The organism is Aurantiacibacter sediminis, assembly GCF_016019885.1.
GTDB classification, from domain to species: Bacteria; Pseudomonadota; Alphaproteobacteria; order Sphingomonadales; family Sphingomonadaceae; genus Alteraurantiacibacter; species Alteraurantiacibacter sediminis.
On sequence record NZ_JAEANY010000002.1, the window covers coordinates 278,512 to 333,585 of the forward strand.

The 55,074-nt window shown below is 60.5% G+C and carries 59 protein-coding genes, 1 tRNA gene and 1 pseudogene (1 of these 61 only partly in view); 36 read left to right on the forward strand and 25 right to left on the reverse strand.

The window, feature by feature from the left end:
- Positions 1 to 397: the 3' end of an N-formylglutamate amidohydrolase gene (locus I5L03_RS06865; protein WP_197920999.1), read on the forward strand. 506 nt of this gene lie to the left of the window's left edge; only the last 397 of its 903 coding nucleotides appear in the window; the start codon falls outside the window, past its left edge; it ends in the stop codon at positions 395 to 397.
- A gap of 238 nt (positions 398 to 635) precedes the next feature.
- Here I5L03_RS06865 and I5L03_RS06870 read toward each other — a convergent pair whose 3' ends face one another.
- A complete protein-coding gene (locus I5L03_RS06870; RefSeq protein WP_197921000.1) occupies positions 636 to 1,427 on the reverse strand; it encodes a SapC family protein in 792 nt (263 codons plus the stop codon).
- A gap of 141 nt (positions 1,428 to 1,568) precedes the next feature.
- Positions 1,569 to 2,990, reverse strand: a complete 1,422-nt coding sequence (locus I5L03_RS06875) for an FAD-binding oxidoreductase (protein ID WP_197921001.1) — start codon at positions 2,988 to 2,990, stop codon at positions 1,569 to 1,571.
- 158 nt (positions 2,991 to 3,148) lie between these two features.
- On the opposite strand from I5L03_RS06875, the gene I5L03_RS06880 reads away from it, so the two are divergent.
- The 3 genes from I5L03_RS06880 to I5L03_RS06890 all read left to right on the forward strand — a co-directional run bounded on the left by I5L03_RS06880 (position 3,149) and on the right by I5L03_RS06890 (position 5,628).
- Entirely contained in the window at positions 3,149 to 3,730 is a 582-nt protein-coding gene (locus I5L03_RS06880; protein WP_197921002.1) for a hypothetical protein, read from the forward strand.
- Between the two features lie 95 nt (positions 3,731 to 3,825).
- Positions 3,826 to 5,250 carry a DEAD/DEAH box helicase gene (locus I5L03_RS06885; RefSeq protein WP_197921003.1) on the forward strand — a complete coding sequence of 475 codons (1,425 nt, stop codon included), beginning with the start codon at positions 3,826 to 3,828 and terminating at the stop codon, positions 5,248 to 5,250.
- 93 nt (positions 5,251 to 5,343) lie between these two features.
- Complete coding sequence (locus tag I5L03_RS06890) at positions 5,344 to 5,628, forward strand: hypothetical protein (RefSeq protein ID WP_197921004.1); 285 nt, start codon at positions 5,344 to 5,346, stop codon at positions 5,626 to 5,628.
- 9 nt (positions 5,629 to 5,637) lie between these two features.
- On the opposite strand, the gene I5L03_RS06895 is transcribed toward I5L03_RS06890, so the two are convergent.
- Both I5L03_RS06895 and I5L03_RS06900 read right to left on the reverse strand, forming a co-directional pair.
- Positions 5,638 to 6,417, reverse strand: a complete 780-nt coding sequence (locus I5L03_RS06895) for a Crp/Fnr family transcriptional regulator (protein WP_197921005.1) — start codon at positions 6,415 to 6,417, stop codon at positions 5,638 to 5,640.
- A 113-nt stretch (positions 6,418 to 6,530) separates the two neighbouring features.
- A complete protein-coding gene (locus I5L03_RS06900) occupies positions 6,531 to 8,828 on the reverse strand; it encodes an ATP-dependent helicase (RefSeq protein ID WP_325100148.1) in 2,298 nt (765 codons plus the stop codon).
- A gap of 155 nt (positions 8,829 to 8,983) precedes the next feature.
- On the opposite strand from I5L03_RS06900, the gene I5L03_RS06905 reads away from it, so the two are divergent.
- Positions 8,984 to 9,514, forward strand: a complete 531-nt coding sequence (locus I5L03_RS06905; protein WP_197921007.1) for a hypothetical protein — start codon at positions 8,984 to 8,986, stop codon at positions 9,512 to 9,514.
- 64 nt (positions 9,515 to 9,578) lie between these two features.
- Here I5L03_RS06905 and rsmD read toward each other — a convergent pair whose 3' ends face one another.
- Positions 9,579 to 10,124 (reverse strand): 16S rRNA (guanine(966)-N(2))-methyltransferase RsmD, encoded by a 546-nt coding sequence (rsmD, locus tag I5L03_RS06910; protein WP_197921008.1) that lies wholly within the window; start codon positions 10,122 to 10,124, stop codon positions 9,579 to 9,581.
- A gap of 86 nt (positions 10,125 to 10,210) precedes the next feature.
- On the opposite strand from rsmD, the gene I5L03_RS06915 reads away from it, so the two are divergent.
- Positions 10,211 to 10,615, forward strand: coding sequence for a nuclear transport factor 2 family protein (locus I5L03_RS06915; RefSeq protein WP_234035166.1), 405 nt, complete (start codon positions 10,211 to 10,213; stop codon positions 10,613 to 10,615).
- A 3-nt stretch (positions 10,616 to 10,618) separates the two neighbouring features.
- On the opposite strand, the gene I5L03_RS06920 is transcribed toward I5L03_RS06915, so the two are convergent.
- A complete protein-coding gene (locus tag I5L03_RS06920; protein ID WP_197921010.1) occupies positions 10,619 to 11,377 on the reverse strand; it encodes a pseudouridine synthase in 759 nt (252 codons plus the stop codon).
- Positions 11,378 to 11,475: 98 nt separating this feature from the next.
- Between I5L03_RS06920 and I5L03_RS06925 the strand changes: the two genes are divergently transcribed.
- Complete coding sequence (locus I5L03_RS06925) at positions 11,476 to 13,212, forward strand: AmpG family muropeptide MFS transporter (protein WP_197921011.1); 1,737 nt, start codon at positions 11,476 to 11,478, stop codon at positions 13,210 to 13,212.
- On the opposite strand, the gene I5L03_RS06930 is transcribed toward I5L03_RS06925, so the two are convergent.
- From I5L03_RS06930 to purB, 10 genes and pseudogenes are all read right to left on the reverse strand, one after another.
- Positions 13,213 to 14,529 carry a bifunctional folylpolyglutamate synthase/dihydrofolate synthase gene (locus I5L03_RS06930; RefSeq protein WP_197921012.1) on the reverse strand — a complete coding sequence of 439 codons (1,317 nt, stop codon included), beginning with the start codon at positions 14,527 to 14,529 and terminating at the stop codon, positions 13,213 to 13,215. It abuts the gene before it with no gap.
- A gap of 15 nt (positions 14,530 to 14,544) precedes the next feature.
- A complete protein-coding gene (accD, locus tag I5L03_RS06935; protein ID WP_197921013.1) occupies positions 14,545 to 15,393 on the reverse strand; it encodes an acetyl-CoA carboxylase, carboxyltransferase subunit beta in 849 nt (282 codons plus the stop codon).
- Positions 15,394 to 15,540: 147 nt separating this feature from the next.
- On the reverse strand, positions 15,541 to 16,320 hold the full coding sequence (trpA, locus tag I5L03_RS06940) for a tryptophan synthase subunit alpha (RefSeq protein ID WP_197921014.1): 780 nt from the start codon (positions 16,318 to 16,320) through the stop codon (positions 15,541 to 15,543).
- Positions 16,317 to 16,820, reverse strand: coding sequence for a hypothetical protein (locus I5L03_RS06945; RefSeq protein WP_197921015.1), 504 nt, complete (start codon positions 16,818 to 16,820; stop codon positions 16,317 to 16,319). Before I5L03_RS06945 ends, trpA (I5L03_RS06940) begins: the two co-directional genes overlap by 4 nt.
- Before the next feature lie 19 nt (positions 16,821 to 16,839).
- Positions 16,840 to 16,938 (reverse strand): annotated as a pseudogene (gene trpA, locus I5L03_RS06950) (tryptophan synthase subunit alpha); the annotation flags it as partial.
- Positions 16,939 to 17,119: 181 nt separating this feature from the next.
- Positions 17,120 to 18,337 (reverse strand): tryptophan synthase subunit beta, encoded by a 1,218-nt coding sequence (gene trpB / locus I5L03_RS06955; protein WP_197921016.1) that lies wholly within the window; start codon positions 18,335 to 18,337, stop codon positions 17,120 to 17,122.
- The gene (locus I5L03_RS06960) at positions 18,334 to 18,981 is read right to left on the reverse strand and encodes a phosphoribosylanthranilate isomerase (protein ID WP_197921017.1); all 648 of its coding nucleotides are present in this window, start codon (positions 18,979 to 18,981) and stop codon (positions 18,334 to 18,336) included. The genes trpB and I5L03_RS06960 overlap by 4 nt, the downstream gene beginning before the upstream one ends.
- A gap of 51 nt (positions 18,982 to 19,032) precedes the next feature.
- On the reverse strand, positions 19,033 to 19,707 hold the full coding sequence (gene pyrF / locus I5L03_RS06965) for an orotidine-5'-phosphate decarboxylase (RefSeq protein WP_197921018.1): 675 nt from the start codon (positions 19,705 to 19,707) through the stop codon (positions 19,033 to 19,035).
- Entirely contained in the window at positions 19,704 to 20,135 is a 432-nt protein-coding gene (locus I5L03_RS06970) for a LapA family protein (RefSeq protein WP_197921019.1), read from the reverse strand. The genes pyrF and I5L03_RS06970 overlap by 4 nt, the downstream gene beginning before the upstream one ends.
- A 69-nt stretch (positions 20,136 to 20,204) precedes the next feature.
- A complete protein-coding gene (gene purB / locus I5L03_RS06975; RefSeq protein WP_197921020.1) occupies positions 20,205 to 21,518 on the reverse strand; it encodes an adenylosuccinate lyase in 1,314 nt (437 codons plus the stop codon).
- A gap of 162 nt (positions 21,519 to 21,680) precedes the next feature.
- Between purB and I5L03_RS06980 the strand changes: the two genes are divergently transcribed.
- Positions 21,681 to 24,470, forward strand: coding sequence for a DUF3857 domain-containing protein (locus I5L03_RS06980; RefSeq protein ID WP_197921021.1), 2,790 nt, complete (start codon positions 21,681 to 21,683; stop codon positions 24,468 to 24,470).
- A 7-nt stretch (positions 24,471 to 24,477) separates the two neighbouring features.
- Here the strand turns inward: I5L03_RS06980 and radC are convergent, their stop codons facing one another.
- Positions 24,478 to 25,176 carry a RadC family protein gene (gene radC / locus I5L03_RS06985; protein ID WP_325100118.1) on the reverse strand — a complete coding sequence of 233 codons (699 nt, stop codon included), beginning with the start codon at positions 25,174 to 25,176 and terminating at the stop codon, positions 24,478 to 24,480.
- 70 nt (positions 25,177 to 25,246) lie between these two features.
- Here radC and I5L03_RS06990 point away from each other — a divergent pair, with 70 nt between their 5' ends.
- The 11 genes from I5L03_RS06990 (at position 25,247) to I5L03_RS07040 (ending at position 33,351) form a co-directional block, all read left to right on the forward strand.
- Positions 25,247 to 28,459, forward strand: a complete 3,213-nt coding sequence (locus tag I5L03_RS06990) for an intermembrane phospholipid transport protein YdbH family protein (RefSeq protein WP_234035129.1) — start codon at positions 25,247 to 25,249, stop codon at positions 28,457 to 28,459.
- Between the two features lie 47 nt (positions 28,460 to 28,506).
- Complete coding sequence (locus I5L03_RS06995) at positions 28,507 to 28,698, forward strand: YnbE family lipoprotein (RefSeq protein WP_234035131.1); 192 nt, start codon at positions 28,507 to 28,509, stop codon at positions 28,696 to 28,698.
- A 28-nt stretch (positions 28,699 to 28,726) separates the two neighbouring features.
- On the forward strand, positions 28,727 to 29,107 hold the full coding sequence (locus tag I5L03_RS07000) for a YdbL family protein (RefSeq protein WP_407647615.1): 381 nt from the start codon (positions 28,727 to 28,729) through the stop codon (positions 29,105 to 29,107).
- 81 nt (positions 29,108 to 29,188) lie between these two features.
- Positions 29,189 to 29,686 (forward strand): hypothetical protein, encoded by a 498-nt coding sequence (locus I5L03_RS07005; RefSeq protein ID WP_197921024.1) that lies wholly within the window; start codon positions 29,189 to 29,191, stop codon positions 29,684 to 29,686.
- 151 nt (positions 29,687 to 29,837) lie between these two features.
- Positions 29,838 to 30,170, forward strand: a complete 333-nt coding sequence (locus I5L03_RS07010; RefSeq protein ID WP_197921025.1) for an AtpZ/AtpI family protein — start codon at positions 29,838 to 29,840, stop codon at positions 30,168 to 30,170.
- A 23-nt stretch (positions 30,171 to 30,193) separates the two neighbouring features.
- A complete protein-coding gene (locus I5L03_RS07015; protein WP_325100119.1) occupies positions 30,194 to 30,979 on the forward strand; it encodes a F0F1 ATP synthase subunit A in 786 nt (261 codons plus the stop codon).
- A 52-nt stretch (positions 30,980 to 31,031) separates the two neighbouring features.
- Entirely contained in the window at positions 31,032 to 31,256 is a 225-nt protein-coding gene (locus tag I5L03_RS07020) for a F0F1 ATP synthase subunit C (RefSeq protein ID WP_048885460.1), read from the forward strand.
- 78 nt (positions 31,257 to 31,334) lie between these two features.
- Positions 31,335 to 31,829: a F0F1 ATP synthase subunit B family protein gene (locus I5L03_RS07025; protein ID WP_197921026.1), complete on the forward strand. Its 495-nt coding sequence runs from the start codon at positions 31,335 to 31,337 to the stop codon at positions 31,827 to 31,829.
- On the forward strand, positions 31,822 to 32,406 hold the full coding sequence (locus I5L03_RS07030) for a F0F1 ATP synthase subunit B family protein (RefSeq protein WP_325100120.1): 585 nt from the start codon (positions 31,822 to 31,824) through the stop codon (positions 32,404 to 32,406). Before I5L03_RS07025 ends, I5L03_RS07030 begins: the two co-directional genes overlap by 8 nt.
- Positions 32,407 to 32,519: 113 nt before the next feature.
- Complete coding sequence (locus I5L03_RS07035; RefSeq protein ID WP_197921027.1) at positions 32,520 to 33,080, forward strand: PepSY domain-containing protein; 561 nt, start codon at positions 32,520 to 32,522, stop codon at positions 33,078 to 33,080.
- Between the two features lie 67 nt (positions 33,081 to 33,147).
- Entirely contained in the window at positions 33,148 to 33,351 is a 204-nt protein-coding gene (locus I5L03_RS07040; RefSeq protein ID WP_197921028.1) for a dodecin family protein, read from the forward strand.
- 14 nt (positions 33,352 to 33,365) lie between these two features.
- Here the strand turns inward: I5L03_RS07040 and gloB are convergent, their stop codons facing one another.
- The 3 genes from gloB to rpsA form a co-directional block, all read right to left on the reverse strand.
- Positions 33,366 to 34,127, reverse strand: coding sequence for a hydroxyacylglutathione hydrolase (gloB, locus tag I5L03_RS07045; RefSeq protein WP_197921029.1), 762 nt, complete (start codon positions 34,125 to 34,127; stop codon positions 33,366 to 33,368).
- A gap of 1 nt (position 34,128) precedes the next feature.
- Entirely contained in the window at positions 34,129 to 34,527 is a 399-nt protein-coding gene (locus I5L03_RS07050; protein WP_197921030.1) for a GFA family protein, read from the reverse strand.
- Positions 34,528 to 34,620: 93 nt separating this feature from the next.
- Positions 34,621 to 36,339, reverse strand: a complete 1,719-nt coding sequence (gene rpsA, locus I5L03_RS07055; protein ID WP_197921031.1) for a 30S ribosomal protein S1 — start codon at positions 36,337 to 36,339, stop codon at positions 34,621 to 34,623.
- A gap of 401 nt (positions 36,340 to 36,740) precedes the next feature.
- Between rpsA and I5L03_RS07060 the strand changes: the two genes are divergently transcribed.
- Positions 36,741 to 37,250, forward strand: a complete 510-nt coding sequence (locus tag I5L03_RS07060; RefSeq protein ID WP_197921032.1) for an Mpo1 family 2-hydroxy fatty acid dioxygenase — start codon at positions 36,741 to 36,743, stop codon at positions 37,248 to 37,250.
- A gap of 112 nt (positions 37,251 to 37,362) precedes the next feature.
- Here I5L03_RS07060 and I5L03_RS07065 read toward each other — a convergent pair whose 3' ends face one another.
- The 4 genes from I5L03_RS07065 to aroA are packed head-to-tail and all read right to left on the reverse strand — an operon-like array spanning position 37,363 to position 40,066.
- Positions 37,363 to 37,983 (reverse strand): (d)CMP kinase, encoded by a 621-nt coding sequence (locus I5L03_RS07065; protein ID WP_197921033.1) that lies wholly within the window; start codon positions 37,981 to 37,983, stop codon positions 37,363 to 37,365.
- Positions 37,980 to 38,255, reverse strand: coding sequence for a CBU_0592 family membrane protein (locus I5L03_RS07070; RefSeq protein WP_197921034.1), 276 nt, complete (start codon positions 38,253 to 38,255; stop codon positions 37,980 to 37,982). The genes I5L03_RS07065 and I5L03_RS07070 overlap by 4 nt, the downstream gene beginning before the upstream one ends.
- Entirely contained in the window at positions 38,255 to 38,701 is a 447-nt protein-coding gene (locus I5L03_RS07075; RefSeq protein ID WP_197921035.1) for a DUF411 domain-containing protein, read from the reverse strand. The genes I5L03_RS07070 and I5L03_RS07075 overlap by 1 nt, the downstream gene beginning before the upstream one ends.
- A gap of 24 nt (positions 38,702 to 38,725) precedes the next feature.
- A complete protein-coding gene (gene aroA / locus I5L03_RS07080) occupies positions 38,726 to 40,066 on the reverse strand; it encodes a 3-phosphoshikimate 1-carboxyvinyltransferase (RefSeq protein ID WP_197921036.1) in 1,341 nt (446 codons plus the stop codon).
- A 290-nt stretch (positions 40,067 to 40,356) separates the two neighbouring features.
- Between aroA and I5L03_RS07085 the strand changes: the two genes are divergently transcribed.
- From I5L03_RS07085 to I5L03_RS07130, 10 genes are all read left to right on the forward strand, one after another.
- Complete coding sequence (locus I5L03_RS07085) at positions 40,357 to 40,689, forward strand: TIGR02300 family protein (RefSeq protein WP_197921037.1); 333 nt, start codon at positions 40,357 to 40,359, stop codon at positions 40,687 to 40,689.
- 77 nt (positions 40,690 to 40,766) lie between these two features.
- Positions 40,767 to 40,842, forward strand: a tRNA-Ala gene (locus tag I5L03_RS07090).
- 308 nt (positions 40,843 to 41,150) lie between these two features.
- The gene (gene ffh / locus I5L03_RS07095; RefSeq protein WP_197921498.1) at positions 41,151 to 42,611 is read left to right on the forward strand and encodes a signal recognition particle protein; all 1,461 of its coding nucleotides are present in this window, start codon (positions 41,151 to 41,153) and stop codon (positions 42,609 to 42,611) included.
- A 43-nt stretch (positions 42,612 to 42,654) separates the two neighbouring features.
- The gene (gene rpsP / locus I5L03_RS07100; protein WP_197921038.1) at positions 42,655 to 43,248 is read left to right on the forward strand and encodes a 30S ribosomal protein S16; all 594 of its coding nucleotides are present in this window, start codon (positions 42,655 to 42,657) and stop codon (positions 43,246 to 43,248) included.
- Positions 43,249 to 43,367: 119 nt separating this feature from the next.
- Positions 43,368 to 43,898, forward strand: a complete 531-nt coding sequence (rimM, locus tag I5L03_RS07105) for a ribosome maturation factor RimM (RefSeq protein WP_407647616.1) — start codon at positions 43,368 to 43,370, stop codon at positions 43,896 to 43,898.
- Between the two features lie 4 nt (positions 43,899 to 43,902).
- The gene (locus tag I5L03_RS07110; protein ID WP_197921040.1) at positions 43,903 to 44,853 is read left to right on the forward strand and encodes a carbon-nitrogen hydrolase family protein; all 951 of its coding nucleotides are present in this window, start codon (positions 43,903 to 43,905) and stop codon (positions 44,851 to 44,853) included.
- Positions 44,844 to 45,266 carry a hypothetical protein gene (locus I5L03_RS07115; protein ID WP_197921041.1) on the forward strand — a complete coding sequence of 141 codons (423 nt, stop codon included), beginning with the start codon at positions 44,844 to 44,846 and terminating at the stop codon, positions 45,264 to 45,266. The genes I5L03_RS07110 and I5L03_RS07115 overlap by 10 nt, the downstream gene beginning before the upstream one ends.
- Positions 45,263 to 46,012: a tRNA (guanosine(37)-N1)-methyltransferase TrmD gene (trmD, locus tag I5L03_RS07120; RefSeq protein ID WP_197921042.1), complete on the forward strand. Its 750-nt coding sequence runs from the start codon at positions 45,263 to 45,265 to the stop codon at positions 46,010 to 46,012. Before I5L03_RS07115 ends, trmD begins: the two co-directional genes overlap by 4 nt.
- Positions 46,009 to 46,374, forward strand: coding sequence for a 50S ribosomal protein L19 (rplS, locus tag I5L03_RS07125; RefSeq protein ID WP_197921043.1), 366 nt, complete (start codon positions 46,009 to 46,011; stop codon positions 46,372 to 46,374). The genes trmD and rplS overlap by 4 nt, the downstream gene beginning before the upstream one ends.
- 141 nt (positions 46,375 to 46,515) lie before the next feature.
- The gene (locus I5L03_RS07130; RefSeq protein WP_197921044.1) at positions 46,516 to 48,750 is read left to right on the forward strand and encodes a S9 family peptidase; all 2,235 of its coding nucleotides are present in this window, start codon (positions 46,516 to 46,518) and stop codon (positions 48,748 to 48,750) included.
- A 279-nt stretch (positions 48,751 to 49,029) separates the two neighbouring features.
- Here I5L03_RS07130 and I5L03_RS07135 read toward each other — a convergent pair whose 3' ends face one another.
- On the reverse strand, positions 49,030 to 49,530 hold the full coding sequence (locus I5L03_RS07135; protein ID WP_197921045.1) for a hypothetical protein: 501 nt from the start codon (positions 49,528 to 49,530) through the stop codon (positions 49,030 to 49,032).
- Between the two features lie 183 nt (positions 49,531 to 49,713).
- Between I5L03_RS07135 and I5L03_RS07140 the strand changes: the two genes are divergently transcribed.
- Genes I5L03_RS07140 through I5L03_RS07165 form a run of 6 tightly spaced genes read left to right on the forward strand, consistent with a single transcriptional unit; the run spans position 49,714 to position 54,961 of the window.
- The gene (locus I5L03_RS07140; RefSeq protein WP_197921046.1) at positions 49,714 to 50,739 is read left to right on the forward strand and encodes an aspartate-semialdehyde dehydrogenase; all 1,026 of its coding nucleotides are present in this window, start codon (positions 49,714 to 49,716) and stop codon (positions 50,737 to 50,739) included.
- A 5-nt stretch (positions 50,740 to 50,744) separates the two neighbouring features.
- A complete protein-coding gene (locus I5L03_RS07145; RefSeq protein ID WP_197921047.1) occupies positions 50,745 to 51,287 on the forward strand; it encodes a hypothetical protein in 543 nt (180 codons plus the stop codon).
- A gap of 9 nt (positions 51,288 to 51,296) precedes the next feature.
- On the forward strand, positions 51,297 to 52,058 hold the full coding sequence (locus I5L03_RS07150) for an alpha/beta fold hydrolase (protein ID WP_325100121.1): 762 nt from the start codon (positions 51,297 to 51,299) through the stop codon (positions 52,056 to 52,058).
- Between the two features lie 40 nt (positions 52,059 to 52,098).
- A complete protein-coding gene (locus tag I5L03_RS07155; RefSeq protein WP_197921048.1) occupies positions 52,099 to 53,103 on the forward strand; it encodes a YncE family protein in 1,005 nt (334 codons plus the stop codon).
- Complete coding sequence (locus I5L03_RS07160) at positions 53,103 to 54,044, forward strand: M23 family metallopeptidase (RefSeq protein WP_197921049.1); 942 nt, start codon at positions 53,103 to 53,105, stop codon at positions 54,042 to 54,044. Before I5L03_RS07155 ends, I5L03_RS07160 begins: the two co-directional genes overlap by 1 nt.
- Entirely contained in the window at positions 54,041 to 54,961 is a 921-nt protein-coding gene (locus tag I5L03_RS07165) for an NAD(P)H-binding protein (protein ID WP_197921050.1), read from the forward strand. Before I5L03_RS07160 ends, I5L03_RS07165 begins: the two co-directional genes overlap by 4 nt.
- The last annotated feature ends 113 nt before the right edge of the window (positions 54,962 to 55,074 follow it).

The window sequence follows — 55,074 nt, forward strand, 5'->3', positions numbered from 1 at the left end:
GGGCGCGGCGCTGCTTATTGATTTGCATTCCATGCCTCCTCTCGGCCCAAAAAGCGGGCCGAACGCCGCAGTCGATTTCGTAATTGGCGATCGATTTGGTGCATCGTGCGATAGCGGATTGATCGCCGCTGCATTCGAACGTTTTGACCGCCGCCACGCCCGCGCCGCGCATAATCGCCCCTATGCGGGCGGCTATGTATTGGATCGCCATGGCGCGCCCAATCGTCGCATCAATGCAATGCAGCTGGAAGTCTGCCGTGCCGCCTATCTCGATAACCGATTGCAAGAGCCGGGCGACGGATTGGAGCAAGTGGTGGACATGGTCGCGTTCCTTGTGCGCGGACTGGCAGAGCAGCTTGCGGGCAGCACCCGCAATTTCTCCCAAGCGGCTGAATAATCGCCTGAATTAAAACCAAAAAACCGCCCCGCACATATTGCACGGGGCGGCCAAGGTTCAGGGAGGGGTGCAAGGGGGTTGCACCCATCCGGCCACGCCATGAGGGGAGCGCTGACCGGACATTACTAAAATAATGTTGGTGCTCTCGTCTTCAAGACTCAAAAGAAAAGGAGCGGCCATTTTCGGACCGCGCCTTTTCCATGATTTCAGTTATTTGAAAGCTTTGCGGCGTGCAAACCTAATTCGCGGCAGGCGGTGCCATTTCGCCAGCGATAGGGCCTTTGCCCATATCCACTTGTTTGGCGAAAACGGTGCGCATCAACTCAAGCGAGAACAGGTGCGCGAAGATGAGCGGCAGCAGGCCGTTTTCATTCCATTTGCGCAGCTGGTCGCCACGCAATTCGCGCAGCTTTTCCTGATTGACCATGCGAAAACCGCGATAGGTGAAGGGCTGGTCCGGATTGTCGCGACGCTGGATAGAGATTTCGCCATCCATCAGCAGGTCGGCGTCTTCCAGTTCCTTCATGAACAGCTGTGTCTTGTTGCCGGCTTCTTCGAACTTTTCGCAGAATTGCAGCAGGCCCTTGGTGTGCTCACTCGGCTCCTTGTTCTCGTCAAACAGGGCATTGCCTTCATCGAATTCACCGACAAGATTGGCGGTCGGATCGAAGCAGAGCGAGAGATTGTCCGTATCCTGCTGCAGCTTGGCGAGCAGGAAAGGATAACGGCGAATATACGCCGGAATGTACGGCGTACCGTGCGGAACGCCTTCGTCATTGAAGAAGACGTTCACGCCTTCATTAAGGCCCATGAGAGCGAGCGGAACAGGACGATCGCCGGAAGAGAACACGATCGGGTAGTCGCGCTGTGCGAGCGGGAATTCTTCCACGGTCAGCGGGATAGCGTGCTGGTTCGCAACCCAAGGGGCCTTGTCCGTGGTGCGGCCTTTCCAGGTCGCGTGCTCCGTGCTGTTGAGCGGAACGAGTTCGTTATAAAGGACGGGCAAATTCGGTTTCGGCGCGCTGGCCATAATTTTTTCTCCGGTATCGATGGTCAAAAGGTGCCATGAACCGGGATTGTCATCGCCGACATCACACCATGAATCTCAGGGGGCGGGCCTTAGAGCGTGGAGGCGCATGAAGCAAGCGCATCCGTATTGAGGGCAGGCTGCTCAGAGAAGCTTGCCGGGATTGAGCAACCCATGCGGATCAAGCGCGTCTTTTACCTGCCGCAAAACGGCTAGCTGGACGGGATCGCCGAGCCGCGCCAGCTCATCGCGCTTCAATTGCCCAATCCCATGTTCGGCGCTAATCGATCCGCCCCAGCGCGTCACCTCGTCATGCACGAATTTGCTGATGATTTTGCCATCGGTTTTTTCCCATTCACCGGGCGTTGCGCCCTTGGGAGCGAGAACGTGGAAATGCACATTGCCGTCGCCCAGATGGCCGAAGCCGATAGCCTTGGTGCCAGGAAATTCGCGCTCCACCTTAGGCACGGCTTCGGCTACGAAGTCGGCCATTTTCGCGACGGGCACGGAGATATCGTGCTGCATAGCCGGGCCAAGAGCGCGCTCGGCGGGAGCGATTTCGTCCCGCAACGTCCAGAATTCTTCCGCCTGTCGCTCATTCGCGGCGATCGTCGCGTCTTCCACCAATCCGGCTTCGAAAGCGCTTTCGAGCAGGTTTTGTGCGAGGTCAGGAAGGGCTTCTGCCCCACCAGCATCCGCTGCCAGCTCCATCAGCGCGTTCCATTCGTGCTCGCCTTGCAGGGGTGCGCGCGCGCCGGGGGTGTGATTGAGCACCGCACTCAGCGAATGGCGCGGCATGATTTCAAAGCCTTCGAGCGCATCGCCAGCCCGAGCTTGCGCATGGAGCAGGAGCTTGCGCGCATCGCGAATATCTCCAAGTCCCGCCCACAGCACCGCGCGCTCCGCCAGCGCAGGCAATAGCCGCAGTGTCGCTCCGGTCACGATGCCCAGAGTGCCCTCAGACCCGATGAGCAATTGCTTGAGATCGAAGCCGCGATTGTCTTTCTTGAGCGGTGTGAGCGCATCGAAAATGCTGCCATCCGCCAAGACAGCCTCAAGACCAAGAACCTGCGCGCGCATGCTGCCGTGACGCAGCACCTGCGTTCCGCCGGCATTGGTTGAGATGAGCCCGCCGATCGTCGCCGAGCCTTTGCCGCCAAGCGTAAGCGGGAAACGCAGTCCTTCGGCCGCCACGGTCTCATGCAATGTCTGCAGGATTAGGCCAGCATCGCAAATAATTTCGCGCGCATCCGCTTCGAAGCTGCGCACCTCGTTCATCCGCCTCAGCGATAAGACAATCGCATTGCCGCTTTCATCAGGCGTTGCGCCGCCCGACATGCCGCTATTGCCGCCCTGCGGGACAATCGGGACGCGGTGCTCCGCGCACAGCTTGACCAACGCTGCGACCTCTTCAGCGCTGGCAGGCGAAGCGAGTGCAAGCGCACGGCCTGTATAGCGCCCACGCCAATCGGTCAGCCACGGCTCCACAAGCTCCGGATCGGTTGCCAGCCCGCGATCGCCCAGCAGGTCACGCGCGGCGGAGAGAAATGCATGCGAGTCGGTCATGCGTGCCTGATGCCAGCAGCCAATGCGGGTTGCAAAGGTGAAGGGCGATAGGGCATGCGTCGCGACGACGACAAATTCAGCCGCCATTCAATCCGGCAGACGTAGGGGGCATCGCAACACGCGGCGGGACACGGCCGCTCGCATTTTCAGACGGTGATATGAAACGCTTCCTCGCCTTGATGGTCTCAGCTGCGCTGCTTGTGCCCGTGTTGGCGGCATATGGCCCTGCTGTAGTGGAGGCGCAGGATGCGACACCCACGCGGCCAGGACAGCAATCCATTCCAGTGCTCGGCTTCGATCCGGCAAGCGAGCGGCCGTTCAACCAGCTCGAACAGTCGCAGAATGAAAGCGTCCAGAACCAGGTGCGCGTTCAGCAACGGATTGTCATTCGTATCGGTCCAGCGGCTCCGCGGGATCGCAGGACGATGCTCAATGAACTCCCGCGCCGCCCGATGGAAGCGCGTTTCGAGGAAGTCGATTACGGCAGTTGTATCGATGCAAACGAAGTCATCGGTGTCCAGCCGACCAATGACAATCGCCTTCTCTTCTTTCTGGAAGACAGCAATGTCCTCGCTGCGCAGCTGCAGAACGGCTGTTCGGCACGGGCATATTATGCCGGTTTCTACATCGACAGGAACGATGATGGCAGGCTGTGCGTCGCGCGTGATCGCTTGCAGTCGCGTGCCGGTGGCAGCTGCCAAATCACCAAGTTTACGCGTCTGGTCGCCGTTGCCAACTAGGCACAACGGCGCTTTCTTCCGCAGCTCATCTATCCGTAAATCTTGACTCTCCCGCCTTGCCAAGCCTAGTGGCGCGCAGCTTGCAAGACTTCGCCATGAAGCTGTGGCACCACATTAATTTTCCGGAATTTTTTGATTTGACCACTTTCGCCGATCTCGGCCTATCTCCTGAATTACTTAAAGCTGTCGACGAGGCCGGCTATACAGAGCCGACCCCCATCCAGGCAGAAGCGATCCCTGCCGTCCTGATGATGAAGGACATTATCGGCATCGCGCAGACGGGGACGGGCAAGACGGCCAGCTTCGTGCTGCCGATGATTGACGTGCTGGCGAGCGGTCGCCGCCGCGCGCTCATGCCACGCTCGCTCATCCTCGAGCCGACGCGCGAACTAGCCGCCCAGGTCGCGGAAAACTTCGAGAAATACGGCCAGAACCACGATCTGCAGATGACCCTGCTGATCGGCGGCGTGCAGATGGGCGATCAGTTGAAGGCGCTTAACGAAGGTGTCGACGTGTTGATCGCGACGCCGGGCCGCCTGATGGACCTGATCGAGCGCGGCAAGATCATGCTCAACGGCTGCGAACTGTTGGTGATCGACGAGGCCGACCGGATGCTCGACATGGGCTTTATTCCGGACATCGAATTCATCTGCGACAAGCTGCCCGAACCGCGCCAGACGCTGTTGTTCAGTGCAACGATGCCGCCGCCGATCGAGAAGCTAGGCAAGAAGTTCCTAAGTAATCCAAAACGCATCGAAGTGAGCCGCGCGGCATCGACCAACGAGAATATCACCGCGTTCAAGATCCCGGTCCCCACGCGCGAGAAACGCTCGACCCTGCGCTGGCTGCTGAATAACGATCTGGTCGAAACCGCCATTATTTTCTGCAACCGCAAGACGACCGTACGCGAGCTCAACAAGAGCCTGCAGCGCCATGGCTTTAAATCGGGCGAGATTCATGGCGATATAGACCAGAACCAGCGCAACAAGGAATTGCAGCGATTCAAGGATGGCGACATCAATATCCTGGTCGCGTCAGACGTTGCCGCGCGCGGGCTCGACATTAAGGGCGTGAGCCATGTCTTCAACTTCGACACGCCCTGGCACCCGGATGATTATGTCCACCGCATCGGCCGCACGGGACGCGCCGGGAATAAGGGCCGTGCCTTTACCTTCGTAGCGCCTGAAGACGCTGAAGCGATCGACAATGTCGAGAAGCTGACGGGGGCGAAAGTACCGGTCTTCGGCAAGAAGGACGTGCGGGTCGATCTGCCGGATACGAGTTCGGCAGAGGCCGACAAGGAAGAGCAGAAGAACGAAAAGCCGAAGCGCCGTTCGAAGAAGCAGGCCGACGATCAGGGCGAGGAAAAGCCCACTCGCAAGCAAAAGTCTCGTAAGAGCGAAAAGCCTGCACAGTCTCAGCAGAAGAAGTCGCGCGGTCGCCAACAGGACGATGACCCAGTTCCGGCGGGCGAGTGGAACGGGCCCAAGCCGGAGTTCCTCAGCGTCGGTTTCGACTAAGCACTCGCGATCAGTCTATTTCACGACATTAACATAGGTTGTTGGTGTCGCCATGCGATCCATGACAGCGCCCCACCGGAAAGGTGGCGGGACATGCATAAGGGATTTGAGCACGACGAAAGACCCGACGCGAGTGTTTTGTCGGGAGGAGGCGACGCCGCCCTCATCCGATATGAAATCGAGCGTCTTGCTGGCAAGAATGGTCCGGCTGAAGCGTATACAATCGAGGCCCGCGACCTGCATGATGCCATCGGCAAAGCACGCAAGGTGATAGGTGTGGGCGAAGTCCGCATCCGCCGCGATGGCAGGCAGGTGTGCTACCTTCACTTGCAGAGCGCGACGCGCTGGTGGGTTGAACTGAATGAAAACGCCGGCTGACAGCGCCTCTCAGCTACTCCGCTTCGAGAGATACAAATAATTGGCGTCGAAATTCGCGAGATCGCAAAATGCCTCCATCTTGTGAATCGTCACGACCTTTTCCTTGAAAGTCAGATAGCCTTCCTCGCGTAGCATGCGCAGCAGGCGATTCACATGGATCTGCGAAAAGCCCAGGCATTCGCCGAGCTGCGCCTGGGTGAGCGGGAAGCTGAAAGTCCCGTTATCCGCCAGGCCAACGACTTCCGAACGCGCATGAATTTCGCAAATCAGATGCGCGATCCGCGCTTTGCCTTCGCGCGACCCGATATTCTGAATCCACTCACGGTGCATCGCCGCATCCACCATGGTCGAGAACCACAATATGCGGGCCATGCGCGGGTCTTCATCGATCAATTCGCTGATGTCGGTATGATGTAGCTTGGCGATCGTACACGGGGTCAGCGCGACGATGGCGTGATCGAGTACTTCCAGCGGATAGGAGTGCAGATCGACGAAATCGCCGGGAATCTGCAACTGCGTGATTTGCCGGGAGCCGTCTTCGTTATATTTTGCGCGGGCGGCATATCCATCTAGGATCAGCGAGGAATAATGAATCCGCTCATCTTCGCGCACGAGGAATTCCTCGCGGTCGAATGTGGTGGTCAGCGTAATTCGCTCAGACAGCTTCTCTGCTTCGGCATCCGAAAAATCGAAACGCTTTCGGATCGTCGAAATGAATTTCTCGATGTCCGGGTCGAAGGTGCGACCCTTGAGCAAGGCTCCATCGGAATGCTGTTCTGAGTAAACCAAATCGTCCCCTCCATCCGACCCGAACGCTCCGTCCCTAGGCGAGGTTCCCTGCCTCTGCGGCATCATATGTTAACTCGCGATAAACCCGCGAAACTATTTTTGACGGCGGCTGTTCAGCTCGAATTCGCGAGCGTTACGAAGCTGTCGATCACCCGCTTCTCGCCCGCTTTATCGAACTCGATCACCAGCTTGTTGCCTTCCTGATCCATCACTTCGCCATAGCCGAATTTGTCGTGAAAAACGCGGTCTCCGACCCTAATGTCCGTCCGCGCCTTTGCGGCGAAGCTCGCAGCGCTGCGTGTACTTTCCTTCACGCGTTTCGCCTTCGGATCGTATCCCGTGGCAAGCGCCCGTTGCCAGCCGGGCCCGCGCGCTGAGGATCGATCAGGTCTGCTTTGCGAGACATGGGCGAACGGATCTTCGCTCTCGCTCCAATTGGCTTGCCAAAGGCTGCGCCCGCCCGTCAGTGTCGTCTCGCTCTCCACATGCTCTTCCGGCAGGTCTTCCACGAAGCGGCTGGGGATGGAGCTGTTCCACTGGCCGAAAATACGCCGGTTCGCCGCGTGAATGATTGTGCATTTGCGCCGCGCGCGAGTGATGGCGACATAGGCGAGTCGACGCTCTTCCTCGAGGCTGGCGAGCCCGCCTTCGTCGAGTGAGCGCTGGCTGGGGAACACGCCTTCTTCCCAGCCGGGGAGGAAGACATGGTCGAATTCCAGACCCTTTGCCGCGTGCATCGTCATGATGGTGACTTTCTCCCCATCATCGCGCGCGTCATTATCCATCACCAGTGCGACATGCTCGAGGAATTGTTCGAGCGTGTCGTATTCCTCCATTGCGCGGACCAGTTCGGTAAGGTTCTCCGCGCGGCCTGCTGCTTCGGTGCTGCGATCGGCTTTGAGCATCGCATCATAGCCGCTTTCTTCTAGCACAGCGCGCATCAGTTCTGAGGGAGTGACCGCCTCAGACATCTCGCGCCAGCGCAAGAAGCTGCGCATCAATTCGGCAATCGTATTGCGGGCGCGGGGCGGCAATTCATCGCTATCCGCGAGCTCCAGCGCGGCTGCGGCTAGCGGCTGGCCGGTGCTACGCGCATGCAGGAACATCTTCTCAAGCGTCTTGGCGCCGAGCCCGCGCTTTGGTGTATTATAAATCCGCTCGAACGCCAGATCGTCTGCCGGTTGGGCGATGACGCGGAGGTAAGCCATCGCATCGCGAATTTCAGCGCGTTCGTAAAAGCGAAAGCCGCCGACGATGCGATAGTTCAGGCCAATCTGGATGAAGCGGTCTTCGAATTCACGCGTCTGATATTGCGCGCGCACAAGGATGGCGACCTGCTCGAGTGAAAGCCCCTCGCGCTCCAGCCGCTCAATTTCCTCACCCACCCGGCGCGCTTCTTCGGGCGCATCCCATACGCCGATTACGCGTACTTTCGGGCCCTCGGGAAGCTCGGTCCACAGCGTCTTGCCCAGCCGTTGGCTGTTCGCTTCGATCAGCCCGCTCGCGGCGGCGAGGATCTGCGGAGTGGAGCGATAGTTCTGCTCCAGCTTCACCACTTTGGCGCCGGGAAAATCCTTGTCGAAGCGCAGGATATTGGCGACTTCCGCGCCGCGCCATGAGTAGATCGACTGGTCGTCATCCCCCACCACGCAGATATTCTTGCGGTCCTGCGCGATCAATCGCAGCCAGAGATATTGTACGGCATTGGTGTCCTGATACTCATCCACCAGCACATATTTGAAACGCTTCTGATACTGCTCCAGCACGTCGCGATGCTTGCGGAAGATATTGAGCATATGCAGAAGCAAATCGCCGAAGTCGCAGGCGTTGAGGCTCTGCAGTCGCGCCTGGTAGAGGCGGTACATTTCCTGCCCCTTGCCATTGGCATAGCTCTCATTGTCGACCGGGGTCAGATCGCCGGGATTGAGGCCGCGATTTTTCCAACTGTCGATCAGGCCTGCGAGCTGGCGCGGCGGCCAGCGCTTCTCATCGATATCATTCTCGCGAATCAACGTTTTCAGCAGACGAAGCTGATCGTCCGTATCGATGATCGTGTAATTGCTTTTCAGATCGACCAGTTCGGCGTGACGGCGGAGCATCTTCGCGCCGATCGAATGGAAAGTGCCGAGCCAGGGCATGCCTTCCAGCGCGCCACCTGTCAGCTTGCCCACGCGCTCGCGCATTTCGCGCGCTGCCTTGTTCGTGAAGGTGACGCACAGGATTTCGGAGGGCCACGCCAGCCGCTCCCGCACGATATGGGCGAGACGGTGTGTCAGCGCCGCAGTCTTGCCCGTGCCTGCACCTGCCAGCATCAAGACCGGCCCTTCGGTTGTCATCACGGCTTCGCGCTGGGGTGCGTTCAAATGGCCGAGCCATTCGGGCACGCTCTGCACATCGGCAGGATCGGTAATGGCGGGGGGGTTATTCACCGGTGAACAGTTAGGGAACGCGGGCCAATCGTGCAAGCGCAGCGGCGAATTGGGGAACCAGATTTTTTCGGAACCGACAGTCTTGTTAGTCCATTGTCCTCACGTACGGGAAACCGGAAAAGTTAAAGGATATCAAAATGAAAAAGCTAGCTCTTGCAGCCGCAACTGCGCTTACTATGACCGCCGCGCCGGCGATGGCACAGGATTACACCGACGACGGAATGACGATGCAGTCCTATGCCCATCTGAATGATCTGAACGAAGAACAACGTGCCGAACGTGAGACGTGGACAGTCGAGCTGCGCGACTATTACGATGGTCTTAGCGACGACGAGCGAAGCACCTGGTGGTACCTTGACGACATGCAGCGCATGATGATCGTCCGTTTGGACGACGACGCACAGATGAGCCAATGGAGCACCTACAAGGCGCAGTTCGATGACCAGTATCTGCGCATGCGCAGTGGCGATGTGGAGTACGTCCGCAGCGCCATGGTACAGGATGTGCCGATCCCCGTCCGAGCACACGATTTCACCTATCCAGTATGTGAAAGCGATGCAGACGATCATTGCGTGAACGCATGGGCCGCAGGTGAGCGTGGTCCGGGTGTGGACCGTCCGCTGAATTACTGGCCGGGAGAATCAGTGACCGAGATGCAAGGCGGGTAATACGCCCATAAAGCGACAGAAACGGGGCCGTTCTTTCGGGAGCGGCCCTTTTCTTGTGAGCGAGCTATTCGGGAAGCCTCAGAAATACGAGTTTCGCCGCGCCAACCTTGCGCTCGGACTCGATTTCCATCCGGCGGATATTGGCATCCTCCTTCGCGCCGACTTCCAGCGTAACCCAGGTTGCAGGGCCTATCCAGCCGAGCCGCACCAGCTTGTCGATCGCCACCGCGCCAGCACCCGTTTTGTATGGCGGATCAAGCATAATGAGGTCGAGCGGCGCTTTCGCAGGGCCGAGCGAAAGAACCGATGCGGCGATCACATCGCTTTGCTGCTGCGCCTTGAGAGCGGCGATATTGGCCCTCAGCGCACGGATCGCGGCGGCGTCCTGCTCCACGAACAGACAATGCTGCGCGCCGCGGCTGAGTGCCTCAAGCCCCAGCGCGCCGGAGCCTGCGAAGAGGTCCGCCACACGAAGGTCTGCGAAGCTGCCGAGGCGGCTCGTCAGCATGGAGAACAGTGTTTCGCGCGTGCGGTCCGTCGTAGGACGGGTCGCGTCGCCTTGCGGTGCCTTCAGCGGCCGTCGCTTCCATTCGCCTGCAATAATTCTCATCGCGCCGCCACATACGGAACGTGACAGCATGTCGTCCATTGATTTTTCGGACTAAAAAAGAACGACAGGAGATCTCCGTGCCCGACATGGCAGCAAAGTTAGAAATTCTCGAAACGCTCGCGCGGACAAATCGCGCCGCCGATGAAAAAAACGTTTCAGAGACAGCCAAATATTACACTGACGATGGTTTTATCGAGGGTGACATGCAGGCTTCGGCAGGCAGCTTTGAAAGCGAACTCAAACAAATTTATGACAATGAGCCCGGCCTGAAGCGCCACGTGGGCACAAATCATATTTTTACCGACAACGGCGATACAGTCCTAGTAAATTCACTTTTGACGGTTCTTGATGGTGAAGAACAGCCTAGTGTCGTCGCGACCGCCGATATTGAAGATGAGCTGACACACTCCGATGGAATGTGGAAGATCGTCCGCCACCGTGTCGAAATGGACCCGGCGACCAAAAAGATGATGGCTGAGCAGCAGGGCTAGACGCTAGCCGTTCCGCCGCAAGCTGGAGCGAAAACGCTCGACATCTTCCTTGCGGATTTCGATTGCGCCGCCGCGCGGCAGATCGGCGAGACCGAAGGGGCCGTAGGCGGTGCGGATGAGGCGGCTGACTTCCAGACCAAAGTGCTCGAGAACGCGGCGCACTTCGCGGTTCTTGCCTTCGGTCAGCGTCAGTTCGATCCACTGGTTGCGGCCCGTGCGACGTTCCAGATTTGCATCAATCCGGTCATACCGCATCCCTTCAATCTCGGTGCCCTCCATCAAGGTCTCGAGCTGTTCCTGCGTGATCTCGCCGAAAGTGCGGGCGCGATAGGTGCGCGGAATTTCCGAAGAGGGCAGTTCCAGCATTCGCTTGAATTCGCCATCATTGGTCAGCAGGAGCAGGCCCTCGGTATTCATGTCCAGCCGGCCAACCGGCATCAGGCGCGGCGTATTTTTGGGCAGGGCGTTGCGCAGCGCATCGTAAATGGTTGGCCGCCCGGAAAAATCGCGCTCCGCCGTCAGCAATCCGGTGGGCTTGTGGAAAGCGAACAGGCGCGTGCGTTCGGGTTTGGCGACAGCCTTTCCATCCACCGTCACGCCTTTCAGCGTCGTGAGGAAGGTCGCGGGCGTAGTGACGAACTCATCCCCGATCTTAATCCGGCGCGCTTCGATCATCCGCTCGATCTCCCGGCGGCTGGCGACACCAGCGCGGGCGAGCAGTTTGGCGATGCGATCGCCTTCGGGACGTGGTTCTTTTGACATGCGCCAAGCCTTTAGGCGTTGAGAGGCTGTTCATCCAGCCTTCCATTGCGATCAATTACAGCTAGACGTGCTGAGAACGAAAACCGGAGAGTGCCTGCATGGCTGAAGCCGCTGCTGAAACGACGAAAAAGACAAAGCCCGGCTGGGGAACGCTGTTTCGCTCGCTGAGGAATCCGAAGAGTGGCTACACCGCGCTGTTCGGCTTTGCGAGCGGCCTGCCGTTCTCGCTTTTTCTGGGCACGCTATACGCGTGGTTGTCCGAAGCAGAGGTAGAGCTGGAGACGATGGGCGTCTTCTCGCTCATCGGGCTGGCCTATGCCTTCCAGTTTCTCTGGTCGCCGCTGATCGACAAGGTTTCGATCCCCGGTTTTTCCAAGCTGGGGCGCCGCAAGCAGTGGATCGTGCCGGCGCAAATCCTGCTTGGCGTTATCCTGATTGCGCTCAGCCTCTCAAACCCGACCAACGAGGCGATCGGCTGGTTCAGCCTGCTCGCCGGGATCGGAGCACTCGCCAGCGCGACGCAGGACATTGCGATCAATGCCTGGCGTATCGACGTGGCGGATGAAGAGGCAACGCTCGATATCCTCTCGACAGTCTACCAGATGGGTTACCGGCTGGCAGCGCTGGTCGGCGGCGCGCTTGGCCTTATCATCGCTGCGCGCATCGGCTGGCCGCAGACCTACCTCATCATGGGCGGCATTCTGCTCGCTATCGGCATCATCGGGCTTTGGGCTCCCGATACCAAGGTGACCGAAGCGGGCGAAGGCGAACCGGACGAGCTCCTCCTAAGCCTCCAAAAGAAGGGCGAAATCAATCCTTCGCTGCGCGCAAAGGCGCTGGGCGCGGTTGGCCTGCTGTGGGCGGTTGCAATCGGCACGGTGCTAACCTTCATGTATATGTCGCTTGCCTACGCGCCCGAAGATCGCCCGAATCCGACCGACTTTACCGTCAATTTCGGACCGTGGATCATCGTTGCGACAGTTGTGATCCCGGCGTTTATTGCTGGCTGGCTCGCTTCGCAGAAGAACAAAGGCGAGAATGTCCTCACCGAAGATATCCCGCGCGATGCAGGCAATTCCTACGCCATCGACCATCTGTATCGTGCGCTGGTGATGCCGCTGGTGGAGTTCGTCGGCCGCATGGGCTGGTCGCTGGTGCTGATCCTGTCGCTGGTGCTGACGTACCGAATTTGTGACGCGATCTGGGGCACGTTTGCCTATCCGTTCTATCTCGGCGAGCTGAACTACACGAATGACGAGGTCGCTTTTGCGTCCAAGTTCTTCGGTGTCGGCGCAATTATCGCAGGCCTCGCGCTCGGCGGGTACATGCTCACCGTGGTGGGCCGGATGGCGACGCTGACCTTTGGCGCGCTGATCGCTGCGCTCACCAACCTGCTTTACGCCGACATGGCCATTGGCGGCGCGAATATGCAGGCGGCGAGCGATGCGATCTACTTCACCAATCTTATTGAGTTCATGGCACCCTTCGGTTCGGAAGGCCTTCCGCGGCTGACTTTCACCATCATGTGGGAGAACCTCGCTATCGGTATCGCTGGTGCAGCCTATGTGGCCTGGCTCAGCTCGATCGTGTCGAAGAAATATTCTGCCGTGCAATACGCGCTGCTGTCCTCGCTCACGCTGCTGGTGGGCACGCTGGGCCGCGGCGCGCTGGGTGAGATGATCGAGGATCGCGGCTATTTCGACGTGTTCATTCTTACAACCGCAATCGGCGGCGTAGCCGTCGTGCTGTGTGTGTTCGAATGGATCAGGCAGAAGCGCGCCGGTGCGAAAAGCGGAGTGGTAACGCCGGACGCGGCTGCAGTCCCAGCCGAATAATCACTCCGGCCATTCGCGGTTGAGTTTCAGCACCTCGCCCGCGAGGTAAAGCGAGCCTGTGATCAGGACGGCTTCGGGCTTGTCGGCAGCGATCTGGCGCAGTGCTGCGACCACATCTGGCGCTTCGTGCACATCCACGGGCCATTGTTTGAAGGCTGCTATTTCGTGCGTGTCCTGACCGGGCACGGGGACTATGGTCACGCTTTCGACAAGCCCATGCAGCGGGTCCATCAGGCTGGCGGGGTCCTTGCGGATCAGCATGCCGATCACGCAATGCGGCGCGAAAACCTGCGCTTCCACGAAAGCGGCGATGGCGTCGCCCGCGTTGCGGTTGTGGCCGCCATCGAGCCAGATGGGCACTCCGGGCAAGAGGTCTTGTAGCGGGCCGGGGGAAAGCTTTTGCAATCGTGCGGGCCAGTTGGCGCTGTGCAGGCCCCCGGCCATGGCCTTGTCGCTGACATCGATCCGATCCTGCGCGCGCAGCATCGCTATTGCGAGGCCAGCATTGGCAGCCTGATGCTCGCCCGGAAGAGCAGGCAGAGGGAGGGTCAGCGAGCCGTTTGCATCGCGGTAATGGAGCGCCTTTCGGTCCGCATGGACATTCCATGCGTCACCCTGAAGCCAGAGCGGAATGCCGTCTTCTCGCGCGATCTCTTCCAGAAAGCGGTCGGCACGTGGCGCATTCGAAAGCGCGACAAGCGGGACGCCCTTGCGCCGGATACCGCTTTTCTCGAAGGCGAGCCGTTCATCCACATCGTCCGGCGCGCCCTCCTCGGGCTGTAGCAGGAATTCCGCGTGATCGAGGCCCAGCGCGGCAATCCCTGTCGCAGCGGGATTGGCAATCACATTGGTCGCATCCAGCCTGCCGCCAAGCCCCACTTCGATGACACACGCATCGGCGGGCGTGCGGCTGAAGGCAAGGAAAGCGGCGGCAATCGCGACTTCGAAGAAGCTGGGCACCAAATGCTCCGCCGCATCGAGCACTTCCTCCAGTGTGGAGGCCAGTTCAGCATCGGAAATCAACTCGCCAGCGATCCGTATCCGCTCATTGAAGCGCACCAGATGCGGCGAAGTGGTGATGTGCACACGCTTGCCATCGGCTTCCAGAATGGCGCGCAGGAAGGCGCAGGTGGATCCTTTACCATTGGTCCCCGCTACATGGAAAACCGGCGGCAGCGCCTCGTGCGGATTGCTGAGCGCTTCCAGAATGGCTCGGATCTTGTCCAGCCCAAGCCCACTTTGCGGCAAAGGCAGATCGGCCAGCCGGTCAAGCTGGCGCTGCACCGCCGGATCATCGGAAATGGCGAAGTCTTTCATCGCCGCAAGGCCTGCTCAGGCAGCCTTTGCAGGGGTCAGGTAATCGAGCAGCCGCGCCAAAGTGGCTTTCAGATCGTGGCGGTCCACCACCATGTCCACCATGCCGTGCTTGTGCAGATATTCGGCGCGCTGGAAGCCTTCGGGCAATTGCTCGCGAATAGTTTCCTGAATCACGCGCTGTCCGGCAAAGCCGATCAGGGCACCGGGTTCTGCGACATGCACATCGCCGAGCATCGCGTAGCTTGCGGTGACACCGCCGGTGGTCGGATCTGCGAGGACTACGATATAAGGCAGGCCCGCATCGCGCAGGCGGCGTGTCATTACGGTGGCGCGCGGCATCTGCATCAGGCTGAGAATGCCTTCCTGCATACGCGCGCCGCCCGCAGCGGTGACGCAGACAAAGCCGCATTTCTCGTCGAGCGCGCGCTGGGCTGCGGCAATAAACGCATCGCCTACCGCCATGCCCATGCTGCCGCCCATGAAAGTGAAATCCTGCACGCCGACAACGGCCGCGCGGCCGTCCATCGTGCCATAGGCTGCGGTGAAGGCGTCGTGGTGCGGATTGCTCGCGCGAGCGGCCTTGAGGCGATCGGTATAGCGCTTAGAATCGCGGAATTTGAGCGGGTCTTCGGTGACTGTGGGAGCCGGCAGTAGCTCAAAGCCCTCGTCGAGCAATTGCTCAAGGCGCGCATCGGCGCCGATACGTCCGTGATGTTCACATTTCGGGCAGACCGAGAGGTTCGCCTCATATTCCTTGGCAAAAATCATTTCGGTGCAGCGCGGGCATTTCACCCAGAGGTTATCGGGCGTTTCGCGCTTGCTGATGAACGGCAGGCGTTCGCGGACTCGTGTTAGCCAGGACATATCGGGTTCCTTAGGCAGATTTTCTCCCCTCCCGCAAGCGGGAGGGCCGGGGCTGGGGCGCGAAACGCGGGCCTAAAAGGCTCACCCCGCTGCGACTAGCAAGCAAGCTTGCAATTCTCGCTGCCCCTCCCGTGAACGGGAGGGGTGTTAGCGCGCGTTGTGAACGGCCTCGGCCAAGCGGGATGTCAGCTCTCGCAGGTGCTGCGGCGCGTCGTCTCCATGCTTTTCGACCAGATCGATAAAGGCAGAGCCGACCACGACGCCGTCTGCAACCTTGGCAATCGCTTCGGCCTGCTCAGGCTCGCGCACGCCGAAGCCCACTGCGACGGGTAAGTCCGTATGGCTCTTGATGCGGCTGACATTCGCCTCGATGCTCTCGATGGCGGCGGCCTGCTTGCCGGTGATCCCGGCGACGCTGACGTAGTAGAGGAAACCCGCCGAGCCATCCAATACGGTCGGCAGGCGCTTTTCATCCGTAGTAGGCGTTGAAAGGCGGATCGGCGCGATGCCTTTTAAGCGCAGGGCAGGGCCGAGGTCCTCATCCTCTTCAGGCGCGAGGTCGACACAGATCACGCCATCGACGCCCGCCTTCTCGCAAGCATCGGCAAACCACTCGGGGCCCCGACGGATCATCGGATTGGCATAGCCCATCAGCACCAGCGGCACGTCCGGATGACGCTCGCGAAATGCCGTGGCGATGGCGAGGACGTCGGCAGTGGTCGTGCCATTGCCGAGCGAACGAATATTCGCCGCCTGGATCGCGGGTCCATCAGCCATCGGATCGGTGAAAGGCATGCCCAACTCAATCACATCCGCGCCGCCTGCAACGAGCGCATCGAGATTGGACGCAGTGTCGCCATCGCCAGCGGTGATGAAGGCGACGAGGGCGGGGTGGATTTTGGCGAAGGCGTTGGAGAGGCGGGTCATTGGCTCGCTTGATCGTTCTCGAAGAAATAACGGTTTGCGATCGCAAAGGTGACTTTTGCGATGCCTAAGGTGCTTACTATCAGCAAGGGGATAAAAGCTGTGCGTTCAAGCCATATCGGAGGCCCCGGCGCGCAGACATGCCAAAAGCACCTTTTAATATCTAGCGCTCCGGTACAAATCGTTATGATGCTCGCCTGACTGATCAATAATGAGGCCAGCAAAAACCGATGGCTGAACAAAGCTTTGAGCCATATGGGTTTCGGAAGCTTAGTTTGGGCTAAGTCAGCTAAATGCCACACCAGAATTGCGAGTAGCGATGCAGAGCCGAATAAAATCGGTTCGTTAAGGGACACAACCATATCGATGGCTGGTAACCAACCGTAATCCTCGTCTGGAGCACGCAAATACCAATGGATCGCAGCACCAGTGAAAGCTGTCGAGAGAACTAAGACGACGCTACAAAACCAATTGAGCAGCTTCTGACGGTAAGCGTCTGTCAACGCCTCAAATCTCCACTCCTAATGCATCGAGATTGGCCGCAGTGTCGCCATCGCCAGCGGCGATGAAGGCGACGAGGGCGGGGTGGGGCTTGGCGAAGGCGTTGGTGAAGCGGGTCACGCTGTTGCCCTTCTATTGCGCATAACATGGGCAGCAATGCCCCCAAGTGCGAATGGAAGGCTCAATCGAGCCGCTTCCTCTATTTGATTAGGCCATCCAAAAAGCAAATGCAGAAGTGCCAAGACTGCAAACGCGATCGCAGCCGAAATGGCAGCAGCTCGAATTGCGCCGATCATGTGATTCAAATCTCCACTCCCAGCGCTTCGGCGACGGTGAAGATGTCCTTGTCGCCTCGACCGCAGAGATTCATTAGGATCGCTTGATCCTTGTCCATCTGCGGAGCGCGTTTGGCTACGGCGGCTATGGCGTGGCTTGGCTCCAGCGCGGGGATGATGCCTTCGGTGCGGCAGAGCAGCTGGAAGGCTTCCAGCGCTTCCTCATCGGTCGAAGAGGTGTATTCGACGCGGCCGGTTTCTTTCAGCCATGCGTGTTCCGGCCCGATGCCCGGATAATCCAGCCCCGCGCTGATCGAGTGGCCTTCGGTGATCTGGCCGTCCTCGTCCTGCAGCAAATAGGTCTTGTTGCCGTGGAGCACGCCGGGGAAGCCGCCCGCAAGGCTGGCTGCATGCTCATCTCCGTCGAGGCCCTTGCCCGCCGCCTCCACGCCCAGCAGCTTCACTTCGGGATCGTCGAGGAAAGGGTGGAACAGGCCGATGGCGTTAGACCCGCCGCCGATACAGGCAACCGCGAGATCGGGCAGCTTGCCCGTGCGATCAAGCATCTGTGCGCGCGCTTCCTTGCCGATCACGCTCTGGAAATCGCGGACCAGCTCGGGATAGGGATGCGGACCTGCGGCGGTGCCGATGATGTAGAAGGTGTCATGCACATTGGCGACCCAATCGCGCAACGCCTCGTTCATGGCATCTTTCAGCGTTCCGCGTCCAGCAGTGACGGGCACGATCTCCGCGCCGAGCAGCTTCATCCGGAAAACATTGGGCGATTGCCGCCGCACGTCTTCTGCACCCATGTAGACGACGCAGGGCAGGCCGAACCGTGCGCATACGGTCGCTGTAGCCACGCCGTGCTGGCCCGCGCCGGTCTCCGCAATGATGCGCGTCTTGCCCATCCGCATGGCGAGAAGGATCTGCCCGATGCAATTGTTGATCTTGTGCGCGCCGGTGTGATTGAGCTCGTCGCGCTTGAACCAGATCTGCGCGCCCCCGAGCTCCTCGGTCAGGCGCGGGGCGAAATAGAGCGGGCTCGGGCGACCGACATAGTGCTCAAGCAGATCGTCGAACTCGGCCTTGAAGCTCTCGTCCGCCTGCGCCTTGCGATACTCTTTCTCCAGATCGAGGATCAGCGGCATCAGCGTTTCGGCGACATAGCGTCCGCCAAATTGGCCAAAGTGTCCGCGATCATCGGGCTGGTTGCGGAAGGAGTTGGGTGCGTTCTCAGTCATGCCGATGCCTTAGCGGCAAGAGCGGCTTCGCAGAAAGCACGGATTTTGGCCGTATCCTTCACGCCCGGCTCGCTTTCGAGGCCGGAGGATGCATCCACCAACTCGGCACCGGTGTAGCGGATCGCATCTGCGACATTCTCTGCATTCAGCCCGCCGGCAAGCCCCCAAGGCAATTTGTGCTGGTAATTGATCAGCAATCGCCAATCGAGCAGCAGCCCGTTCCCGCCCGGCAGCGCGCCCGGCGCAGCATCGTAAATCAGCCGATGCGCGGCATCCACGAAACGCTCCGCCTGTTCAAGCGAGGCGCGGCTTTTGACGCCGACCGCTTTCCAGACTTCCAGAGAGGATTTGCTTTTGATGAGGCCCAACCATTCCGCCGGCTCACCCCCATGCATTTGCAGCACGTCCGGCTGCACTTCCTGCAGCGCTTCCGACATGGGCTGGGGCTGCATATTCACCGTCAGCAGCACCACTTTCACATTTTTGGGCACCCGAACGCGCAGCTTCGCGGCATCGGCGATGGAGACGTGGCGCGGGCTCGGCTCGTAATGGACAAGCCCGATATGGGTGGCGCCTGCATCCACTGCGGCATCGACAGTCTCGGGCGTGGAAAGCCCGCAAATCTTGATTAGCGTTTTGGACATGGGGCTGACTTAATGAAGCGCCTGAGCGAATGCCAGAGCGAATAGGGCTGACTAAAGCGTGCTTTCGATTTCGCGCGCTGCGGCGAGTGGATCGTCTGCGCGGCTGATCGGGCGACCTATCACCAAACAACTCGCGCCATCGTCGCGCGCCTGACGCGGGGTGACGACGCGTTTTTGGTCGCCTGTGGCTTTGCCGCCGGGGCGAAGGCCGGGGACGACGAAAAAGCCGTCCTTCCACTCGTCGTGCACCGATTTGATTTCCTGACCGGAGCACACAATGCCATCGAGCCCCGCAGCATGCGCCAGATCGGCCAGCCGCATCACGTGATCGTGGGGCGTACCGCCAACGCCGGTGCGCTCCAGATCGCGCTCGTCCAGGCTGGTAAGCATGGTGACGGCGACGACCTTGCAGTCCTCTCCAGCAGCAGCCTTGGCGTCCTCCATCATCGCCCGACCGCCGCTGGCGTGAACGGTCACGATCGATGGCTCGAGGACGTGGATCGACTGCATGGCCCCTGCGACTGTGTTGGGAATGTCATGCAGCTTCAGGTCGAGAAATACGGGCAGTCCAAGATGGGCAATTTCGTGCACGCCGTGATGGCCATGCGCACAGAAGAATTCGAGACCCAACTTCACCCCGCCAATATGGCCCTTCACTTTCTCGCACAGCGCCTTTGCCGCATCGAGCTGCGGCAGGTCGACGGCGAGATAGACCGGATTGCTCATAATTTGGAAATGTCGGAGCGATCTTGCGTAGGTGTAAGATCACTGACCGGCTCGTTCGGAACAGTCGAGGCCGTCGGGGCCGGATTCGGCGCAGGGCTTGGCATGGGTGCCGGTGCGGGGGAGGGCGCGGGTGCAGCCTCCTCCGGCTCGTCAGTCGGCTCGGCTGCGACCGGTGTTGCGGCGGCTGTGCGCGCGGCGCTTTCCAGGCTCGCAATCTTGCGATTAAGATTCCACTTGCTGCCGCGATAATACAGCCACATCGGCACGAAGCCGATCAGGAAAGACACCACCACAATCGCCGGGATTTTCGTGTCGACCACGATATTATCCCAGATCCGCACCGTTACGATATCTGCCCAATTGTTCACTGAAAACAGCACGAGTGCGACCAATAGCAGCACCCAGATCACTGTCCGTACGATTTGCATATCGGTTTCCTCAAATCCCGTTTTCGGCTGCGATGCTAGGCGAGGCGTGTCGCGAATGGAAGGGGGCGCTTACTCCCCGAACACCCGCGCGAAAATCGTGTCGACATGCTTGAAGTGGTAATCGAGGTTGAACTTGTCTTCCAACTCCTTCTCACTCATAGCAGCGGCGACTTCCTCGTCCGCCTTGAGCAGGTCGAGCAGGGAAAGCTGGCCGTCCGATTCCCACACTTTCATCGCATTACGCTGGACGAGGCGATAGGCATTGTCGCGGGTGATCCCGGCCTGCGTCAGCGCCAGCAGCACGCGCTGCGAGTGGACGAGGCCGCCCATCCGGTCGAGGTTTTTCTGCATCCGGTCAGGATAGACCAGCAGCTTGTCGACCACGCCGGTAAGACGAGCGAGAGCGAAGTCGAGTGTGATTGTAGCGTCGGGGCCAATAAAGCGTTCGACCGAGCTGTGCGAGATGTCCCGCTCATGCCACAGCGCCACGTTTTCCATGGCTGGCAGAGCGTAGGAACGGATCATGCGTGCCTGCCCGGTGAGGTTCTCGGTCAGGATCGGATTGCGCTTATGCGGCATTGCCGACGATCCCTTCTGGCCGGGAGAGAAATACTCCTCCGCTTCAAGGACTTCGGTGCGCTGCAAATGGCGGATTTCGACCGCGAGGCGTTCGATGCTCGATGCGATCACCGCGAGGGTCGAGAAATAGGCCGCATGGCGGTCGCGCGGGATGACCTGCGTAGACACAGGCTCGACGGCAAGGCCGAGCTGCTCGGCGACATATTCTTCCACAGAGGGATCGATATTGGCGAAAGTGCCCACTGCGCCGCTGATCGCGCAAGTGGCGATTTCGGCGCGTGCGGTGACGAGACGATCCCGGCAGCGATCGAATTCGGCATAGGCCTGTGCCAGCTTGAGACCGAACGTCGTCGGTTCGGCATGGATGCCATGGCTGCGGCCGATAGTGGCGGTGTATTTATGCTCTTCCGCGCGGCGTTTGATAGCGGCGAGCAGCGCGTCCATGTCTTCCAACAGCAGGTCCGTGGCCCGGGCAAGCTGAACGGCGAGCGTGGTGTCGAGTACGTCCGAACTGGTCATGCCTTGATGCATAAAGCGCGCTTCGGGGCCGACCTGCTCGGCCACCCAATCGAGGAAAGCGATCACATCGTGCTTGAGCACCGCTTCCTTCGCGTCGATCGCGGCGACATCGATGCCCGGATCGGTTTTCCACCAATCCCACAGCGCCTTTGCCCCGCTTTCAGGCACCACGCCCAAATCGGCAAGCTTCTGCGTCGCATGCGCTTCGATCAGGAACCAGATTTCGTATTTCGATTCCGGCTCCCAGATCGCGGTCATCTGCGGGCGGGCATAACGGGGGACCATCGGTGACTCCGAATTCGTGTGAGTGGTATTGCGGCGCGGCTATTCGCTCAGGGATCGAATGGCAAGCGGGGCGCTCCCCAATTGTGCATTTGCGTTTGTGGACATGAGCCTGTCATATAGCAGCTCCAGACAAACAAGCATCTGGCAACAGGGGAATATTACATGCGTTTACCAACGGCGGCGGTTTCGCTGACGGCCATACTTTTGAGCAGCACTGCCCAAGCGGGCGAAGAACCGCTATATTCTGCTACACCCGACTGGGTCGAAGAAGCGGACTTTGTGGGTCTTGTCGCTGACGAGAGCGTGCCGGCAGAATTGCTGCGCGATTGGCAATATCGCATCGAGGATGGCGTCGTTCTTGCCTATCACGACTTCGCAATCCGCGTGGATAATCCGCAGGCGCTGATGTCGCAGAACACGCAGACGCTTACCTGGTTGCCCGATAAGGGCGACCTGACAATCCACCGCTTCGAAATTTACCGCGAAGGCGAACTGATCGATCTGGTCGAGCAAGGCGTGACATTCGACGTGCTGCGCCGTGAGCGCGGTCTGGAGCAGCGCCTGCTCGACGGCCAACTGACCGCCAGCGTCTCCGTGCCCGGTCTTCGCGAGGGCGATGTGCTGCGTATTTCGCATACTGTTTCCACGGACGATCAGGCCCTCGGTGAAGAAGTGCAGGCCACGCAATTCCTGCGTAGCGAGCCATGGCAAGTCGGCTTTGCTCGGACTGTCATGAGCTGGCCGAGCGATGAGGACATGTATTGGCGCGCGGAGGACCGGGTCGAGCTATCGCAGCCGGTCGAGCGCGATGGCTATAATTACCTGACCGTCGATCTGCCTTTGGAAGAGGCTGATCCCATGCCGCAAGACGCGCCTTATCGTTTCCGGCGTCCGCCTGTCTTGCGTGTCGGCAGCTTTGAAAGCTGGTTGGAACTGAGCGCGGTCATGTATCCACATTTCGAAGATGCTGCCGCCCTGCCGGAAGGCTCCCCCATCAGGGAGCGCGCGCAGGAAATCATGGCGCAGACCAGTGATCCGCGTGCGCGCGCCGCGCTGGCAACCCAGCTCGTCCAGGACGATATCTCCTATCTGCTCAACGGCCTCGATGGCGGGAATTACCTGCCGCAGAGCGCTGCAGAGACGTGGGAGAATCGCTACGGTGACTGCAAGGCGAAGTCTGTCTTGCTGCTGTCGCTGCTGCGCGAAATGGGGATCGAGTCGGAAGTCGTACTCGTCAGCACGCGCCAGGGTGATGCCGTGCCTGAATTGCTGCCACTGCCCGCAGCGTTCGATCACATGATCGTGCATGCGATAATCGACGGGACCGATTATTGGCTGGACGGAACGAGCGCCGCCACGCGGCTCGCCAATCTCGCCGATGTGCCGCCATTTTATCACGCTTTGCCGCTGCGCGACGGCGGAGCTCAACTCATGCCGATGGTGCAGCGCGATCTGGCCGTCCCGCAAATGGCGATGAGCATGGATTTCGATCACTCGCGGGGTGTCGATTTCCCGGCTCTCTTCACGATGGAAATGACGATGTCCGGCCCGATGGCTGCCGGATTGGAAAGCGTCGTCGATGCGAACGATCCTGAGGCGCTACGCAGTATGGCGACTTCTTTTGGCGGGTCCGAGGGCCTGCAGGTCAGCAATCTATCGGTCGCCTATGACAGCGAGAACGCTGTCGGAACAGTGGTGATTGAAGGCATCGCGCAAACGAGCTTTTCGTGGACCGATGGCAGGCTGCGTTTCTCCGATGAAATGATGGAGGACGATTTAACTTTCAATCCCGACCGCGCGCGCCCGGAATGGCGGGACATACCGGTCGCAACAGAAGGGCCGGGGCGCGTCCAAATCTCTTTTGCGATGACTTTGCCTGAGGATGGCGAAGGATATGAGCTCGAGAATGGCGGCTCCTATGAATGGGACAATGCCAATTCCCGCCTGGTGAACTACATCGGTATCGAAAATGGCCGAATGATCGGGACGAGCGATATTTTCATGACGCTTGGCGAGGTGGCAGCCGCCGATTTGCCAGAGGCTCGTCGCACCGCGCGCCGTTTTGCGGCAAGCACGCCCGAAGTGACGCCGCCGCAGGATGTGACCTGGCGTTGGGAATTATCGAGTGACGAACGCGCCGCGCTCGCAGCGCCGATACTTGAAGCCTACGAGGCGGCAATTTCCTTCGCCGATGAGGACGATCAGGGCCCACGCTATGCCCGCGCAGCTTTCCTCAGAAATGTGTATGACTATGAGGCGGCTTTGGCCGATTACGACGTCTTGATCGAAGAGGAGCCGTCCGCCTGGGTCTATGCGCAGCGCGCTCTGCTGCATCGCCGTGTGGGCGACATCGATGCGGCGATTGCCGATCAGCGCGAAGCCTATGAGCTGAATCCCAGCGCAGCCAATGCGCGCACGCTTGCTGACTTGCTGACCTATCATGGCGATGCGGAGGAAGCGCTCGAGCTACTCCGATATACGCCCGTTGCGGAAGATGACCGCGTTTATCACGATGATGATCTGGGCACGGCGATGGCCATTGCCGGCGATGTGGATGGCGGCTCTGCTTTGATCGAGGAAATGGTCGCGGATTTCCCGCAGAACTCGACCGCGCTCAATGGCGATTGCTGGTTTCGCGGGCTTTTCGCTACGCAGCTGGACACAGCGCTGGCGCGTTGCACGCAGGCGGTGGAACGGGCTGCCAACCCTTCGAACGCGATAGACAGCCGTGCGCTTATTCACTTCCGTCTCGGCGACTTTGAACAAGCGCTGGCTGACCTCGATCAGGCCTTGGCGATGAGCCCGGCCCAGGCGGCTTCGCATTACCTGCGCGGTATCGTGAGACTCCATGCCGGCGATGAAGGTGGACGCGAGGATCTGGAAACGGGCCTGCTCATGGCACCTGAGTTGGAGACGATTTACAGCTTTCACGGCATCGCTCCCCCCCAGTAATCCTGCCCTAGATGACCCCCTTCGCGCGCAGGCTTGTATGGCCTTCGCGCCCGACGATGACATGATCGTGCACGGTGATGCCGACATGCCGTCCCGCTTCCGCAATTGCGCGTGTGATCTGGATGTCGGCGCGGCTCGGTTCGGGATTGCCGCTGGGGTGGTTGTGGACGAGAATCAGCGCTGAGGCGCCGCAATCGAGCCCGCGACGGATCACTTCGCGCGGGTGGATTGCGGCTTCGTCCACTGTACCATCGCCCACGTGGTGATCGAGCAGCAGGCGATTTTTCGCATTGAGATAGAGCACCCGGACGCGCTCGACGGTCAGATGCCCCATATCGATGGCAAGGTAATCGAGCAGCGCCTGCCAGCTGCCGAGCACCGGCTTGTCCGCCACTTCGCTGCGTGCCATGCGCCGGGCGACCAGCGCGGCGATCTTGATCTGGCCGACGCTCGCATCGGAAATGCCTTTCACCTGCTTCAGAGCGCCGGGATCGCCGTTGAGGACCGCAGCGAGCGAGCCGAAGCGGTCAAGCAGCGCCTTGGCGAGTGGTTTGGTGTCGCCCCGCGCCAGCGCGCCGAACAAGAGGTATTCGAGCACTTCGTAATCCGCCAGCGCCTCCGATCCACCTGTCAGTAGCCGTTCGCGCAGCCGCGCACGATGGCCAGCCGCTCCGGTTTTTGCCTGATTTTCGGAACCTTGCGCCACGGAATTCGCATCTCCCCCTTTGCGCAGTGCATTGCCTTTACCCGCGCGCTCGCGCAAGACTTGTCGCGCGATGGCGCAGCAAACCGCAGTGGAGGACGGGTCTCGGACCACTGGCCGAAAGCGCCACGCGCTGAGCATTGCCATCCGCATTTTTGCCATTTCCATCGTGGTGATGATCGCCATCGCATGGTTGCAGCGTGAGACGATTGCCGACAATTTCATCGCCGACGCGCTGGCCGAAAACGACACGCCTGCCACCTATGAAATCGAGCGTATTTCGCCGCAACAGCAAGTCCTCACCAATATCGTTATCGGTGATCCTGACAGTCCCGATCTGACGATTGAGCGGCTGGTGCTCGACATTACGCCGCGTTGGGGATTTCCTGAAGTTACCCGTGCGACACTGGTGAGGCCGCGCGCGTTTGGCTCTTACCGGGAGGGCGAGCTGACTTTCGGCGCTCTCGATCCATACGTCTTTTCCGAAGAAGAGGAAGGCGGCGCGGCCTTTCCAGATCTGGAACTTTTTATCGAAGACGGTCGCGCGCTATTTGACAGCGATTTCGGCAGGATCGGGCTCAGCCTTGATGGTGGCGGCCATTTGCGCGGCGGCTTCAATGCGGAAGTGGCGGCTGTGGGCGAGGAGATCGCACTGGGCGGCTGCGCTGTCGATGCACCGACCCTTTATGGCGCTTTATCGATAAAGTCAGAGCAACCGCAATTCGCAGGACCGCTGAGGTTCGATGCTCTCGAATGCTCGCAGAACGACCTCGCATTGCAGGATGGGGCGGTGCAGCTCGATGTCTTTGCGCATCGCAATTTCGTCGACTTCGAAGGTGATTTCGATGCGCGGTTGGCCGGAGTCACTTATACCGGTGTGACGGCCGGAGCGATTGGCGGGGAAGGGCGCTTTTCGTGGCGCGATGGCCGGCTCGATGCGCTCTACGATATGTCGATGGCCGATGTCGCCAGCGGCGCTGGTGGGGTGCGGCAGCTGACCGTCGAAGGCCGTTTGCGAGCGGTCGATCAGTTCGCGCGGGTGGATGTCGAAGGCGATGTTTCGGGCGAAGGGCTTGTCCTCGGCCGCGATCTTGATGGCGCACTCGTCGATGCGCGCGCAGCGAGCGAAGGCACGCTGGCGGCGCCGTTGATAGCGCAAATCCGCTCAGCGCTGCTGCGAGAGCTTCTCGGTAGCGAACTGGCGGCCAATTTTGAAGTCCGCAAACTGGGTGAGCGCACCAGCGTGATTGTGCCGGAAGCGAGACTGCGCGGTGGCAGCGGGGCGACCTTGCTTGCGTTATCTCGCGTGCAGCTGGGAATGGGGGAGAGCGCGACTCCGTCGTTCTCCGGCAATTTTCAGACCGGTGGACCGGGTCTGCCATTGATATCGGGGCGAATGGAGCAGGGGCAGGGCGGCGCGCTCGAGCTGCGGCTGGCGATGCGCGAATATGCGGCAGGCGATTCGCGCGTTGCGATACCGCGCCTTGCCGTGCTGCAGGATCGCGCTGGGCGCATCGACATTCAGGGCGAAGTGGTGGCCAGTGGGGCGCTGCCTGGCGGGACTGCGCAAGGGCTCCGCCTGCCCTTGGATGGCACGATCGATCAGTCAGGCGCGATTGCGCTCTGGAATGGCTGCCGCGACATTGCCTTCGATCGGCTCGCCATTTCAAACATTACGCTGAGCAACCAGTCGCTCACGCTTTGCCCACCGCGCGGCAGGTCTATCCTGAGATACGGCGATGAAGGATTGCGTATCGCTGCTGGCGTCTCTTCGCTCGATCTGCGCGGGAAGCTGACCGGAACCCCTATTCGCCTGCGCAGCGGAGCCGTCGGCATGGCGTATCCCGGCGCGCTTGCGGCGAGCGATCTCGATATCCTGCTCGGGCCGCCGGACAATGGCCAGCGCTTCACGATCAGTGATATGCGCGCCGACCTCTCAGGCGACAGCATCGGCGGGGAGTTTGCCGGGGCGGATGTTTTCCTTGGCCCGGTCCCGCTCGATATTTTCGGCGCGAACGGTTCTTGGTCTTACACCGATAATGGGCTGCTGCTCACCAATGCCCGCTTCATGGTCGAGGATCGTACGGAGGCGGAACGGTTCGAGCCGCTGCTTGCCGATGGCGCCGAGCTGACGCTGTTCGACAATCGCATCACCGCCACGGGCAATCTGCGCCATCCCGAAAGCATGGTCATGGTGTCGCGCGTGCTTCTTGAGCATAACCTCACTGATTCCTCGGGCAACGCTCACCTTTCGCTCGCCGGGCTGACCTTTTCCGAGAACTTCCAGCCGACCGATCTCTCGCGACTGGCATTGGGCGTGGTCGCCAATGTGCGTGGCACGATCTTTCCCTCTGCCCGGATCAATTGGGACAAGGATGGCGTCACCAGCACGGGCGAATTCTCCTCACGCGATCTCGATTTCGCGGCTCCATTCGGTCCGGTGGAAGGCGCAAGCGGGCGAGTGGTCTTCACCGACCTGCTGGGCATGACCACCGCGGCCGACCAACGTATCCAGCTCGCTTCCATCAATCCGGGTATCGAGATCTACGAGGGTGAAATAGGGTTCCAGCTTATAGATGACGAGCGCCTGCTGATCACCGGCGGCGAGTGGCCCTTCATGGGCGGGACGCTTTCCATGCGGCCGACCGAGATGAATATCGGCGTGGAAGAATTCCGCACTTACATAATGGACATAGACGGCCTGCAGGCCGCGCGCTTTATCGAGCGGATGGAGCTCAGCAATCTTGCCGCCACCGGCACATTCGACGGCACGATCCCTATCGTCTTCGACCCGGACGGCAATGGCCAGCTGGTGAGCGGAGAGCTCGTCGCGCGCCCGCCCGGCGGCAACCTCTCCTACATTGGCGAGCTCACTTATGAGAACATGGGTTTCTTCGCCAATTACGCCTTCCAGACGCTGCGCGATCTGCAATATGACAGCATGGCAATCGACATGAACGGCCCGCTCACCGGAGAATTGGTGACGCAGGTGCGCTTCGAAGGGATCCGCCAAGGCCCCACTGCCGAGCGCAACTTCGTCAGCCGCGCTATCGCCGATCTGCCGATCGAGCTACGCATCAATATCCGCGCGCCGTTCTATCAATTGATGACATCGGTCCGCTCGCTTTACGACCCGGCGGCCGTTCGCGATCCGCGCGATTTGGGCCTGATCGACGGCGATGGCGACCCCTCACCGGAAGAGCCCGATGGGCGGATCACCATAGACGAGCTCCTGAACGAACCCGAACCCGATATTCAGCCCCCCGAAAGCGAGGCCATGCCATGAATCACGTGAAATTGACGAGCTGCGTCCAAGGCGCGCATAGTGCCCCGATGAACGGGGCAAAGCGTATCATGGCAGCGGTGGCGATGGTGGGGCTGGTCCCGCTCGCGGGGTGCATCAATCTGGAAGCGCCTGACGAGCCGATTGTGATCGAGCTCAACATCAACATCACGCAGGAGGTCATTTACCGCCTCGCAGATGATGCCGAGGATGCGATTGAGGAAAATGCCGATATCTTCTGATCGGCGCTTTGGAGTTGGACATATGACCATGCGCAAGAGTCTTCTGGCCGCCACCGCCGCAATTGTCGGCTTGGGCGTGCTTGCCGCGCCTGCACTGGCGCAGCGCGATCCCGCCTATGCCGCGGCGCGCGCAGATGGCCGCGTGGGTGAGAAAATGGACGGATATCTCGGCATCGTCGGGGCCGCGACGCCGGAACTTCAGGCGATGGTGGACGATATCAACATCCGCCGCCGCGCCGTTTACGCAGAGCGCGCACAGGCCGAGAATGCGACGCTGGAGCAATATGCCTTCACCGCCGGCTGCCTCGCTATTGCACGCACATCGCCTGGTGAGATGTATCAGGCCCCGGACGGCACGTGGCAGCGACGCGGGCAGGGCGCTCCGCAACGCGATCCGCGCTGTCCGTGAGGGCGTGCCTTGCGGGGTTGAAGAGATAGGCCGAGACGCGTAGCCGGGCGGGGAAATCTCATTTCACGCTAAGGTATTTTTATGCGCAAGTCGCTTTTCACCATCCCCGCACTGGGCATCACTGCACTCGGCCTTGCGGCCTGCAACCAGAATACTGAAACCGAACTGACCGAAGAGCAAATCGCCGTGTGTGATGGTCTTCAGGAAAATCTGGTCGACCTGCAAAAGCGCGCTTCGGGTGAGCTGGGTGAGGCCGTGATGCTCAATCAGATGCGCGCGCAGGGCGCTCTCGAAAATCCTAATATCGATCCCACGGCGCTCGCCCAGTTTTCGCTCGTCCATTACGAGGCGCGGCTCGGCAACATGCTGACGCTGCTCGAGGCGAACGGCTGCGATATGCCGACCGAGCCTGTTGACGGGCGCATCTATTCGCGCGCGGCCGGTGCTTGCCTGCAAGCGCGCGCCAATGGTCAAGCCGATGCGGTCAGCCTGTGCGAACAGGACAATTGGGAGCCGAACGAGGAAACTTCAAACGCTGCCCAAACGCCTGCTGCAGGACCTGCCGCTCCGGCCGAGTGACGGCCGCCTGCAACACTGCCAAAATTATTCCCCGCGAAGCGCAATTCCACCTTTGGATGTGTTGACTCGCAAATACCCCCCTTCTAAGGGGGCGACGCCCTTGGCGGGCACCTCTTTGCCCGTGCCACAACCCTGACATGCAGGAGCAGGCATGAGTGATGAGAAACCCGCACGGGAACCCATCGGTGAGGATGCGCGGATCGACGCGCTCGAAGAGCGACTGAAAGCCGCACGCGAGCGAGAAGATCAGCGCAACCAGCCTAAGGTCAAAGGCACCTCTGCCAGCGAAAAAGCAGGCAACAGGGCGTTGGCGGATCTGGTCGGTGGCGTTTTCGGGGGATTGATTGTCGGCTGGACCATAGGCTGGTTCTTCGACATCAATCCATGGGCTCTGTTGGTTGGCCTGTTCCTCGGAATTGTGGTCGCTTTCAGGAATATAATTCGGAATTCAGGCAGCGGCCCGACCTCGGGCGGCGGCAGCTAAGAAGCGCAAGGGACTTAACGGACGTGGCAGCTACAGAAGCCAAAGTCGACCCGATGAAACAGTTCCTGGTAGAGCCTCTGCTCGGCCAGGACTGGAACATTGCGGGCTATAATATTGCCTTCACCAATTCCGCGCTGTGGATGACGATTACGGCTGTGCTGCTGTTCGTATTCATGCTCGGCGGAATGAAGCGTGAGCTGGTGCCCGGTCGCTGGCAGATGACGGTAGAGAGCTTTACCGGCTTCATCGACGATATGCTGGATGCCAATGTCGGCAAGGAAGGGCGGAAATATGTGCCCTACATCTTCAGCCTGTTCATGTTCATCCTATTCGCAAACCTGCTGGGTCTTATGCCGTTCGGCATCGTCGGCGTTCACCCATTTACCTTCACCAGCCACTTCACCGTGACCGGCATTTTCGCGATCATGAGCTTCGCGATCGTGCTGATCGTCGGTTTCTGGAAGCACGGCCTGCATTTCTTCAGCCTGTTCGTGCCGTCGGGCACCCCGCTGCCGATGGTGTTCGTGATCGCGCCGATCGAGTTCGTCTCCTTCCTCTTCCGCCCGTTCAGCCTCGCCCTGCGACTTTTCGTCGCCATGATGGCCGGCCATATCCTGTTGAAAGTGCTGTCCGGCTTCGTGATCGATGGCTGGAGCGCTGGCGCAGGCTATGGCGTGCTGGTGGGCGTGCCCAGCTTCATCCTGATGATCGGCATTTCCGCTCTGGAAATCCTCGTTGCCGGTATTCAGGCCTATGTTTTTGCACTGCTTTCGTCGCTTTACATCAATGACGCAGAGCACCTGCACTAAGTTTTCAAACCCTTCAATTCGCTTACAAGTTTACCTCTGAAAGGAATATCTCATGGATCTCGAAGCTGCCAAGATGGTTGGTGCCGGCCTCGCTGCAATCGGTGCGGGCATGGCTGCCCTCGGCGTTGGTAACGTGTTTGGCTCGTTCCTCGAAAGCGCACTGCGCAACCCGGGTGCCGCAGATGGCCAGCAGGGTCGCCTGTTCATCGGCTTCGCCGCAGCCGAACTTCTCGGCCTGCTGGCCTTCGTCGTGGCGATGATCATCCTCTTCGTCTAATCGACTGACACTGGCCGGGCGGTTCGCGTCCGGCCGGTTTTCACGACCTGACTTGTTGCCAATAGGCGGAATCCGTCCATGCCTCAGATAGATCAAATGTTCGAAATCTGGTCCAGCCAGCTGTTCTGGCTGCTGATCACTTTCGGCTTCGTGTTTTTCGTCATCGGACGGGGCATGGTCCCCAAGGTGATGGACACTGTCGGCATGCGTGACAAGCAGATCGCAGATGATCTTGCGGCTGCGCAGGCAGCTCGCGATGCGGCGGATGAGGCTGAGGAAGCCTGGCGCCAGCGTGAAAACGCCAATCGCGAAGCTGCGCAGGAAGTGGTGGGTAAAGCCAAAGCCAAGGCGCAGAAGTCCACCGAGACGAAGCTCGCCAAGGTGCAGGCCTCGATCGACACCCAGATGGAAGAAGCCGAAGCTCGCATCGAAGCGAGCCGTGCCGAAGCCGCTGCCGAAATTGAAGCCGTCGCCACTGAAGCGGCACAGGATATCGCCCAGCGCCTCGCCGGTGTGAAAGCGACCAAAACGGCTGCCAAGTCGGCCGTGAAGGATGTGATGAACCGTGGCTAATCCGCAGACCTCCGACATGCCAGAGGTTCTGGCAACCGATGCTCCGGCTGCGGTGACAGAAGTCGATCCCGGTCAGGCCGTGAAGATGGCGGAACCTTCGCTGCTGGGCCTTGAGCCTTACCAGTGGGTTTCGGTCGCCATGGCCGTTCTGCTGCTGTTCGCCTTCATTGTGGCAAAGGTGCACAAGACGATTGCGGGCGGCCTCGACAACAAGATCAAGGCGATCCGCGACAATCTGGATGAAGCCAAGCAGCTCCGCGCCGAAGCAGAAGCGCTTCGGCAGGAATATGCCGACAAGATCGCCGGTGCCGAGAAGGACGCCGAAGCGATGCTTGAGAACGCCCAGAAAGAGGCGGACAGCATCGTGACGAAGGCGAAGGAAGACACCGCCGCAATGGTCGCGCGCCGTGAACGCATGGCGCAGGACAAGATCGCTGCGGCAGAGCGTCAGGCTGTCGATGAGCTGAAGGCTCGCGCTGCCAACGCATCGACGGCTGCGGCCGCTAAGTTGATCGCCGCCAATCACGATGCCGCTGCCGATCGGGCGCTGGCTGATCAGGTGATTGAGCAGCTTTGATCTGACGATTACGGACATTCGAAAAGCGCGCCGGATCATCGGATTTGGCGCGCTTTTTCGTTGGAATTGGCAGCAAACCTGCTAATGCGAGCGAATTGCAATAAGGATATCTGATGAACCGCGCTTTCCTCACCAAACTCCACCTCGTCGCAGCCGCCTTTATGTTCCCGGCGGTGTTGATGTTCCTTGTGACAGGTGCGCTCTATACGTGGGGCAATAAGGGCGCCTGGTATGAAAGCTCGCAGACGGTCGCGCTGGAGCAGCCTTATGCCGAGCTTGATGAAGCAGGCCTGCGCGCCACCGCACTGGAGGCGTTGGCTGCGGCAGATCTGCCTGAACCGAGCGGTTCTTCGAGCGTTTCGGGCGAGGGTGCTGAACAGACTTTCAGTTGGACCGGCGCGCGTAGCGATCTCTCGGTAAGCGCAGGCGCCGATCCGATGAGCGCTGAAGTCGCGCTTAACGAGGCAAGCGTGCATCGCTGGTTGGTACAGCTCCACAAGGCAAAGGGCTCCGTCTGGTTCAAAGTCTACGCGACCGCGCTAGCCCTGGTGCTGTTCCTCCTCGTCGCGAGCGGCGTGGTGATGGGCATGCAAGTGAAGGCGCTGCGCCGTCTCACTGTCATCAGCAGCACCGTTGGCGCGGTGGCCTTCGTCGGCTTCGTCCTGCTGGGCTGACCTTAAGGGGAACTTTCGCTGCGCCCGTTGGCTTGATCTCTACCAATCGCAGAAATGGGAGAGACCAATGTCCGTTGCAAAAGTCACCGAAATCATCAGTTCCTCGACTGTCGGCATCGAGGATGCCGTGAAGCAAGGGGTGGCCCGCGCATCCAAAACGCTGAACGGCATTTCCGGCGTCTGGGTGAGCGACATTAAGTGCACTGTGAATAACAATGCGGTCACCGAATGGCGCTGCACGCTGAAAATCACTTTCGTTCTGAACGACTGAGACGTTCTTAGCCGCTAAAACGCGTCCTTTGCTGCTCTCAAGGCGGCGAAGGTCTCGTGCGGCTGCTCGCCGCCCCAGCGCGCCATCATTTCCGGATCGTCCGCCCGCAGGAAGGGGTTCGCTTCGAGTTCGCGTTCGAGCACTGTCGGCACGGTGGGTTCGCCGGCTTCGCGCTTCTGATCCACCCGTTCGGCGTAAGCCATCAGCGCATCGTTGCCGGGATCGGCGTGGAGCGCGAATTGCGCATTCGGCTGCGTGTATTCATGCGCGCAGTAGAGCGTCGTCTCTGGCGGCAGTGCCCTGATCCGCTCGAGGCTCGCCCAGAACTGTTCCGGCGTACCTTCAAACATCCGCCCGCAACCTAGTGCGAACACACTGTCGCCGACGAAAGCGATATCGCTGCTTGCCAGGTGATAGGCGATATGGCCAAGCGTGTGTCCGCCAACATCGATCACTGCAGCCTCGTGGTCGCCCAGTCTGACAGTGTCGCCATGCGTCACCGTCCGGTCGATCCCCGCAATCTTTGCCGCATCGCCTTCGGGCGCAGTGATCGTGCAGCCAGTTGCTGCCTTGATCGCCTCATTCCCACCGGCATGGTCCGGATGCCAATGCGTGTTCCAGATCTGCGTGATCCGCCAGCCCTTGGCTTCCGCCTGCTTCAGATACTCGTCCGCATCGGGCGTATCGATGCACGCGGTTTCGCCGCTCACCGGATCGTGGAGCAGGAAGCCGTAATTGTCGGACAGGCAGGGGAATTGATGGATTTCGAGGGTCATGTCAGCAAAACCGTCCGCGCGGGTAATTGGTTTCCGCCTCGGTCACATCGACCCATGGATGGCGACACTCCTCAAACACTGATCGCACAGGCGGCGCGCTCTCGTGTCCCTCATGCGCCCCGACGGCGATGCCGATCCCTCCGGGATGCTTTGCCGTCGTTAGCCAGAACGGTGTTCCGCAGATCGGGCAGAAACCGTGTGTCAGTTCATCTCCGCTATCGGCAACCCGCGTATATTCGGTCGCCTCGCCGGAAACCGTCACTTGATCCGCCATGTAGTAGACCATCATTCCGAACGGAGACCCCGTCCGGCGCTGGCACGCCTTGCAATGGCACATCACACCATCGCCAGTGCCGGTGATTTCGGCGGAGAGCGCTCCGCATTGGCAGTGTGCTTTCATGCGAGCCAGCTTACACATCCCCCAGATGTAGGAAAGGCCCGCCTGCGGTTTGCGCAGGCGGGCCTTTCTGTTCCCTAAGCGGGAGGACGAAGCTTACTTGCTGTCGTCGGCCTTTTTCTCGTCGCCCTTCAGGGCTGCGCCGAGAATGTCGCCTAGCGAAGCGCCGCTGTCGGCGGAGCCGAACTGTGCAACTGCTTCCTTCTCTTCGGCGATCTGGTGTGCCTTGATCGAGAAGTTGGGCTTCTTCGAGCGATCGAAACCGGTGACCATGGCATCGACCTTCTGGCCGGTCTGGAAACGGTCCGGACGCTGCTCGTCACGGTCACGGCCGAGATCCGAGCGCTTGATGAAGCCGGTCGCGCCATCGTCGCCAACCTGAACTTCGAGGCCGCCATCGCGAACTTCGAGAACAGTGACGGTGACGACCTGGCCACGGCGCAGGCTGTCTCCGGCGCCGCCTTCTGCAGGCGCACCCTTTTCCAGCTGCTTCATGCCGAGGCTGATGCGTTCCTTGTCGATGTCGACATCGAGAACGACGGCCTGCACTTCTTCACCCTTACGGTGGAGGGCGAGGGCGTCTTCACCCGAGATGCCCCACGCGATGTCGGACATGTGGACCATGCCGTCGACGTCGCCCGGAAGGCCGATAAACAGACCGAATTCGGTCGCGTTCTTGACTTCGCCGGTGACGGTCGAGCCGACCGGATTGGCTTCGGCGAACTCTTCCCACGGGTTGCGCTGGGCCTGCTTGAGGCCGAGGCTGATGCGGCGCTTTTCGGCGTCCACTTCCAGCACCATGACTTCGACTTCTTGGCTGGTCGAGACGATCTTGCCCGGGTGGACGTTCTTCTTGGTCCAGCTCATTTCGGAAACGTGGACCAGGCCTTCGATGCCCGGCTCCAGCTCCACGAAGGCACCGTATTCGGTGATGTTGGTGACCTGGCCAGAGACCTTTGCACCAACCGGGTACTTGGCGCCAACGCCTTCCCACGGATCGCTTTCCAGCTGCTTCATGCCCAGCGAGATGCGCTGCGTATCGGCATTGATGCGGATGATCTGGACGGTCACGGTCTGGCCAATTTCGATCACTTCGCTGGGGTGGTTGACGCGCTTGTAGCTCATGTCGGTGACATGCAGCAGGCCGTCGATACCGCCGAGGTCGACGAACGCACCGTAATCGGTGATGTTCTTCACGACGCCATCGGTGATCTGGCCTTCAGCCAGCTTGTCGATCAGCTCGCTGCGCTGTTCTGCGCGGGTTTCTTCGAGAACGGCACGACGCGAGACAACGATGTTGCCGCGGCGACGGTCCATCTTCAGGATCTGGAAGGGCTGCGGCATGTCCATCAGCGGGGTGACATCGCGCACGGGGCGGATGTCGACCTGGCTGCCGGGCAGGAAGGCCACGGCGCCGTCGAGATCGACGGTGAAGCCACCCTTCACGCGGCCGAAGATGCGGCCTTCAACGCGCTTGCCTTCGCCGAACTCGCTTTCCAGCTTGTCCCACGCGGCTTCGCGGCGGGCGCGATCGCGGCTGAGCATGGCTTCGCCATCGGCGTTCTCGACGCGGTCGACGAAGACTTCGACTTCGCTGCCGACTTCGAGGCCGTGGGCGTCATCGCCACGTTCGAATTCCTTGAGGTTGACGCGGCCTTCGCTCTTGAGGCCGACATCGATAAGCGCCATGCCATTTTCGATGGCAGTGACGGTGCCCTTGACGACGCGGCCTTCGAAGCCGCCCTCGGCGCCGCCGAGTTGTTCGTCGAGCATTGCCGCGAAATCGTCGCGGCTCGGATTGGCAGAAGTTGCCATAGGTTAGAGTTCCTGTTCACATTTGCTACCGGCCACGGGTTTTACCCGGGTCTTGGTCCGTCTGTTCGCAACCATTCGCAAACCGTACGGGGCAAGAGGCCGACGTCCGTGCGAGGCCGAATGCCGCCGCCCGGGTTCCTTCAACCAGATCGATTGCGAGAACGGACGCGCGCCTAGGCGAAACCGGGGGGAAAGGCAAGCGAAATGGGGCGGTTTGCACGAGGGCAGAGGCGGGCTTTTCCAACAGGGGTGTGACAGGTGTGACAGTGTTCTGGAGAGAAAGTCCAAACCGCGCACAATTCGGCTGCTTTCAGGGAGCCGGATAGGAGGCGTTTGCGTCATCGTGCGAACCCTTGCACCAGCGGCAATTCTGTAGGAAAGTCCGTTGCAAGGAGAGACCCATGACCCTGGCCGAAACGCTCGCCAATTACGGCGAATATCACCGCGACCATCGCAATGTGCTGACCCATGCCGTGGGCGTGCCGATGATCGTGCTGGCGCTGGACGTGCTGCTGGCGCGGCCGGGTTTTGCCATTCCGGGGCTGGGCGTGGACGCAACGCCGGCGCTGCTACTCAATCTGTTCGCGGCGGTCTGGTACCTCCAGCTCGATACGAGATACGGCCTGCTGATGACGGTCCTTCTGGCGATCTTTTACGCTGTCGGCGCGCAGATTGCGGCGATCTCAACCCTCGCTTGGATCGGCGGGGGGATTGGCCTGTTCGCGGTGGGCTGGGCGTTTCAGTTCCTCGGCCATCACTGGGAGGGGCGCAAACCCGCCTTCGTCGACGATTTGCGCGGATTGCTGCACGGGCCGCTCTTCATGACCGTGGAAGCGCTTTGGGCGCTGGGCCTTGCCAAGGGTTTGAAGCGGGACGTTGAAGAACTGATGGCACCGCAGCCGGCGGAGTAAGGGCTGCTCTCCTCATCCGGAAATCCTGAGCTTGTCGAAGGATTGCTTTTCACTTCTGGAAGCGCATTCGAAAACGAAGAGCAATGCTTCGACAAGCTCAGCATGACCGGAATTATGAATTGGCCGCCTCAACAGCCTCAACAGCAGTCGCAATCGCCTCATCCCTGCCCAGCGCAGTCGTATCGATCACCAGCGCGCCTTCGGCCACAGTGAGCGGCGCGTCCTTGCGTCCGCTGTCCCGCGCATCGCGCGCTTCAAGATCGGTGATCATCGCAGGCAGAGACGCTTCGCGGCCACTCGCCACCATTTCATCATAGCGGCGGCGCGCGCGCACTTCGGTGGTTGCGGTGACATAGAGCTTCACCTCGGCCTCCGGCGCGATCACCGTACCGATATCGCGCCCGTCGAGCACAGCGCCGCCGGGCTGGGTTGCGAAAGCGCGCTGGCGTTCAAACAAGGCCTTGCGTACGTCCGGATGGATCGAAACCCGGCTTGCAAGCGCGCCGGTCGCTTCATTGCGCAATTCCGGATCATCGAGCATTGCATCGGGAAAGTCTGTCGCCTTCAGCGCATCCTCGGGCGAGTCCGGATCGCCGCCATTAAGCGCCACCTGACGTCCAACCGCGCGATAGAGAAGCCCGGTGTCGAGATGCGGCAGGCCGAAATGCGCGGCGAGGGCCTTGGCGATCGTGCCTTTGCCGCTGGCCGTGGGCCCGTCGACGGCGATGATCATGGCTGTGCCTCCTGCGCCTTCTTACGATGCGCCGAAAAAGCCTTCCACAGCCCCCAAAGCGCAATTGCCGCCCAAAATCCTTCGAGCACCAGGCTCGGCCAGTTGGTGTGCACGATTAGGCTGACGGTGAGCAGCGCCGCGCCGGTCAAATTCGTCCCGTGCAGCACCCACGGGTTCGGCTTCTCCACCGCAGTCAGGTAGAAATACGCCCCGATGATGCAGGCGGTGCCGAAGAAACCGATTATCGAAAAGATGTCGAGCGGAGTGGTCACTACGCGCCGTAGCTCGCGAAGACATAGCGCTCGCCCGTGTCGGTGAAGGCGATCACATCATAAGCGTCGACGCGGTCGCCCATTTCCATGCCGGGGGAGCCTATCGGCATTCCCGGCACTGCGAGGCCGCGCACACCGGCGGGGCGTTCTTCCAGCAGGCGGGCGATCTGTTCGGCGGGGACGTGACCTTCGATCACATAGCCATCGACCAGCATGGTGTGGCAGCTCCACAGGTCCTGCGGGACGCCGGAGGATGTCTTCACCTCCTGCATCTGCGCTGTTTCGACTTCGCTGACAGTCACTTCGTTCTCGGTGCGCACGTGATCGGCCCAATGCTCGCAGCATCCGCAATTGGGATCGCGGAACATCTCATAAGTCGCGGCCTGCACAGCGCTGGAACAGCCAGCGAGCGCAAGGAGGGCGGGGGCGATAAAACGACGGATCATTGGACTGCTCCGATAGAGTTGCGTTCAGCCAGAGGTAGCGACTGACAGCAGCGTTTCAAAGGTGGGAAAGCTTGTCGCAATCGGTGCCGTGTCGTCCACCTTCACACCATTGTCGCTGGCGAGGCCTGCCACGGCCATGCTCATGGCGATGCGGTGGTCGAGGTGGGTGGTGATGGCCACGCCGTCTGCCGTGCCGGGCAGGGGATCGCCTCCGGTGCCTTCGATCACCAGGCCATCGCCATATTCCTCCACCTTTGCCCCTGCCAGCGTGAGCGCGGCAGCCATCGCAGCGAGGCGGTCGCTTTCCTTGACGCGCAATTCTTCGAGCCCGCGCGTGGTGGTGGTGCCTTGTGCGAGCGATGCGGCGACGAAGAGGATCGGGAATTCGTCGACCATTGCGGGGACGACTGCCGGATCGACCTCGATCCCGGTGAGCGCCGAGTGCTTGACGCGCAGGTCCGCCACCGGTTCGCCGCCGACCTCGCGACGGTCCAGTTCCTCGATGCTCCCACCCATATCGCGCAGCACATCGAACAGCGCGGCGCGGGTGGGGTTGAGACCGACATTTTCGATGACGAGGTCGCTACCGGGCGCCAGCAGCGCGGCGATGGTGAAGAAAGCGGCGGATGAGGGATCGCCCGGTACGGTGATGGTCTGCGGTTGAAGGTCTGCCTCGCCGTGGATCTCGATTATGCGTTCTCCACTCTCTTCGCCAACGTCCAGCTTTGCACCGAACCCGCGCAGCATGCGTTCGGAATGATCGCGGGTGGGGACAGGCTCGATAACACGGGTAATACCGGCGGTATTGAGGCCTGCGAGCAGGACCGCGCTTTTGACCTGCGCGCTCGCGACGGGCAGGCGATAGGTAATCGGCACGGCGGGCGAGATACCACGCAGCATCAGCGGCAGCGTGCCTCCGGGCGATGCCTCGAAGCTCGCGCCCATCTGGCTGAGTGGTGTGATCACGCGGCCCATCGGGCGCTTGGAAAGGCTCGGATCCCCGGTGAACACCGCGCGGATCGGATGGCTCGCTACAAGGCCCATCAGCAGCCGCGTGCTGGTGCCGCTATTGCCCATGTCGAGTGCCTGCTCCGGCTGCAGCAGCGAGCCGACGCCGACACCGTGAATGCTCCAAACGCCGTCATCGCCGCGATGGATCGTCGCGCCCATCGCTCGCATGGCAGCAGCGGTGGAGAGGACATCCTCGCCTTCCAGCAAGCCGCTCACCCGCGTTTCCCCGACCGCCAGCGCGCCCAACATCAGCGAGCGATGGCTGATCGATTTGTCGCCCGGAACGGCTATCCGCCCGGTCAGCGCGCCGCTGCTTTTGAAGCGTTTCGGGGAAGGGGTATTGGAATGGCTCAACGGGCTTCCTATCTGCTCGCGCTCGGATCGATCATGTCGATAGCCGGATCAGGGCGAGCCGAAAATGGTGCTATCGCGCGACCCGGAGCGGAGCGGCCTTGTTGGCCGTGAGCACCGGAAGGGCGTGATGGCGACATTTGCAGGCCGTCATGCTTCGGCTAGCGATGTGATCGCGGCTTTGACAGTGGCATGGGCCTATGGCAAGGCGCGCCCGCTCGCGATTCCGCATTCCCGGCAATCGCATACGATTTTTCCCGGAGATCGCTCCGGATGGATTAAGGACATAGACAATGGTCAAGCCAGAATGGGGCACCAAGCGCACCTGCCCCAAATGCGGTGAACGCTTTTACGACCTGGGCAATGAAGACCCGGTGACCTGCATCGAATGCGGCAATGAATGGACGCCCGAGCCCGTGCTCAAGTCCAAGCAGCCGATCCCGTTCGATGAGCAGGACAAGAAGAAGAAGGACGACGACAAGGAAGCCGATTCCGATCTCGCCGATGACGATCTGGAAGATATCGATGAGGACGACGATTCGCCCGACAACGATGTCGACCTCGGCGGCGACGATGATCTAGGCGTCGACACCGGTGATACCGGTAAGGAAGACGACGAGAATTAAGTTTGTTCTTGCGTCTGGGGCAGTCCTTTCATAAAGGGCCACTCCGCGTCTTTTGGGGGCGCATACAGAATTGGTTTGGGGCCTTAGCTCAGCTGGGAGAGCGCAACACTGGCAGTGTTGAGGTCAGCGGTTCGATCCCGCTAGGCTCCACCATTTCATTGTCTTTCGGCCCTGAGTGGGCTGCAAATGACGGTTCGCTGCGCTTCCGGTGCTCACGGCCTGAATGGCCGTTCCGCTCCGGTTCTCGCGCCCCGCCATTTTCGCTTCCACTCAGAACCGAAATCCAACGAAATGGATTTTTAATTGCGATAGCCTTGTGATGAGGCGTTTGATTTGGCGGGCCCTCGCATCGAGGTGCTCACGCTGGCCGACGAGTTTTCGTCCGCCGGCGCTTTTGGCATTTGGCTTCCCCCTACCCATATGGGCCGGGTGGGATGACAAATTGAGGAGTTATGACGCGCATGTTTGATACGCTGTCTGATCGTTTGACCAATGTTTTCGACCGCCTGCGCGGGCGCGGGGCATTGAGCGAACAGGACGTGCGCGATGCCATGCGCGAAGTGCGCGTCGCATTGCTGGAGGCAGACGTTGCTCTGCCCGTCGCGCGCCAGTTCATCGAGCGCGTCACCGAACGCGCCATCGGCCAGGAAGTCGTAAAGTCGGTCACGCCCGGCCAGCAGGTCATCAAGATCGTCAATGACGAGCTGATCGACATGCTCGGCGGCGAGGAATCGGACGGTGAGGCAACGCCGCTCAATCTCGCGGTCACGCCGCCTGCGATCATCATGATGGTCGGTCTGCAGGGTTCGGGTAAAACCACCAGTACTGCCAAGATCGCCAAGCTGCTGAAGGAGAAAGAGGGCAAGAAGGCCATGATGGCCTCGCTCGACGTCAACCGTCCGGCAGCGCAGGAACAGCTCGCTGTTCTGGGTGAGCAGGCCGATGTTGCGACCCTGCCCATCGTTCCGGGCCAGCAGCCGGTCGATATCGCCAAGCGCGCGCTCAACGCTGCCAAGCTGCAGAATATCGACGTGCTGCTGCTCGATACCGCAGGCCGCCTGCATGTCGATGAAGCGCTGATGGCCGAAATGAAGGCTGTCGCGGGCGCTGCCGATCCTGCCGAAGTGCTTCTGGTTGTCGACGCGCTGACGGGTCAGGACGCGGTCAATGTCGCGCAAAGCTTCACCGATGAAGTTCCGCTGACAGGCGTCGTCCTCACCCGTATGGATGGCGATGCACGCGGCGGTGCGGCGCTTTCCATGCGCGCTGTCACCGGCAAGCCGATCAAGTTTGCCGGTACCGGCGAAAAGCTCGACGCGATCGAGCGCTTCCACCCGGCGCGCGTTGCCGATCGTATCCTCGGCATGGGCGATGTCGTCTCGCTGGTCGAAAAGGCTGCCGAAACGATCAAGGCGGAAGACGCCGAAGAGCTCGCTAAGAAGATGATGGCAGGCAAGTTCGACATGAACGACCTGCGCAAACAGCTTCAGCAGATGCAGAATATGGGCGGCCTCGGCATGCTCGCTGGCATGATGCCCGGCATGAAAAAGGCCAAGGCCGCGATGGCCAATGCCGAGATGGATGACAAGGTGCTGCTGCACATGGACGCCATCATCGGCTCCATGACGAAGAAAGAACGCGCCCATCCACAGCTGCTCAATGCCAAGCGCAAGAAGCGCGTTGCGGCGGGCAGCGGCACCTCGGTGCAGGAGGTCAACAAGATCCTCAAGATGCACCAGGAAATGGGCCGCGCGATGAAGCAGATCAAGAAAATGGGCGGGCTGAAAGGCCTTGCCGCGATGTTCGGTGGCGGCGGCATGCCCGGAATGGGCGGCGGCGCTCCGGGTGGTATGCCCGGGTTGCCCGGAGGCGGCGCAGGCGGCCTTCCACCCGATCTCCAGAATTTGTTGAACAAGAAGTAATTTACATTAATTCCAAAAGTTTAATTTCGAAAGGTAATCTATCATGGCAATCGCAATTCGCCTCTCCCGTGGCGGCGCAAAGAAGCGTCCGTACTACCGCATCGTGGCTGCTGACAGCCGCCGTGCGCGTGACGGCAAGTATCTCGAGCAGCTTGGCACTTACAACCCGATGCTCGCCAAGGATGACGAGAACCGCGTCAATCTGAACGAAGAGCGCATCAAATACTGGCTGGGCGTTGGCGCCAAGCCGTCCGACCGTGTCCTCCGCTTCCTCGATGCTGCCGGCATCATGGAACGTCCTGCACGCAACAACCCGAAGAAGGGTGAGCCGGGCGAAGCCGCCAAGGAACGCGCTGAAGAAAAGGCCACCAAGGCTGCTGAAGCTGAAGAAGCCAAGAAGGCAGCTGAAGAAGAAGCCAAGGCTGCTGCCGAAGCTCCTGCTGCTGATGATGCAGCCGAGAACGACGCAACCGGCTCTGTAAAGACCGAAGAGACCGCTGAAGCCGTGGCTGACGCTGTCGAGAACGAAGGCGATACCGCTGCAGACGAAACGGCCATTGCCGAGCAGACCGCAGAAGCTGGTGAGCCGAACGAAAAGGCCGACGATTCGGCCACCGAAGAGAAGTCGGAAGGCTAATCTTTGAAATTTCCGAATGTCCTGAGCTTGTCGAAGGACTGCTGTTCCTTTCTAAAAATTGCTAGTCGGCAAAGAAAGGGCAGCCCTTCGACAGGCTGAGGGCAATCGGTTTTTTGGGGCTGAAAGCTTTGTCCGATAGTCGAACAAAACCCATCACTCTGGCCGCCATCGCTGGTGCGCATGGTGTGGCGGGAGAAGTCCGGTTGAAGCTGTTCGGCGACGGAATAGCCGCGCTGAAGCAGCACAAGTCCCTCGGTCTTGGAAAAGGCGAGGGCACGCTTACGCTCAAGAAAGTGCGAGACGATAACAAAGGCGGCGCAATCGCGCGTTTCGCCGAGATCACCGATCGCACCGCTGCCGAAAAATTGCGCGGCACGACGCTGACGGTTTCCCGTGATGCTCTTCCGCCGCTGGAAGAGGGGGAGTATTACTACGTCGATCTCATCGGCCTCAAGGCGGTCTCGCAAAGCGGCGAGGAAATCGGTGAGGTGATCGCGGTGCAGAATTACGGCGCTGCCGACGTCATGGAAATCGCCCGCACCACCGGCCCCAAGGCGGGCAAGAAATTTATGGTGCCGATGCGCGCAGAAGCGGTGCCTGAATGGGATGATGCAAAGCTTGTGGTGAGCGACGATTTCGCCGAAGACTAGGCGCATGACCAAGCTTAACGTCGCCATCTGCCAGGCCGCGCCTGTGCCGCTCGCAATCACCGATGGAATCGACAAGGCCGAGCGACTGGCGCGCGAAGCCGTCGAGGGCGGCGCGCAGGTCGTTGCGTTTGGCGAGACATTCTTGGGCGGATACCCGCTATGGCTGGACGAGGCTCCGGGAGCTGCCTTGTGGGACCATCCGGGCAGCAAGGCGCTGCACCGCATCCTGATGGAGCAGGCGGTGGTGCCGGGGGACGAGCGGCTGCTGCCTTTGCAGGAACTGTGCGATAAAAGCGGCGCGGTGATTTCCATCGGCGCGCATGAGCGGGTGCGATCGAGCCTCTACAACAACCAATTGACCTTCCGCCCCGGCCTGCCGGTGCTCGACCATCGCAAGCTGGTGCCCACCCATGGCGAGCGCCTCGTGTGGATGCGCGGCGACGGCTCGACGCTCGGCGTGCACCAGGCCGAGTGGGGCAATGTCGGGTCGCTCATCTGCTGGGAGCACTGGATGCCGCTTGCCCGCGCGGCGATGCACAATCTTGGCGAAAGCGTCCACATCGCCGCATGGCCGACGGTGCGCGAAAGCTACGCCATCGCCAGCCGCCACTACGCGATGGAAGGCCGCTGCTTCGTGCTGGCGGCGGGTCTGGTGCAGACGAAGGACGATGTGTTTGACGGGCTTGAGCGGGCCGGTGGCTCGCCTGAGGGCCGTGAACTGATCGAGAGCATTGAAGCCGATGTGATCAACCGCGGCGGCTCCCTGATCGCGGCGCCCGATGCGAGCGTTGTCGGACAGGCGGGCGAGGGCGAGGAGACGCTGTTCGCCGAGCTCGACCTGTCCCTGCGCGACGAGGAGCTGGCGAGCCTCGACACCGACGGCCATTACTCGCGGCCCGATGTCTTCGAGCTGAGCGTCGATACGCGGGCGAAGGATGGGGTACGATGGGATTAGCGGCTGATTTTCACATCACCACTGCCGTCGCGGCGGCGGAGGCTGTCCAATTTGGATACAATCATGACGCTAGTCAGGCATGGACCGATATTCTCGTCTCGCTTGTTCAAGGGATTGCGACACTTCCGCTCGCGCTGATCATCGTTTGGTTACTTCACCGGATAGAGTTTGATCGCTGGGCGTTTGTCAGTGCAGTTACAGCAACGATAGCGGCACTTGTCGCTACGGTGTTATTGGAACTGCTTGGTTTGAATATTTGGGGCATGGTCGTGGTGTCACTGCGGGCAATAGGATTGCATCCATTTGTCTATGAATTTTGGCCCGCCTTGGTCATCCTTCTCATCGGCTCTTTTTTGTTTGCTCTTTGGCTCAAACGCATATCCGCGAAGAGTGAAGCTAGGGTAGTTGAATGACCTTCGCCGCCACCATACTCACGCTTTATCCGGAGATGTTTCCCGGGCCGCTGCGCACTTCGCTCGCGGGGCGGGCGCTCGAGGAGCAGAAGTGGTCGTGCGACACGATCCAGATCCGCGATTTCGCGACTGACAAGCACCGCACGGTCGATGATACGCCTGCGGGCGGTGGAGCAGGCATGGTGCTGAAGGCCGATGTGCTTGGCGCGGCGGTCGATCATGCCATCGCGCGCCAGCCCAAGACGCCGATCCTCGCCATGACGCCGCGTGGAAAACCAATCACGCAGGAGCGCATTCGCGAGATCGCGAGCGGCCCCGGTGTCATCCTGCTGTGCGGCCGGTTCGAGGGGTTCGACGAGCGGCTTTTCGAAGCTCGCCCCGAGATCGAGCAGGTCAGCCTCGCCGACGTAGTCCTCTCGGGCGGAGAACCTGCCGCGCTCGCCATACTCGATGCTTGCATTCGGCTGCTTCCGGGGGTAATGGGCGCGGCTTCTAGCGGGACCGAGGAATCGTTCGAGGACGGTTTGCTCGAATACCCGCAATATACCCGACCTGCTGAATGGGAAGGGCGCACGATCCCCGAAGTGCTGCGATCAGGGGATCATGCGAAAATCGCCGCGTGGAGGAAAGCCCGCGCGGAAGACGATACTCGGTTACGCAGGCCGGATTTATGGGACCGCCACGGTGGCGATCCGGTCCAGCCTGCCTCTGGCGTGCAGCGTGAAAAGAAGGAAACGGACCAGTGAACCTGATCCAGACTCTAGAAGCCGAAGCCATTGAAGCTCTCGGCAAAGACGTTCCGGACTTCCGTCCCGGTGACACCCTGCGTGTCGGCGTGAAGGTCAAGGAAGGCAACCGCGAACGCGTTCAGAATTTCGAAGGCGTGTGCATCGCCCGCTCCAACCGCGGCATGGGCAGCAACTTCACCGTGCGCAAGATCAGCTTTGGCGAAGGCGTGGAACGTGTGTTCCCGCTCTACTCGCCGATCGTCGACTCCATCACCGTGGTTCGCCGCGGTATCGTGCGTCGCGCCAAGCTGTACTATCTGCGCGGCCGTACCGGTAAGAGCGCCCGTATCGCCGAGCGCCGGGAGAACGTGGCCAAGTAAGGCCGCGCTTCACACCCGACAGTTTTTAAGAAGGGCGCCCCCGGTTTCGACCGCGGGCGCCCTTTCTTTTGTGTTTCCGTTGCCAGTGCAGGAAGTGCGTCCTAGGCTCCGCCGAAACAATCGGAAAGGCTCCCTATCCTAATGCGTCACCTGCTTACCGCCCTTGCCGCAACCACCATGGCGACCCCCGTAATGGCCCAAGACACCACCGAAGCCGCGCCCGAACTGACATTCGAGCGGGTCTTCGCCAGCCCCTCGCTCAGTGGCCCGACTCCGCGCGCGCCGAAACTGTCGCCGGACGGACGTTACCTGACCGTGCTGCGCAATCGGGAGGATGAGCGCGAACGCTATGATTTGTGGGCCTACGATCGCGAGACGGGCGAGTGGTCGATGCTGGTCGACAGCGAGGCGCTCGGCACCGGGCGCGAGCTCAGCGAGGACGAGCGCATGCAGCGTGAGCGGGCGCGTGTCGGCAATCTGCGCGGCATCATCACCTACCAGTGGGCGGCGGACGGCGAGGGCATTCTCGTGCCGCTCGACGGCGATCTCTACCTCGCACGCATCGGCGGCGAGGTGGTGCGGCTGACCGATACGGAAGAGAGCGAGCTCAATCCCTCGCTCAGCGAAGATGGTGGCTACGTCTCCTTCGTGCGCGACCGGCGGCTGTGGGTCGGCGAAGTCGGCGCGGAGGCGCAACCGATCACGCCGGCCGAGGAGGACACAGTCCGCTGGGGCGAGGCCGAATTCGTCGCGCAGGAGGAAATGAGCCGCCTGACAGGCTACTGGTGGAGCCCGGACGATAGCCGCATCGTGGTCCAGCGCACAGATGAGAGCCCCGTCGGCATCGTCACCCGCGCGGCTATTGGCGCGACCGGGACCCAGGTTTACGATCAGCGCTATCCGGTCGCTGGAAGCGACAATGCTATCGTTCAGCTTTTCGTTATGGACCCCGATGGCGGCAATTCTGTCGAGGTCGATTTGGGCGAGAACTCGGACATCTACGTCGCCCGCGTCGATTGGGCGCCCGATGGCAGCGCCATCTACGTCCAGCGCCAGAACCGCGAACAGACCGTGCTCGACATGCTGCGTGTCGATCCGGCGACGGGGGCAAGCGAAATCCTCTTCACCGAGAATGCTGCGATGGAGGATTACTGGATCAATCTTTCCGACAATTACAAATTTCTCGACGATGGCCGCCTGATCTGGTGGTCCGAGCGGGACGGGTTCGGACACCTTTATCTGCTCGACGATGGCGGCTGGCAGCAGCTCACCGATGGCGAATGGGTCGTCACCAGTCTCGTCGGCGTGGACCAGTCCGCGGGCCGCATCTTCTTCCAGGGCACGCGCAACGATGTGTTGGAGCAGCACGTCTACAGTGTCGACATTGCCGATCCTTCCGCAGTGCGCCTGCTGACCGAGCCGGGGTTCACCCACGGCGCGCAGATGGATGGCGAGGGGCAGACCATGCTCGTCTCCCGCTCCAGCGACGACACGCCTCCGCAAATCTACATCGCCGACCAGACCGGCCAGCGTTTGACTTGGGTCGAGGAGAATGCGCTCGATGCGGACCACCCCTACGCGCCTTTCCTCGCCAGCCATCGTCCGACGCAATACGGCACGATAGAGGCTGAGGACGGCACGCCGCTCTATTGGGAGATGGTGACACCTGAAATGGAGCCGGGGCAGCGCTATCCGGTCTATTTCTATCACTACGGCGGCCCGGGTCCGCAGATCGTCAATCGCGGCTGGAACGGCGCGCTGCGCCAGGCCATCGTTGATCGCGGCTACATCTGGTTCGCGCTCGACAATCGCGGATCGAACAATCGCGGTGTGGCGTTCGAACAGCCGCTTTACCGCGCGATGGGAGATGTCGAGGTTCGCGACCAGAGCGCGGGCACGGCCTTCCTGCAGACGCTCGATTTCGTCGATCCGGACATGATCGCGATCGATGGCTGGTCCTACGGTGGCTACTTGACCCTGAAGCGTCTGCAGGCCAATCCGGGGATTTATGCTGCGGGTATCAGCGGCGCGCCGGTGACCAGATGGGAGCTTTACGATACCCATTACACCGAGCGTTATATGGGCACGCCGCAAGCCGACGGTGTGGCCTACGAGGCGGCGAGCGCCATTCCGAACGCAACCGAAATCTCCGATCCGCTCCTCATCATCCACGGCATGGCGGACGACAATGTCGTGTTCGAGAACGCCACCGAGATCATCTCGGTCATGCAGGAGAACAACGTGCCGTTCGAAATGATGCTTTACCCCGGCTACACGCACCGCGTGGCGGGCGAGCAGATTTCGCCGCATCGCTACAACACTGTGTTCAACTTCCTCGAGCGCAATGGGATTGTGCCGCCGGAAGCGAGCGACTGAGCAACGGCGACAGCCCTCGCGTTTCACGCGGCCCAACTCGTGATGATTTTCTGCCGCTGGAGGGCGAGACGACGATTGCCCTCTAGTACTCTTTGATCAAGTTTGGTGCTCTTGCACTACTCTTCGCATTGTATGCGCGATGGCCGCACCGGTAAGAGCGCCCGTATCGCCGAGCGCCGGGAGAATGTGGTCAAGTAAGCCAGTTTCTCAAAGCGACACAAACAAGGGGCGGCTTCCTGATCGGGAAGCCGCCCCTTTCGTTTTATGTGTCGCTGCGGATCACTTGTCGCTGCGGACTGGCCCACCCGATTGGGTCTCTGCCCGGCTGCGCACATCATCGAGGCACAGCCGCACGTGATCGCGCACGATTTCCGTAAAATTGGAAATGCGCCGCGGCTCTGAGAACACTTCGGCCGAATTGCAGTAGACCATCGATCCGAACAGCTGGTTCGGCGTGGTCAGGATCGGCATGTAATCATAGGCCTGGATGCGCACTTCGATGCTGCCGAAACACAGGTCCTGGTTCTCATCCACATTGGTGCGCGCATAAAGGATTGGCGCAGCGAAATCGTCGCTGGAAGCTTCGCGAATGCCCTGCGCGCGAATATTGGTGCGTAGTTCCTGCATCAGCTGTTGACTGGTGACGCCGCAGCGCTGGGAAGTCGCTGTCGTATCTTCCACCAGCAGACGTAGCGAAGTCGGTGCAGATTGTGCCGCTGCAGGTGCCGAAAATGCGGCGATGCCTGCCGCCAATGCGAGTGTCGTCAGCGATTTGTGCATAAAGCCCCCTCAATGCCCCCGAATTGAAAGCAAAGACTAGCACGCAAACCGCGATTGGCAATTGTCGAACAGGCGCTCACCCCCACCGTAGATCAGCTTCACACTGCGATACCACCTTTGCTGTTGCGCCTGCGAACATAGCCGCTAGGCAGCAGGCACATTATTTTACGGAGCGAGATCATCATGGGTTACCGGGTTGCAGTTGTCGGCGCGACGGGAAATGTCGGGCGCGAAATGCTCGCCATCCTGGCAGAGCGCGAATTCCCGATGGACGAAGTGGCTGCAGTGGCCTCGGGCCGCTCGACCGGCATGGAAGTGGAAGTCGGCGACTCCGGAAAGATGGTGAAGTGCAGGAACCTCGAGCATTTCGACTTTTCCGGCTGGGATATGGCGCTGTTCGCATGCGGAAGCGAAGCGACCAAGACTTATGCGCCGAAGGCGGCGGCGGCTGGCTGCGTGGTGATCGACAATTCCTCGCTCTACCGCATGGACCCGGATGTGCCGCTCATCGTGCCGGAGGTGAACCCTGATGCGATCGACGGCTACACGGCGAAGAACATCATCGCCAACCCCAACTGCTCGACCGCGCAGCTGGTTGTGGCGCTCGCTCCGCTGCACAAAGCGGCGAAGATCAAGCGCGTCATTGTCTCGACCTACCAGTCGGTTTCGGGCGCGGGCAAGCAGGGCATGGACGAGCTGTTCGAACAGAGCCGCGCAATCTTCGTCGGCGATCAGGTGGAGCCTGCCAAATTCACCAAGCAGATCGCTTTCAATGTCATTCCGCATATCGATGTATTCATGGACGATGGCGCCACCAAGGAAGAATGGAAAATGGTGGTCGAGACCAAGAAGATCCTCGATCCCAAGATCAAGCTGAATGCAACTTGCGTGCGCGTGCCTGTCTTCGTCGGCCATTCCGAAGCGATCAATATCGAATTCGAAGAGGAATTGTCGGCTGAGCGCGCTCAGGAAATCCTTCGGGAAGCGCCGGGCATCATGCTCGTCGATAAGCGCGAAGACGGCGGATACGTGACCCCGGTCGAAGCCGCCGGCGATGGCGCAACCTATGTAAGCCGCGTGCGCGAAGACCCGACCGTCGATAACGGCCTTGTCTTGTGGTGCGTTTCCGACAATTTGCGTAAGGGTGCGGCATTGAACGCCGTGCAGATCGCAGAACTGCTCGGCCGCCGCCATTTGCAAAAGGGATAATCGCCATGCGCCACATCGCTCTTCTCGCCCTTCCGCTGATGCTCACTGCCTGTGGCGATGCGCCGGGCGGTGATGGCGAAGCGACTGCACCGGAAGGGCCGGAACCGCTGGAAAATGCGACGCTGGATTTGGGCGCGGGTGGTATCGTGATTCCGGCGCAGGCAGGATTTGAGCAGCTGGAAGTGCCTTTTGGCTCTAACCGCGCGGCGACCGAAGCGACGCTCGCCAATGTGATTGGCGGCGAAACCGGGCAGGATACGGTTCCCGATTGCGGCCCCAATATCACCGCTGTTTCCTACGAGGGGCTGACGACCTATTTCGAGGATGAAGCTTTCGTCGGATATGCGGCTAGAGAGCCCTACGTGCCGGCGCTGACGCGTTCGCAGATGTTGCAGGACCCCGGCGTGTCGCTTGTCGAAGACAGCTCGCTGGGCGAAGAGTTCACCATTGGCGAAGGCGAAGAAGTGCTTTCGGGCATGTTCGACGGCGAGGGCGACGACGCTGGTGTTGAGACGCTCTGGGCAGGCAATGCCTGCGTCATGCGCTGAGGCACCGCTGTGAGTGACCTCAGCACACAATTCATAGAAAGCTTCGACGGCACCCGCATGGCGGTGCATCGGCTGGGCGAGGGACGGCCTGTCCTGCTGCTGCACGGCCTGTTTTCGGACGCGAACGTCAACTGGATCAAATACGGCCATGCAGCGCATCTGGCGGAGCAGGGCTTTGAAGCGATCATGCCGGACTGGCGTGTGCATGGGCACAGCGATGCGCCGCAGGATCCCTCGGCCTATCCCTCTGGAGTGCTGGTGAAAGATGCCTTCAGCGTCGTCGACCAGCTGGGGCTGGAGGACTACGATCTGGTCGGCTTCTCGCTCGGCTCGCGCACGGCGATCAGCGCGGTGATCGCCGGGCTTAGGCCGCGCAAGCTGATCGTGACGGGTATGGGGCTCGAAGGCCTCACCAATTGGCAGAAGCGCACAGCCTTCTTCATCGACATGATCGACCATTTTGACGAGATCAAACATGGCGATCCGCGCTTCATCGCGAAGAGTTTTATGAAAACGCAGGGCATCGACCCGGCAGCTGCGCGGCATTTGCTGGTGAATGGCGTAGACAATATCGAGGTGTCGGAGCTTGCGACGATCACAATGCCGACGCTGGTGCTGATCGGCGAAGATGACCGCGACAATGGCTCGCCTGAGCGGCTGGCGGACGCTCTGCCCGACGCGAAGGTGCGCACAATACCCGGCACGCATATGAGCTGCGTACTCAAGTCGGAACTCGGCGAAGAGATCGCGCGCTTCCTTTTGGAGGAGTGATGCGGCACACTGCCTCCCGATGGATTTGACGGAGGGAGCTATGCGCCAAATTGCTGCTGGGGTGGTCGCAACGCTGTTGCTCGCCGGTTGCACGCCGAAAGCAGAAATACCGGGCCCGGTCACTCCGGCGCACGGCAGTGAAGGCACATTGTTCGTCGCGAACAAGCGCGGGGCAAGCCTTTCGCGTATCGACCTTGCAACCGGCGAGGAAACCCACCGCAATGTTTCTTGCGAAGACCCACATGAGTTGACGATTTCTCCCGACCAGAGTCGCGTGCTGGTCGCATGTTATTCAGGCCGTGCGGTCGATATCTTCAGTACTACCGACCTTGATTTCATCGGCAACGTCACACTTGGTCCCTCTGCTCGAATCCACTCTGCAATCTGGATGAGCGACGGACGGATCGTTGCTGGAGCAGAGGGGCGCGGGTCTATCTATCTTCTTGAGAACTCGCTTTCCGACGCCTCGACCGCTCTGGAAATCGGAAGTGGAGGTCCGGGGCCCCATTTGGTGGCTGTGGATGAAGCGCGAAATCTTGCTTGGGGAACGATTATCCCGGCGGGGGAGGTCATCCGATATGATCTTGAAACAGCAAGTGAAGCCGTGCGCAGCCGCATAGGTGATCAGATCGAAGCCATCGCGCTTTCACCCGATGGCGAGCAATTGTGGGTCGCGTCCAATGCGGATAGTATTGCCTATCGCCTCGATCCGATGACGCTGGAAGTGCAGGCCGAAGTACCGACCGGACAAGTGCCCATTCGGCTCGCCATGCACCCCTCGGGCGAGTTCGTAGTGAGCAGCAATTACGGCAGCGGCGATTTGACCGTGATCGATACCTCCACGGATGAAGTATTGCGCACAATTCCGGTCTCGGGAAGTAGAGATGCGGTGCAGGTGACCCTCGTGTTCAGCGAGGACGGCGACCGCCTTTACGCCGCTGAGACCGCGACCGACACAATCGCCGAAGTGGATTTTGCGACTGGCGAAGTCCTCCGCCGCATCCGCACTGGACCGGGCGGCGACGGGTTGGCGGTGATCGATTGATGGAACCTGTTGCTGCATTTCCTTGGATCGCCCTGTTCACGATCCTGATGTGTGGCCCGGCAGTCTGGTTGGCTCTCAAAAGCAAGGCGAGCCGATGGATCACGCTCTGCGTCACATTCTACACCGCCATGGCTTGCGTGGCGGCGCTCTATCTCGTCCCTTGGTCCTTCTACAGCTACTATCTTCTCGCGATCCTGCTTGTGATTGCGGCGGGCGGATTAATTGTAGGCGGAATCAAAAGCCGCAGTGCCGATTGGCGCCGCCCTGGAAAGCTCGGCCTGTTCGCAGCGATCGTCTTAACCCTCAGCGGCGCGTATTTTGCGGCAATGAATGTGCGCGCTCTCTCTGCAGCGCAGCCGCCTGAGGGCACCATCAACATGCAATTCCCGCTCGAAGCAGGACGATATGCTGTCACGCAGGGTGGTGCAGCCCCGCCGCTGCAAAATCCAAATGGTCACGCCGGAAACCCTTCGCAGCTCTATGCTTATGATATCGTGGCCCTAAATTCTGGATTGCACAGCCAAACGCAATATCTGGATTGGTCCGAACTTGAGTTTAGGGAGATGTGGGACCGCGTGGTTCTCGCTCCGTGTTCCGGCACTGCGATTTGGGTTCGCGATGGCCTTGAAGACAGCCCTACAAGCGATGATGAACGCCCTGCGGGAAATGTCGTGGGCATTGAATGCGATGGCATCATCGTCAACCTTGCACACTTGCGAAATGGGAGTGTGCTTGTGAGCGAAGGCGACCAAATCGAGGCAGGCCAGCCCATTGGGAGGATCGGCTCGTCCGGGCGCACTATCGATCCGCACTTGCATATTCATGCAGAACGAGGGCCGTTCAAAGGCGACTTTTCGGACAATGAGGCCGTTCCAATCAGCTTCGACGGGGCCTTTGCGTTTCGCAACCGTATCATGACCAGCAGCCAGCCAGCCGAGTGAGCGCCAAGAGCGTCATCCTTTTCGGCGCAAGTGGCACGATCGGGCAGGCGGTTGCGCGTGAATTGGTCGAACGGGGTTATCAGACCACCTGCGTCGTACGTGCAAACGGCCGTGATGTATTCCCCGGAGCGCGAATTGAGCGGGTGCGCGATCTCGACAGCAATTCGGTGCGCGGCCTGTTCCTCGGCAAGGATTACGACGCGGTCATCTCCTGCATCGCCTCGCGCAGCGGTGTCCGCGAGGATGCGTGGAAGGTCGATGCGATTTTCAACCAGAACATCGTGGCCGCGGCGAGTGTTGCGGGCGTGCGGCATGCGGTGCTGCTCTCTGCCATCTGCGTGCAGAAGCCGAAGCTGGCGTTTCAGACGGCCAAACTGGCCGCCGAAGCCGCCTTCAGCGAGTCAGGCCTCGCATGGACGATCGTCCGTCCAACCGCCTTCTTCAAATCGCTCTCCGGTCAAGTGGAGCGCGTAAAGCGCGGCAAGCCCTTTCTGCTGTTCGGCGATGGCGAGCTGACGCGGTGCAAGCCGATCAGCGATCGCGATCTGGCGCGCTTTATTGTCTCGGCTTTGGCTGATCCCTCGAAGCAGAATCGCGTCTCGCCGATTGGCGGCCCCGGTCCGGCTATTTCTCCGCGCGAACAAGGCGAAATGCTATTCGATCTACTGGGCCAAGAGCCGAGCTTCCAGCGCATCCCTGTCAAATGGATGGACCGCGCGATCGCCGCACTCGATCTCCTCGGCAAGGTCTCCGAACGCGCTGCTGCCAAGGCCGAATATGCGCGGATCGGGCGATACTATGCTACAGAAAGCATGCTGGTTTGGGACGGGGAACGAGAGGCCTACGATGCCGCCGCGACACCCGAATTCGGCGAAGACACGCTGCGCCAGCACTACGCACGTCTCTTGCACGAATAATCGAAAACCCCCGCCAGCCGGATCGGTAAAGATCGGGCCGACGGGGGTTCGGTCTGCTGAGCCCCCAAGTCAAGGTGACCAGGAAGGGAAGAGGGAGGGGCTCAGTTTTCGGT

Coding starts and splice junctions, on each gene's coding strand:
- trpB (WP_197921016.1), bottom strand. CDS start 18,337: ATGACTGAGAACGCACCCAACTCCTTCCGCAACCAGCCCGATGATCGC.
- gloB (WP_197921029.1), bottom strand. CDS start 34,127: ATGACCCTCGAAATCCATCAATTCCCCTGCCTGTCCGACAATTACGGC.
- rpsA (WP_197921031.1), bottom strand. CDS start 36,339: ATGGCAACTTCTGCCAATCCGAGCCGCGACGATTTCGCGGCAATGCTC.
- I5L03_RS07025 (WP_197921026.1), top strand. CDS start 31,335: ATGCCTCAGATAGATCAAATGTTCGAAATCTGGTCCAGCCAGCTGTTC.
- I5L03_RS06995 (WP_234035131.1), top strand. CDS start 28,507: ATGAACGGGGCAAAGCGTATCATGGCAGCGGTGGCGATGGTGGGGCTG.
- trpA (WP_197921014.1), bottom strand. CDS start 16,320: ATGACCCGCCTCTCCAACGCCTTCGCCAAAATCCACCCCGCCCTCGTC.
- I5L03_RS06875 (WP_197921001.1), bottom strand. CDS start 2,990: ATGACCGACTCGCATGCATTTCTCTCCGCCGCGCGTGACCTGCTGGGC.
- I5L03_RS07040 (WP_197921028.1), top strand. CDS start 33,148: ATGTCCGTTGCAAAAGTCACCGAAATCATCAGTTCCTCGACTGTCGGC.
- I5L03_RS07130 (WP_197921044.1), top strand. CDS start 46,516: ATGCGTCACCTGCTTACCGCCCTTGCCGCAACCACCATGGCGACCCCC.
- I5L03_RS07060 (WP_197921032.1), top strand. CDS start 36,741: ATGACCCTGGCCGAAACGCTCGCCAATTACGGCGAATATCACCGCGAC.
- I5L03_RS06885 (WP_197921003.1), top strand. CDS start 3,826: ATGAAGCTGTGGCACCACATTAATTTTCCGGAATTTTTTGATTTGACC.
- rsmD (WP_197921008.1), bottom strand. CDS start 10,124: ATGAGAATTATTGCAGGCGAATGGAAGCGACGGCCGCTGAAGGCACCG.
- I5L03_RS07065 (WP_197921033.1), bottom strand. CDS start 37,983: ATGATCATCGCCGTCGACGGGCCCACGGCCAGCGGCAAAGGCACGATC.
- I5L03_RS06990 (WP_234035129.1), top strand. CDS start 25,247: ATGGCGCAGCAAACCGCAGTGGAGGACGGGTCTCGGACCACTGGCCGA.
- I5L03_RS06905 (WP_197921007.1), top strand. CDS start 8,984: ATGAAAAAGCTAGCTCTTGCAGCCGCAACTGCGCTTACTATGACCGCC.
- I5L03_RS07005 (WP_197921024.1), top strand. CDS start 29,189: ATGCGCAAGTCGCTTTTCACCATCCCCGCACTGGGCATCACTGCACTC.
- I5L03_RS07010 (WP_197921025.1), top strand. CDS start 29,838: ATGAGTGATGAGAAACCCGCACGGGAACCCATCGGTGAGGATGCGCGG.
- I5L03_RS06980 (WP_197921021.1), top strand. CDS start 21,681: ATGCGTTTACCAACGGCGGCGGTTTCGCTGACGGCCATACTTTTGAGC.
- I5L03_RS07115 (WP_197921041.1), top strand. CDS start 44,844: ATGGGATTAGCGGCTGATTTTCACATCACCACTGCCGTCGCGGCGGCG.
- I5L03_RS06920 (WP_197921010.1), bottom strand. CDS start 11,377: ATGTCAAAAGAACCACGTCCCGAAGGCGATCGCATCGCCAAACTGCTC.
- I5L03_RS06960 (WP_197921017.1), bottom strand. CDS start 18,981: ATGTCCAAAACGCTAATCAAGATTTGCGGGCTTTCCACGCCCGAGACT.
- I5L03_RS07145 (WP_197921047.1), top strand. CDS start 50,745: ATGCGCCACATCGCTCTTCTCGCCCTTCCGCTGATGCTCACTGCCTGT.
- I5L03_RS07085 (WP_197921037.1), top strand. CDS start 40,357: ATGGTCAAGCCAGAATGGGGCACCAAGCGCACCTGCCCCAAATGCGGT.
- I5L03_RS07160 (WP_197921049.1), top strand. CDS start 53,103: ATGGAACCTGTTGCTGCATTTCCTTGGATCGCCCTGTTCACGATCCTG.
- I5L03_RS07135 (WP_197921045.1), bottom strand. CDS start 49,530: ATGCACAAATCGCTGACGACACTCGCATTGGCGGCAGGCATCGCCGCA.
- purB (WP_197921020.1), bottom strand. CDS start 21,518: ATGGTCCCCCGTTATGCCCGCCCGCAGATGACCGCGATCTGGGAGCCG.
- I5L03_RS07050 (WP_197921030.1), bottom strand. CDS start 34,527: ATGAAAGCACACTGCCAATGCGGAGCGCTCTCCGCCGAAATCACCGGC.
- I5L03_RS06970 (WP_197921019.1), bottom strand. CDS start 20,135: ATGCAAATCGTACGGACAGTGATCTGGGTGCTGCTATTGGTCGCACTC.
- I5L03_RS06870 (WP_197921000.1), bottom strand. CDS start 1,427: ATGGCCAGCGCGCCGAAACCGAATTTGCCCGTCCTTTATAACGAACTC.
- trmD (WP_197921042.1), top strand. CDS start 45,263: ATGACCTTCGCCGCCACCATACTCACGCTTTATCCGGAGATGTTTCCC.
- I5L03_RS07000 (WP_407647615.1), top strand. CDS start 28,727: ATGCGCAAGAGTCTTCTGGCCGCCACCGCCGCAATTGTCGGCTTGGGC.
- I5L03_RS06880 (WP_197921002.1), top strand. CDS start 3,149: ATGAAACGCTTCCTCGCCTTGATGGTCTCAGCTGCGCTGCTTGTGCCC.
- I5L03_RS07035 (WP_197921027.1), top strand. CDS start 32,520: ATGAACCGCGCTTTCCTCACCAAACTCCACCTCGTCGCAGCCGCCTTT.
- I5L03_RS06930 (WP_197921012.1), bottom strand. CDS start 14,529: ATGAAAGACTTCGCCATTTCCGATGATCCGGCGGTGCAGCGCCAGCTT.
- I5L03_RS07020 (WP_048885460.1), top strand. CDS start 31,032: ATGGATCTCGAAGCTGCCAAGATGGTTGGTGCCGGCCTCGCTGCAATC.
- pyrF (WP_197921018.1), bottom strand. CDS start 19,707: ATGAGCAATCCGGTCTATCTCGCCGTCGACCTGCCGCAGCTCGATGCG.
- I5L03_RS07075 (WP_197921035.1), bottom strand. CDS start 38,701: ATGATCCGTCGTTTTATCGCCCCCGCCCTCCTTGCGCTCGCTGGCTGT.
- accD (WP_197921013.1), bottom strand. CDS start 15,393: ATGTCCTGGCTAACACGAGTCCGCGAACGCCTGCCGTTCATCAGCAAG.
- I5L03_RS06925 (WP_197921011.1), top strand. CDS start 11,476: ATGGCTGAAGCCGCTGCTGAAACGACGAAAAAGACAAAGCCCGGCTGG.
- I5L03_RS07155 (WP_197921048.1), top strand. CDS start 52,099: ATGCGCCAAATTGCTGCTGGGGTGGTCGCAACGCTGTTGCTCGCCGGT.
- I5L03_RS06890 (WP_197921004.1), top strand. CDS start 5,344: ATGCATAAGGGATTTGAGCACGACGAAAGACCCGACGCGAGTGTTTTG.
- I5L03_RS07140 (WP_197921046.1), top strand. CDS start 49,714: ATGGGTTACCGGGTTGCAGTTGTCGGCGCGACGGGAAATGTCGGGCGC.
- I5L03_RS06915 (WP_234035166.1), top strand. CDS start 10,211: ATGGCAGCAAAGTTAGAAATTCTCGAAACGCTCGCGCGGACAAATCGC.
- ffh (WP_197921498.1), top strand. CDS start 41,151: ATGTTTGATACGCTGTCTGATCGTTTGACCAATGTTTTCGACCGCCTG.
- I5L03_RS07110 (WP_197921040.1), top strand. CDS start 43,903: ATGACCAAGCTTAACGTCGCCATCTGCCAGGCCGCGCCTGTGCCGCTC.
- rpsP (WP_197921038.1), top strand. CDS start 42,655: ATGGCAATCGCAATTCGCCTCTCCCGTGGCGGCGCAAAGAAGCGTCCG.